This window comes from Lacrimispora amygdalina (genome assembly GCF_900205965.1).
In the GTDB taxonomy this organism is placed as follows: Bacteria; Bacillota; Clostridia; order Lachnospirales; family Lachnospiraceae; genus Lacrimispora; species Lacrimispora amygdalina_A.
Genome location: NZ_OAOF01000028.1, coordinates 1 through 42,009, shown reverse-complemented (window position 1 = coordinate 42,009; position 42,009 = coordinate 1). Strand labels below are relative to the sequence as shown.

Sequence of the window (42,009 nt, the reverse complement as noted above, 5' to 3'; positions counted from 1 at the left end):
TTAGTGTGGTTGGCGAACCTACACTTATTATATCATTGGAGGTTTTTTCTGTAAGCTAAAGCGGCTGTGGACGCACCTGCATAGCAGGTGGTTTATTAAAAGACTGCTATACAAAAAAACAGCAGGGACTTTTTTTCCCTGCTGCATGATAAAACAATACTATTTCTTTAATTAAAAGGAAGGAACAACTGCTCCGTCATAGGTATCCTCAATAAATTTCTTTACTGTATCACTGGTTAATGCCTCTATAAGGGCTTTTGTCTTATCGTTTGTCTCATCTCCCTTGCGGACTGCAACGATATTGCTGTAGCGTGTAGCCGCAATAGAAGCTGCATCTTCTACTGCAAGCGCATCAGATACCTTTAATCCTGCATCAATGGCATAGTTACCGTTAATAACTGCAACATCTACATCACCAAGAGAGCGGGGAAGCTGTGCTGCCTCTACTTCAACGATCTTAAAGTTTTTGTCATTTTTTACAATATCATTCTTCGTTGCTTCCAGACCAACGCCATCCTTTAACTGGATCAGGCCATTGTCAGCCAGAAGATTCAATGCTCTTGCCTCATTGGAAACATCGTTTGGTACGGCGATCTGGGCTCCGTCAGCAAGATCTTTTAAAGACTTGCTCTTTCCTGCATAGATTCCGTACGGCTCATAATGGATGGAGCCTGCACTGACTAACTCAGTCCCCTTCTCTTCATTGAACTGATCCAGATACGGCTGATGCTGGAAGTAGTTCGCATCTAAATCACCGGAATCAAGTGCTACATTTGGCTGTACGTAATCGGTATATTCTTTCACAACCAGCTCATAACCTTTTTCTTTTAAAATATCCTTTGCAGCATTTAAGATCTCTGCATGAGGAGCTGGTGTAGCGCCTACTACAATTTTTTCCAGTTTGCCGGAAGCCTCTGTCTTGCTTTCTGCTTCCGCTTTCGTCTCTGATGCAGTGGTTTCAGCTTTTGAATCTGCTGCAGTGGTCGCCGGTGTTTCTTTGCTTCCAGCACAGCCGGTCAGTGCTCCTGCCAAAAGAAGGGCTGCGGTCAGAGCATAAATAGATTTTTTCATAATAATTTCCTCCTGAAATATATTTGGTAACGCCAGTGGCAGTTACTATCTGATTCGCTTGTCACTCATTCTGGAAAGTTTCATACCTGCTTCCTGAATAACCTGGACAATAATAACAAGAATCGCAACGGTAATAAACATCATCAGAGTCTGGTACCGGTAATAGCCATATTTAATGGCGATATCACCCAGACCGCCTCCGCCTACAAAGCCTGACATTGCGGAATACGCCAGTATGGTCGTAACCGATAAAGCAGCTCCAACCAACAGGGAAGGTTTTGCTTCCGGCAGAAGAACCTTCCAGATTATCTGCATCACAGACGCTCCCATGGATTTGGCTGCCTCTATTACCCCTGCATCCACTTCTTTAAAAGAAGATTCCACCACACGGGCCACATAAGGGGCTGATGCGATCACCAGAGGAGGTATTACAGCTTTCGCCCCAAGTGTTGTTCCTGCGATCACCTTGGTAATTGGCATAACCATAATAAGCAGGATAATAAATGGAACAGAACGCAGCAGGTTAATGATCAGACCCAGAATTCTCTGCAGCCACGGAACCGGATAGATTCCATCTCTATCCATAACTATGAGTATAATTCCTAAGGGTATTCCAATCAGATAAGCAAAAAAGGATGAAGCAAATGTCATGTATAAAGTTTCCCAGACTCCTAATTTCAACATATCTATAGTCGCAGCATCAAAGGTCATAATCCTTCACCTCCTCAAAATTAATCTTTGCTGTTTTTAAATAATTTAAGATCCGGTTCTGGTCAATTTCCTCTTCCGGCAGCTGGATCACCATCTGGCCCATGGCAGTTCCTCCAATATCACGGGTTTCCGCATGCATAATATTTACCGGCACCTTACAGGCGAGAATCATATTGGAAAGAACCGGTTCAAAGGAAGAACGCCCGTCAAAGGAAATACGGATTCTTCTGTTGCCTCCAAACCCTATGGCCTGTTCTGCCGCATCTCCAAGAATCAGCTGTCTTCCGATTTTGGATTTGGGTTCGGAAAAGATATCTGCTACGCAGCCCACCTCAGCGATATGACTCTGGTCAATGATGGCAACCCGGTCACAGATCGCTTCAATCACCGCCATTTCATGAGTAATTACAACAACAGTAACACCCAGGTTTTTGTTGATCTCTTTTAAAAGGCCCAGTATGGATTTGGTCGTATTAGGGTCTAAGGCACTGGTTGCCTCATCACACAGAAGAATCTTAGGATTTGTGGCTAGGGCTCTCGCTATGGCCACCCTCTGTTTCTGACCTCCGGAAAGCTGAGAAGGATAGGCTTTCGCCCGATCCTTTAAACCAACCAGCTCCAGCAGCTCCATGGCTCTTTTTACCGCTTCCTTTTTAGGCATATATGCTATTTCCAACGGGAAGCATATATTCTGTAGTACATTTCTCTGGGCAAGTAAATTAAACTGCTGGAAAATCATACCCATAGACTGTCTCGCCAGCCTCTGCTGCCTGGAATTCATGGCTGCCAGGCTTTGATTTTCAAAAAGCACCTCACCGGATGTAGGCACCTCTAAATAATTAATACAACGGACGAGGGTGCTTTTTCCGGCTCCGCTTAAACCGATGATTCCAAATATCTCCCCCCGTTCAATGGACAGATTAATATCGTCTAATGCTTTAATGGGACCGCTTGAGGTATGAAATTCTTTTCCCAGTCCGACCAGCTGAATAATAGGTTCTTCTGACTGCATGTGTCGTTTCCTTTCTTTTTATGTACAAAAAGGCCGCAAGCCTTGCACAGACCTGCGACCCGAAACTTCCGCATATGCGGTTTCCAGCAAACACCAATCACAATCCTATACAAATGAATTCCTTTATCGGTTTTTTACGTATCCAGAGTAACAACACATCATCATACACATGTCGTTCATCTGATCCATATTCATCTGCATAGCTGTTAACCGGGTCATGGCAACCGCTCCTTTCCCTAAATCCTACGGAAATAGTAGGTATGTCTTTATGAGGCGTATTGTACGCTTTCTATTCCGTTTTGTCAATAGTTTTTTTTAATATGCAAAAATTTTTTATGAACAGAGATCTATAATTACCTGCGCAAAGATCTTGGCACTTACCAAAAGCTCATCAATGACAGCAAACTCATCGGCTCCATGCATACGGTTGTCTGTTCCAGGTAAAGAAGCGCCGAAAGCGACTCCATTCTCCAGCTCATGAACATAGGTGCCGCCTCCCATGGAAACGCACTCTCCCTTTAAACCGGTATATGATTCATACGCATTCAGCAGAGTTTTTACAAATACTGAATCTCCGTCAACATGATGCGGCGGACGCATGGAATCATTATGCAGGGTAAATCCCTTTTCTTCCATATTCTTTCTCACTACATCCAAAACATTTTCCTTTGTAGCGCAGATTGGACAGCGGCTGTCAAAGGTTCCGTTAAGGCCTGAATCAGTGACTTCCAGCAGGCTGAAGGCCAGAGTCAGTTCTCCTGAAAGCTCATCACTCATGGCAATTCCCAGTGCTTTTCCTTCTGTATCTCCGTGAGGAATCAGTTCCATAAGACGTCCGATCATGGTAATCTGCGGACATTTTGCAAAAGGAAGTCTGGTTAAATAAACCAGCAGACCGGTCAATGCATTGTTGCCCTCTTCAGGAGTAGAAGCGTGGGCGCCCTCACCCACTGCAGTAATATGGGTTATGTCTCCCTCAAAAGCCAATTCGTAGCGGACACCGGTTTCTTTCTCACATTCTGAGGCAGCACGGCTTAATACTTCTTTATCAAACCCGGCAACATCAGCACTTGCTTTACCAGGTACAACATTGACTTTAAGTCCTGCTTTGATGCTTACCAGTTTGGGAAGTGCCTCGGAAGGCTCCCAGTCAGCAGTAAAATGACCATTTAATCCGCCCTTTTCCGTATTCACCACAGGAAAAGCACCATCTGGTGAAAATGTCATGGGAGCTTCCTTTTCGATGGAATAATAATGAGCAATGTCGGAGCTGCCGCATTCTTCATCTGTACCAAGGATCAGGCGTACATTCTTCTTTAAGGGAATATTTAACTCCTTTACAGCGCGCATTGCATAAAGTGCAGCTACAGCAGGTCCTTTATCATCGGAAGTTCCACGTCCAAATAACTTATCACCTTTTACAACCGGCTCAAAGGGGTCTGTCTCTTTCCAGCCTTCTCCCGCCGGTACCACATCAAGGTGAGCCAGAATATCAAGCTGGTGTTCCTTGTCATTTAAATCAGCGGTTCCCACATAGTTATCATAATTGTTGATGGTAAAACCATAAGAGTCTGCCATTTCAAGTGCTTCCTCCAATGCCCTAAATGCCCCGGGACCATAAGGCATGCCCTCTTTATAAGGCATCTTTTCACTGTTGATTCTGCAAAGCCTGCAGATATCCCGGATCATCTCCTCCTTATGAGAATCAATGTACTGGCTAATCTCTTTCTTATACATAATCCGCACCCCTTCCTGTATTCTGATCTATTTATTTCATCATGCCTGCCAGTGTTTCATTCACAACCTTGCCGTCTGCCTTACCCTTTACCTTCGGCATCAGCACCTTCATGATTTTTCCCTTATCTGCTGCAGTAGGTGTTTCTATTCCAAGTTCAGCCAGCACCGCACCGATGATTTCCTTAATCTGGTCAACTCCCATGTCCTCCGGAGCAAATTCTTTATATACTGAAATTCTGAAAGATGCCTCTTCTTTTATGTCTGTACGGTCTGCCGGTGCCTGTTCAAAGGTTTCCTGAGTCTGTCTTATTTCCTTTTTCACAACTGCGTCGGCTTCTTCCTCCGTAATCGGTGTATGATCCTTCTTATCAATCTCAAAATTCTTAAGCGCAGAAAGGAGCATGGATAAAGCATCTTTTTTCTGTTTATCCTTTGCCTTCATCGCCTCTACCATTGCCTGTCTTACTTCATCAATTCTACTCATTATCTGCTTCCTCCTTGTTTTTATACAGTTCCAGGTCCTGCTTTCAATCTAATTATGTCCAAATTCAGAAAGCTTCAGGCCTGGATTGCGATCCAGTACCATTCCCACACTCCAGCTGTTCACAAAAAGGAGCAGCGGGTTGTCCTTTAAATCCTTAATGCGCTTCATATCTGATGTTCCCTGAATCTTTGACACATCAATCTCAGCGCTGTTCTCTACCCAGCGGATATATTCATATGGCAGCTTCTCAAGCTTTACTTCTACGTTATATTCATTCTCCAGCCGGTACGTCAGCACTTCAAACTGCAGTTCCCCCACAACGCCTACGATAATCTCCTCCATACCAGTATTAAACTCCTGGAAGATCTGAATCGCACCCTCCTGGGCAATCTGATTGACTCCTTTGATAAACTGCTTCCGTTTCATGGTATCAATCTGGCGCACTCTGGCAAAATGCTCAGGCGCAAACGTTGGGATTCCTTCAAATTCGAATTTTTCATTGGATTTACACAGAGTATCTCCTATGGAAAAAATACCGGGATCAAACACACCGATGATATCTCCGCCGTATGCCTCTTCCACAATCTTTCTATCCTGTGCCATCATCTGCTGCGGCTGGGACAGACGAAGCTTTTTCCCGCCCTGCACATGGTTTACTTCCATTCCGGCATCGAATTTTCCAGAAACGATTCTCATAAATGCAATCCTGTCTCTGTGTGCTTTATTCATATTCGCCTGAATCTTAAAGACAAACGCAGAAAAATCCTCCTCAAAAGGATCAATCACTCCGGTTGTAGTAAGTCTGGGAAGGGGAGAAGTGGTCATCTGAAGAAAATGCTGTAAAAATGTCTCAACACCAAAGTTGGTCAGCGCTGAACCGAAAAAAACAGGAGATAAATCTCCTCTGCCCACCCGTTCCATATCCAGTTCATCACTGGCTCCGTCAAGCAGTTCAATCTCATCCATCAGCTGGCTGTGAAAGGATGGTCCGATCAGATCATCCACCTGGCTGTCACCTAACTGAACCTCTGTGGATTCTACTTCCTTCTGTCCGTTCATGGCTGCTTTAAAGGTGGTAATCGTACCTTTATAACGGTCATAAACTCCTTTAAAATCTCTTCCGCAGCCAATGGGCCAGTTTACCGGGCAGGTTCTGATTCCCAGTACGGATTCAATCTCATCCATCAGTTCAAAGGGATCTCTCGCTTCCCGGTCCATCTTATTTATAAAAGTAAAAATAGGTATATGTCTCATAACACAGACCTTAAAAAGCTTAATTGTCTGCGCCTCCACACCCTTGGAACCATCAATAACCATGACTGCAGAGTCTGCTGCCATTAAAGTACGGTATGTGTCCTCCGAGAAATCCTGATGTCCCGGTGTGTCCAGAATATTGATACAAAATCCGTCGTAATTAAACTGTAAAACGGAGGAGGTTACGGAAATACCTCTTTCCTTTTCGATCTCCATCCAGTCGGAAACCGCATGTCTTGATGACTTTCTGCCTTTTACGGAGCCGGCTAAATTAATCGCTCCTCCATATAGAAGAAACTTCTCTGTCAGTGTGGTCTTTCCCGCATCTGGATGGGAAATGATGGCAAAGGTTCTTCTTTTCTTTATTTCTTCTGCAATATTCACAAAAATAATTCCTCCAATTATACGTCTGAGTCCTGTCTATTGTAGTATGATTCTAACCATAAGTCAAGATTCACTCTGGCAGTTGGAATACGGAATTTTTCCTGCTACGTGGGAAAAATCTCAGATAAGAGACGGTGTGCCACTTCCTCTTTTGTCATCTTATCAAGAGCTTTCTCTTTGTCCCTGGTGATGATGGTGACCACATTGGTATCCGTACCGAATCCGGCACCTTCCACCTTTAAATTATTTGCTACAATCATATCTATTTTTTTCCGTTTCAGCTTCTCCCTGGAATTTTCCAGCATATTTTCTGTTTCCATGGAAAAGCCGCAGAGAATCTGGCCCTTCTGTTTATGCTCTCCAAGCCATTTTAAAATATCTTCTGTCCGCTCCAGTTCCAGGGACAAATCTCCGTCTTTTTTCTTGGTTTTCTCTGTATTCACATGTGAGGGACGATAATCCGCGACTGCTGCTGCCTTGATGACTGCATCCTGATCTTTGGCCTCTTTTTTCACAGCTTCAAACATGTCCCTGGCACTCTCTATCTCAATCACTTTCACAAATGCAGGTTTCTTAAGCTCCGTTTTTCCGGTTACAAGAGTAACCTCGGCTCCTCTTAAAGCCGCAGCCCTGGCTACGGCATATCCCATTTTTCCGGTAGAAAAATTAGTGAGATAGCGGACTGGGTCCAGTGCTTCTCTTGTAGGCCCCGCTGTAACGAGAATCTTCTTTCCCTCCAGATCTTTTTGATATGCAGCCTCTTTTTCAATGTATTCAAAAAGAGTTTCCGGTTCCGGCATCTTGCCGGCACCGACATCCCCGCATGCCAGATAACCTACCGCAGGAGTAATGACTTCCATTCCGTAAGACTGGCAGATTCTTATATTATCCTGTACAATAGGGTTTTCATACATGTTTGTATTCATGGCAGGAGCAATTAATTTCTTACATCTGCATGCCAGAACCGTAGTGGAAAGCATATCATCAGCCAAACCGTGTGCAAGCTTTGCAATTACGTTGGCACTGGCCGGTGCGATCATCACCACATCCGCCAACTTCGCGATGGATACATGTTCAACCTGATACTGAAAGTTTCGGTCAAAGGTATCCACCAGACATTTATTGCCGGTCAGTGATTCAAAGGTAATGGGATTTATAAAATTTGTGGCATTCTCAGTCATGATTACGTGGACGTTACAGCCTTTCTTCACCAGCATGCTGGCCAGCCCGGCTGTTTTGTAAGCAGCAATACTTCCTGTAACGCCCAGAATTATAGTTTTTCCTTTCAGCATAATAGCCTCCCGTTGTTTTTCCATTCAAAATATGATACTCTACAGTATAGCACAAGAAAAAAAAGTTGGAAAGGAGTTCTCTCCATGATTTTAGCCATTGATATCGGTAACAGTAATATTGTTATAGGAGGCATCGATAACAGCAAAACGTATTTTGTTGAACGGGTGAACACCAATCACAGAAAAACGGAGCTGGAATATGCCGTAAATATAAAGGACATCATGAATCTTAACGGATTTCCGCTTTCCTCTATAGAAGGATCAATCGTATCCTCCGTCGTTCCACCACTCACGGAGGTAATCCTCTCTGCAGTCAGAAAACTGACAGGTAATACACCTCTTCTTGTTGGCTCAGGCATGAAGACAGGACTGAACATAAAGATGGATAATCCAAAGGCTGTTGGAAGTGACTTAATTGTGGATGCCGTTGCTGCTTTAAAGGATTTTGCACCTCCGATCATCGTGATTGACATGGGAACTGCAACCACCGTATCTGTCATCGACCAGCAGGGGAATTTTACAGGAGGCATCATCTTCCCGGGGCTCAGAGTTTCCCTGGATTCATTAAGCAGCCGGGCTGCCCAGCTTCCTTATATCGGTTTGGAAAAGCCTTCACGAATCATTGGAAAAAACACCATCGACAGCATGAGAAACGGCATATTATACGGCAATGCGGCGATGATTGACGGTATCATTGACCGGATGCAGGAAGAGCTTCATATGGAAGCCAGTCTCGTTGCAACAGGCGGTCTTGCATCCTCTGTTATATCCCTGTGCCGCCACAACATACATTACGACGATGCTCTCCTGCTGAAAGGTCTGCAGATTTTATATGAAAAAAACAGGTAAAGGAAAACTGCCCAAAAACTGGAAATAAATTTTAATTCGGCAATCGTATAAAAGCCCTCGAATAAGTACATCATTTCTATGTAAGAGAATAAAATGATGCGGAGGGAAAGATATGTCTGGATACAAAGTAGAGATTTGCGGCGTCAATACTTCCAAACTGCCTCTTCTGAGCAATGAAGAGAAGGAAGTCCTTTTCAAGCGGATACTTAACGGAGATAAAAAGGCCAGAGAAGATTACATCAAGGGGAACTTAAGACTGGTTCTCAGCGTTATACAGCGTTTTTCCGGCAGCAGCGAAAATGTGGACGATTTGTTTCAAATTGGCTGCATTGGGCTGATCAAGGCCATTGATAACTTTGATATTACGCAGAATGTCCGGTTTTCCACCTATGCAGTACCCATGATTCTGGGTGAGGTGCGGCGTTATCTTCGGGATAATAACTCCATCCGCGTCAGCCGTTCCCTGCGTGATACTGCTTATAAAGCAATATACGCCAAAGAAAACCTGATGAAAAAGAACTTGAAAGAACCTTCTCTCATGGAAATAGCAGATGAAATCGGAGTCAGCAAGGAAGATATCACCTATGCACTTGATGCAATCCAAAGCCCGGTCAGTTTATATGAACCGGTATACTCGGATGGGGGGGATCCTCTCTATGTCATGGACCAGATCAGTGACAAGAAAAACCTGGAGGAAAACTGGGTTGAGGACATCTCCTTAAACGAGGCCATGAGAAGACTTCCTGAACGGGAAAGACATATTATCGATATGCGTTTTTTTGAAGGAAAGACCCAGACGGAAGTTGCGGAAGAAATTCATATCAGTCAGGCTCAGGTGAGCAGACTGGAAAAGAATGCACTGAAAACCATGAAAAATTATCTTTCATAAACCTTCATGTAAACTCAACATGATATAAGCCCACCTTTTTTAAAGGCAGGCTTACATACATAATTAGAATTGTTTCTTTATTCAAACCGCACAATTTCTTTTTTCAGCCGCTTCATGATTTTTTTCTCAAGTCTTGATATGTAGGATTGGGAAATGCCAAGTAAATCCGCCACTTCTTTCTGTGTCATCTCTTCCCCGTCCTCGTCGGAAAGACCAAACCGCAGCTCCACAATTTTACGCTCCCTGGGGCTTAAACGGCTGATTGCTGAATTCAGGAGATTTCTTTCCACCTCTGTTTCTAAGTCTTTATATATTACATCCTCATCTGTACCAAGAATATCGGACAGCAGAAGCTCATTTCCATCCCAATCCACATTTAAGGGTTCATCAATTGATACTTCCATTTTAGTCTTATTATTTCTTCTTAAATACATGAGTATTTCATTTTCAATACAGCGGGAAGCATAAGTTGCTAATTTTATATTTTTTGACGGATTAAAGGTATTAATCGCTTTAATCAGTCCGATGGTGCCAATTGAAATCAGATCTTCCACACCAACACTTGTATTATCAAACTTTTTGGCAATATAGACAACAAGGCGGAGATTGTGTTCAATCAATTCTGATTTCGCTTTCTGGTCCTCATCTCCTCCAAGAAGGGCAATAACCTGGGCTTCTCTCTCATTATCCAGTGGCGCAGGCAGGATATCCGCACCTCCTATATAATGGACCTCACCCTGAGACGGCATCATCAATGTTCTGAATGTAGGTATTGCTTTAAACTGAAAACGATTTGGTACGGATACTTTTATAATCATGTCGACACTCTCTCCTTTACATCATACAATTACTCATCGTGCAGCAGCATCTGATATTCTCCGCTTGCAGACAGCGCTTTTTTGCAGACAGCCACCAGAGGCTTTTCAATTATTCTTACATCATCTCCCTGACGTATCTCCATCTCATCTAAAAAAATCCCAGGCATGACTCCGTCTGATTTTCCCACACTTCCGAACGGAATATAAACTACTTCCGAAACACTCTCACACAGTTCACGGACGGCTTCATAGGTCACAACGTGGACGGGACGGCGGCTTACCGGCTCATAAAGGCGGTTACCTGTATCAAGAAGAGCAGTCACCCTCTTTTCCTTTCCTCTGTAATGCATGGTGACTTCATAAAAATTGCTCTTTGCTTTCCACAGCTTCGGCAGCCATCGAAGCAATACCCGGATTCCAAAATAGGACCCGGCACCAAAAAAAATAAACTGGTAAAAAGGAATGGCCCTGCCTGTATTTCCTCTAAGAATCTGTTCTATATAATAGCCGGTCTTCGTATGTTGATATAGGAACTCCATGATTCCACCAACAGCTACAGAAGCCAGATAAAGGGCTATTACTCCTTTTCCGATATCTTTGGGTTTTCTTAAGTTGAAAGCAGTCATCACCATCAGGGTACTGACCCCCAGATAGGTAACTGCCATCTCAGGTATTATAGGTAAATAGGGAAAAGCAGCGGCAAACACGGCCCACGCTGCTCCCAAAACTGCTCCCAGAATCAGCCTCCACCAAATCAGACGGTATTTCATTCCCCGTCTTACGATGGACAATACCAGAAAATCCATGGTAAAATTAATGAAGAACAATACATCTATGTACAGGTTTATTTCCGTTGCTGCGTTCACCTCCCGCCCTGTACGAACATTATAGCCAGTAATCCATTCAGAATTTGTCAAAACCACGGAAAAAATTCCATTTTTTCATCGTCTTTTTCCAACCTGCAATGCCAGTTCCCGACAGTTTTTTACAGACCGGATCTGATCTTTTTGTCTACTTTCGTTAATTAAAAGACAGCGCTCTGAGGTAAGAATCTTTCCCAACCAGATACAGACAACAAAAAAAACAGCCGGACACGGGATTAAAATCCGTGTTCGACTGTTTTTTCAACCAATCTTGTATTGTCGATTTTATTTAAAAGATTAAGAGAGCTGGGAAAGACGTTCTTTTACCTGTTCCATCATCTGAGCATACTTCTCAAGCTTTGCTTTCTCTTCTTCAATTTTAGACGCAGGCGCCTTGCTTACAAACTTTTCGTTGCTTAACATGTTACGCACACGGAAAAGCTCCTTCTCCAGACGCTCCTCTTCCTTCTTCAGGCGTTCAATCTCCTTTTCAATATCAACCAGTTCTGCAAATGGCATATAAATAACTGCCTGGTGAATCACTGCAGAGACTGCATCTTCGCCGATTCCTTCCTTATCCTTCTGTATGCATACTTCACCTGCATACCCCAGAGCAGCAAAAAATACTTTGCTGCGTTCAAAAATATCAAGAACATCCTGATTCTCTGAAACAACATACACCTTTGCTTTTTTGCTTGGCGGAACGTTCATGGAAGTTCTTACATTTCTGATACCCCGGACTGCTTCCTTAATGGTTTCAACAGCAAGCTCTTCCGCCTCAAATACATATTCCTCCCTGAATTCCGGCCATTTTGAGATCATGATTGACTCTTCTTCATCCTGAAGATTGCAGAAAATTTCTTCTGTCAGGAACGGCATATAGGGGTGAAGGAGCTTTAAGGAATTGATCAGAACCGTTTTCAGCGTCCACACCGCTGCATTCTTAGTGGTATCGTCATCATTCCACAGCCTTGGCTTCACCATCTCAATATACCAGTCGCAGAATTCTTCCCAGATAAAGTCATATACTTTAGACAGAGCAATCCCAAGCTCATATTTATCCAGATTCTCCGTCACATCTTTTGCAAGCATGTTAACTTTTGAAAGGATCCACTTATCAGCCATGGTAAGTTCAGTAAGCTGTGGGTTTGCATCAGGAGCCTTTTCGATATTCATCATAATAAACCGGGAAGCATTCCATACTTTATTGGCAAAATTCCTGCTTGCCTCTACCCGCTCCCAGTAAAAACGCATATCGTTTCCAGGTGCATTTCCGGTAATCAGCGTCATCCTCAGGGCATCTGCGCCGTATTTATCAATGACTTCCAGAGGATCAATTCCGTTTCCTAAGGATTTGCTCATTTTTCTTCCCTCAGAATCTCTTACCAGCCCATGAATCAGCACTGTATGGAAGGGAAGCTCCCCTGTCTGCTCAATTCCGGAGAAAACCATACGGATTACCCAGAAGAATATGATATCATAGCCGGTTACAAGGACACTGGTGGGATAGAAATACTTTAAATCCTCTGTATTTTCCGGCCAGCCCAGGGTTGAGAACGGCCAAAGCGCAGAGGAAAACCAGGTGTCGAGGGTGTCTTCATCCTGTGTGAAATGGGTACCGCCGCACTTTGGACATACATCAGGAGTTTCTTTTGAAACAATAATTTCATGACACTCATCGCAATAATATGCCGGTATCCGGTGTCCCCACCAGAGCTGTCTGGATATGCACCAGTCCCTGATATTCTCCAGCCAGTGAAGATAGATTTTATCAAAACGTTCCGGAACGAACTTCAGCTTACCGGTCTTTAATGCATCGATTGCCGGCTTTGCCATCTCTTCCATCTTAACAAACCACTGCTGCTTTACCATCGGCTCAACCGTTGTCTTACAGCGGTCATGAGTGCCGACTGCATGGGAATGGGGAACCACCTTAACTAAAAGTCCCAGTTCCTCTAAGTCCTTTACGATGGCTTTTCTGGCTTCATAACGCTCCATACCGTCGTATTTGCTTCCTGGAAGGCAGATAGTTGCATCGTCATTCATAATCGTAAGTTCCGCTAACTGATGTCTTCTGCCCACCTCAAAATCATTGGGGTCATGAGCAGGGGTGATCTTTACACAGCCGGTTCCGAATTCTTTGTCAACATAAGAATCTGCAATGACCGGAATCTCCCGTCCTGTAAGGGGGAGTACTAACATCTTTCCGATGATGTCCTGGTAACGTTCGTCATCCGGATTTACGGCCACCGCCGTATCTCCTAACAATGTTTCCGGTCTTGTGGTTGCTATCTCTACAAATCTTCCGTCCTCACCTGCAATCGGGTAGTTGATATGCCAGAAGAATCCGTTCTGGTCTTCATGCTCCACCTCTGCATCGGATATGGAGGTCTGGCAGACAGGACACCAGTTTACAATTCTGGATCCCTTATAGATATAGCCTTTTTCATACAACCGGATGAAAACTTCCTGTACAGCTTCGGAACATCCTTCATCCATGGTGAAACGCTCTCTGTCCCAGTCTGCGGAAGATCCCATCTTATGAAGCTGGTTGATGATGCGGCTGCCATATTCTTTTTTCCAGTCCCAGCACTTCTCCAGAAAGCCCTCCCGGCCTAAGTCATCTTTTTCGATTCCCTGGGCTCTTAAGCTTTCAATTACCTTCACTTCTGTTGCAATTGCCGCATGATCCGTACCAGGCTGCCATAATGCCTCTAAGCCCTGCATTCTCTTATAACGGATGAGAATATCCTGCATGGTATTATCAAGGGCATGCCCCATATGAAGATGCCCTGTAATATTGGGAGGCGGCATTACAATGGTAAACGGCTTTTTATTTTGATTGGGTTTGGCATGGAAATACTTTTTATCCAGCCATTTCTGATAAAGTTTGCCTTCAATCCCTGAGGGATCATAGGTTTTCTCCAACTCTTTCATAATCTTCTCCTTATGTTTTCATAGTATTTTTAAAAAACAAAAAGCCCTTTGCATCCGAGGACACAAAGGGCGAATAAACGCGGTACCACCTTTATTATGGCAGATTCAGCCATATCTCTATAAGCCTGTAACGGGGCCATACGTGAACGCTTACTATGTCATAAAACTTTCAGCCTTCCAGTTCCGAAGCTACCTTCCGCATACACTTCCTTAACCGTCTTTCAGCCAGTGGACGGTTTTCTCTTTCAGGGTTATGTGCGTACTCCTCTTCTTCAACACCTTTATCTGTTATCTAATATATGATAGTGGCTTTTTATCTTTTTGTCAAGACATAATATTGCGGTATTCCTTCTTCCATTTGGAAACCAGTTCTCCAGCTCCCTGAAACCGCTTAATTGGGTCTTTCTGAAACAATTGCTCCAGTTCATTCAGGCTTTGCGCCTTACCTGCCGCTTCATCTGCCAGTTCCCGTTCCTCCCTGCAGATTTTTTGCAGTTCTTCCGTCATGAGAGGCAAAAACCGTTCACCCGGAACCACAGAAGCATTCCACTGGCTTAAATGGCAGATTTTTTTTAATGCCTCCTCGCTTTTTGAAAGTTCGTATGACTTTTCATAAGCGCTCAAGGCTTTATCCATGAGAAACAGCCGGGCATAAGCCGCACCTAAGTTGTTATAAACTTTTGCTGTAAAAGCATCACTGCCTCTGTCCGCTTTCGTCATGTTGAGAATCTTAAGATATAGGGCAGCGGCTTTTCCGTACTGCTTTTTATGAAAGAGGAAATCCGCTTTCTCCTTAAACAGTTCCGACTGCGGCAGCCGGCGCAGGGATGCCAGCTTCTGACGGAACTGTCCCACCTCCGAAGCGCTGTAATAATCACATTCATGGAGAATCATGGCTAGAAGCTCATCTTCCTCTTCATCGCTTTTCTGCCATTTTTCAAGCTTCGCAGCAAAAAAAGCCATATCTAAATCTTCCCGGATAAATTCCAGAAGACTTTCATCTATGAATCCTTCCATCACAAGCAGAGGATTGTTGTAAATAACATAGCAAAGTTCCTGGGAAGAAAAAATCCGAATCCCCAGATACTCAAAGAAAAATGGCCGTTTTACCGGTTCCTGCCGGCACAGAATCAGACTCATAGCATAACCTCTTGCCTGATGACCGCATCCGTAGCAGGAAACAGCTCTCCAAAGCCCTTATCCTTTAATACCACTGCCATCGTCTTCTCATCTAAGAATCCAAAGCTGATTCCTAAGCGGGTGGTCCGGTCCGGGCGGTTGGGAAAACCCTCCAAAGGGATCTTTACCAGCCGTTTTTGCTTAGGGTCCATGGGAGTTACCAGAAATTCCACATAATCCTGTTTATCTATAATTAAGTCCACACTGCTTTTCGCTTCGTACCAGTTATCACCTGCTGCAGCTACTATGAGCTGACTCTCCCGTTCCTTGTGAAGCACGCGTAAGGATACTGTAGAATGCAGATGCCCTTCACAGATGCAGATAAACGGATACGCTGAGTTATCCTGTAAATAATCCATCCCCTTAAAAGCTGCACCTCTGGCAAACAGCTCCGGTTCCATATAGACCTTTCTTCTGGAACAGAGCATTTTCATGGAATCCTTCGCCCAGTCATGGCACTCAAATCCCTTTCCAGTAAGAAACACAGAGGAAAACAGCTTTTTCTGCATTAACCGGTCTACGCAGGAACATAAAATTTTATCTGCCAGTTTTCCCCCTGAGGGAGTATCCAGTATATCTAAATTAAAGCTTTCTTCTAAAGCCTCATGCTCTGCAATCACCATCATCTTCCTAAGGCCCCGCTGAACCTTCAGTTCATGATAATGAAAGGAGTCCTCCGATAAATCAAACACGCCCACCTGGTTGCCCCATACCTCTTTTTTCTGGCTTAGTACATAGTAAACAAAGCTTTCCGTATGGCTGATAATATGGACCCGTTCCCGTTCAATACCAAGAGCGTCAGCACAATACATCAGTGCATCCATCAGCTTTCCATCTACCTTCTGCATGGTAATCACCAGCTGTTTAATCTCCTCACAGAAGAATTCTTCCATAGGCAGCTTTAAAATTTTCTTTAAAAATAACTTTAATAAGTCAAGACCTTCATATTTTGTACCGCCAAGTGTTGCAGTACCGTCTTTTCTTACCATTTTTATCAGCTTGTCCACAATGATGCCTTCACCCACAAGAGTATAGGCATATGCCTCTTCTCCTATGTACCAGGCTTCCTCATCTTTTTTCTTGCAGATAACCGTAGGAATGCTCCATGATTTTTCTCTGTCATGGCAGCATATCCGGGTATAGGCATCACACAGGTCAAGCCCTATTATCAGTCCGTCCATTGACATCCCCTTATCTTACATCAGTGAAAATATTTCTTCCGCAGCAGCATTTTTCTTTAAATACTCCTGCATCCGTTTTTTAAGCCCCGTCTCATCCTTTAAATTCAAAGACAGGCTCATTTCGTTTAAGCAGGCATATCTGCTGTCCGAATCTTCCGGTGTTGCGCCTGCTTCGCAGCTGACGCTTCCCTCTTCTTTTAATACCCATTCCTCATTAATCAGTTCCTTCACCCGGTATTCCATGATTTCGCCCTCAAACAGTATCTTCTGTTTTACGAAAACGCCCTGATACATGCGGGTAATGTCCTCGGTGTGATACTCTTCCTCATCGGGCAGAATCCTGATTTCCAGCTCAATCTTAGAATCCCGGTCCGCACAGTACTGAATCATCGACTTATCCATAATATCTTCTGGTATCGGGATATATCTGGCCAGTTTTTTATAATATGGAAAAACCAGTCGGTCTTCTAACAGCAGTGAAACCATACTTTGGCACAGCTCTTTCTGCTGCTGGCTGATCATGGGAAGCTGGGAGTAATATCTGGTCAGTGCCAGTAAATAGATGGTGGGGAAACGCCCTCTCTGGGACGCAGCCTGTACAAGGTCTTCCAGATAGGAAAAAATCTTCTCTTCCGGTTCCTTCCCATACATAAAATAATCCGTGCACTTTATGGTAAAATATGCTTTTACAATACTTTCAGCAGGTTCTTTCCTTGTCTGGTATAAACGGAAAACCTTATCCAGTCTGGAAATATCACCGCTAAACATCATCTGGGCAGTCAGGCGTTCTTCCAGATCGTAGGTATCCACACGCCGGGAAACTGCCTGCTGCAAAATACGGTACATCTGGCTGCTGAGGCCGTTATAATGTTCACATAAATAATCCAGGAGAATGCTGTCGCTTTCTTCTTCTAAAAAGGACTGATAGGCCAGATGCAAAAGAAGCACATCCTCGCAGAACAGATTCTTAAGAATCATTTCTGCACACAGCTTATGAAGCTGTTTGGTACGGATCCCTTCCGCCCCATAATCCCGGATCATTTTATAAGCTTCTTCCATGTAATTGTTATGAATCAGCGTATCACATACGCCGGCCCGTTCCTGTCTGGAAAGGACCTTTTTATCAAGCTTCAATAAGTATGCGGCTCCTTCTCCCTGCTCTGGCCCGGTTTCTGTCTGCTTATGGTAATATTCAATCACCCTGGAGAGCAAAAGCTTCTGATAATAAGGTCTTAAGTTTGGGTCCTCCAGCGTACGTTCCAGAATACCAGCCTCTTTGGCATCTGCGGCCCCACGGGCCAGTATCTGCTCACAGACACGCAGCCGGAGCATTGGGTGTTCCGGATATAGTTCAAAACACCGTTCCTCCAGTTCAGACCGTTCCATAACAGGCTCTTTTTTATAGGAAATATTGGCATACCGGTTTCCATAGGCATCCTGAAAAAGCAAAATGCTATGCTCGGAAAACAGAGGTACATAGGCTACGCCGTCGTTTAGAAGAAAGGCATCTTCCTGTGTCATTTCCTCATAACAGACAATGACATACTTCATTTTTTTATTCCTGCACTCCACCCGGTAGGATCTTAAAATAGAAGGCAGTACCTTTGCCATGGACAAATCAATGACTTCCTTTAATACCATACGTTCGTAGATGGCAGCCAGATAATGATCAATCCTGGACTCAAACAGCTGTTCCGTCGCAAACTTCTCTATGATCCTTTCATAAGCCTGATACAGAGGATCAGCAGGCTCTAAATATATCAGAACATTCTTATAAAGGACACTTCTGCTATATAGATCCAGCTCACTGCCTCCGTAGGAGAAATACAAAAGAACTTCCTTGGGCAGTAAATAACAGTAGTTCTTTGGCAGCGCATAAATATAGTATTCATAAAGCCTGGTCAGGCTGATACCTGCTTTCACGCCCTTCTCGTACCAGGAAAAAGCCTCCGGCTGACGGCACTCCCCTTTGATCAGAAGGGAACAGATCGCCTCCAGAACTTCTATTTCGGCTTTTTCTTTATACAATCTGCAAAGCATCCGGTAATGCAGCCGGTGGTAGTGCTTGGCCGCCAGAGTAAGCCTGCAGATCTGGGACACCAGAGGTTTCTCGATCAGTCCTTTACCGGCAGAGGAAAACAGGATCTGAAGCTCCATCGGACCAATGGACCGGATCAGCTCCGGAGCGCTGTTTAATACTTTGCATCCCCATACATAAAAAAATGGGCTTCTTACACCTGCATCATACTGACGTTTGAGCATAGCCAGCACTGCAGGAGGATTCTCAAACAGCCGGCCGTCCAATTTTGCAAGAAGTACAAACAGATAAAACAGGCTGTGATCCTCTTCCAGATATTTTTTCATGAGCCGGACCAGGGATTCTCTCTGGTATTCATCCGGCAAAATCTCCAGGCGCAAATACTGGTAATAACAGTAAATTTCTTTCTTTTCCTGCCTCTGAGCAAGAATCTCATCCCGGCTTTCATCAAGAAAAAGTGCTGCTTTGGATTTCTCATCATCAAACAGACAGCATTCTGCACGGAGGAGTTTTAAAAGACTGCTCTCCCCCTTCATCAGCTCGATTTCGTCCAGTGCCTTTTCCATCTCCGGGCGAAGGGAACTTGCGTATTCCTGTCTGATATCCGCCTCCAGACGAAGCCGTAAAAATCGGCAGAATGCCTCTTTTGCAAAGGCATCCTCCGCCGATATCCCTCCTCCTGGATTACTTACCGCTGTAACGGGTACCAGAAAGCACTCATCCACTCCGTTTATCTGAATTCTGCCATAGTTCTCTCCTTGATGCATGCGTTCCGGGTGCACAAAAAAAGACAGCGCGCAGACATCATCTTCAAAATCCTGTTCGCTGATTGTCTTCTTTGGCAGCTCTATAAAATCACAGTCGGTTGTCACTTCCAGGCTGATGCAGCCCCAGCTGCTGCGCTTCATCTCAACCCAGTCCTCAACAACCTCCTCCAGTTGTCCATATCTGCGCTCTGCGGTTACTACCGATAGCTCAACCGGCTTTTTAACCTTTAAAGCGACCAGAAACTCTTCCAGTTCCTTTCTTCTGTCAGGCCGGCCCTTTAATCCGTCGTAGATTGCTCTTACATGAAGATCTTTCATAAACGGGGCCGTAACAAAATCGCGGTACTCAAATAAACGAAGAGCCGTATCTATATCTTTTTTTGCAGTATCTGCAAAATTCTCTGCTGTCGTTAAATTACTCAGTGCTCTTCCTGACGTGCCAAGTTCTACACGAAACGAATAAGGAACTTCTCTCTCGCCGCCATTGGTAACCAGATAAAAAGATCCCTTAATCACATCTCCATCTTCCATGAAACTGCTGTTAATCTCATAGACCAGATGATTGTATGTACCTCCAAACGATCCGCTTATCATCCGGACGCGGTAGTTCGAGGAATATGCAAGCCCCTTTATGTGCAGGTTATTCTCACTGGTAACGACAAGTTCCCGTCTCGTGGCTCCGCCCGAACGCACTACATCATCAATTCCCGATGGGGTAACCTTTATCTTTGGAATTTCTGAATCAATGATGCCCTTCGCCAGCCTGTTGATTCGTTCTCTCATAGTACCACCTGTATCTTCAATTTCCTTGTGTTATTCGTATGATTCCTTTGAATTACTCTATATTCTAACATATTTTCTATTGATTTAAAACCCTAAAATTGGTATGATAAATAAAAACTGTTGAAAAAAGGACGAACTCATTATGACAACCAACGAGAAAGCACTAATACTCCATGAAAAATGGGGCGGAAAGCTGGAAATAACTTCCAAGGCGGCTGTAAAAAGCAGAGAAGACCTGGCACTTGCCTACACTCCTGGTGTAGCCGAACCATGCAAAGTCATCGCAGATAACCCGGAAGCTGCCTATCAATATACCATTAAATCCAACACCATCGCCGTTGTTTCTGACGGCAGCGCTGTTTTAGGTCTTGGAAATATCGGTCCTCTTGCAGCCATGCCTGTGATGGAAGGAAAAGCCGTATTGTTTAAAGAATTCGGCGGAGTCAATGCCATTCCCATCTGTCTGGACACCCAGGACACGGAGGAAATCATAAAAACCGTGGCTGCCATTGCACCTGCCTTTGGCGGAATCAACTTAGAAGACATATCTGCTCCCAGATGCTTTGAGATTGAAGAACGGTTGAAAAAGCTTCTTCCCATTCCCGTCTTTCATGACGACCAGCATGGAACTGCCATTGTGGTCCTTGCCGGAGTGATCAATGCACTGAAGGTAACCGGGAAGAGGAAAGAGGAATGCCGCGTGGTGGTAAACGGCGCGGGATCTGCCGGTATTGCAATCACCAGACTCTTATTGTCTTACGGATTTTTGCATATTGTCCTTTGTGACCGGGCCGGAATCCTGTTTAAAGGTATGGAAGGGTTAAACTGGATGCAGGAGAAGATGATGGATTTAACCAATTTAGAGAGGAAGACAGGAAGCCTGTCCGATGCAATGAAGGGTGCTGATATCTTTATCGGCGTTTCAGCACCAGGAATCGTGACGGAGGATATGGTATCTTCCATGAATACCAATTCCATCCTTTTTGCCATGGCGAATCCGGTCCCTGAGATCATGCCGGATCTGGCAAAAAAAGCGGGCGCTAAAGTAGTTGGAACAGGCAGATCTGATTTCCCGAATCAGGTAAATAATGTGGTGGTTTTTCCAGGTATATTTAAAGGTGCGCTGGAGGGAAGAGCTGCTGCCATTACCGATGAGATGAAGCTGGCTGCAGCAGAGGCCATCGCAGCCCTGACTGCGCCTTCGGAATTAAATGAGGACAATATACTGCCGGAGGCTTTTGATCCACGTGTGGCAGAGGTTGTCAGCCGGGCGGTGAAAGACCATATCCGGTAATACAAAGATGGAGGTTTTCCGATGCTGTCAGAACCCATGACACTTTATAAGCTGATGATTCTATACATGCTGAAGCAGGTAAACTTCCCCCTGACCAGTGCACAATTATCCAACTTTTTTCTGGAGCATGAATACACCACATATTTTACATTGAATCAGGCATTGAATGAACTGTTAGAGGCAAGACTGCTGCATGTGGAGACCAATCACAACAGCAGCCGGTACGAGATTACCCGGGAGGGAGAAGAAACACTCTCCTTTTTCGGGAATAAGATTTCACCGGCAATTGTCCTTGATATGGATGAATATTTAAAAGAAAATAAGTTCCGCCTCCGCAACGAGGTGGGTGTCACAGCAGATTACTACAAATCAACAAGCCAGGACTACATTGTTCATTGTGAAGTAAGAGAAGGCAAGAACTGTCTGATTAATCTGGAGCTTTCCGTTCCTGATAAGGATCAGGCAGAAATCATGTGTGACCACTGGAAACTGAAAAGTCAGGAAATCTATGCATTCGCCATGAAATCACTGATGAGCGGCTCATAGTCATAGGGGGGGATCTGTTTGAAGAAAGTTCCGATTAAAAAAACATGGTATCATACTATCACCGATTCGTATCAATCCTTAAAAATGCAGCATAAAAAGAAGATGCTCCGGCTGAAAATCAAGTTGTTTTTCACTGTTTTTCTACCCATTATTATTATTCTGCTGGGAGCTGAAGTACTCCGTACATTTATACGGATCCGGATTCGAAAACTCTTTTCCGGTCCGCTTCCTAAAGACTGATCATGTCAGGACGGCTTATAAAGCCGCCCTGTTTTTGTCTTATACTCTGTTACGTTCCTCTCCTCGCAGATAGGAGCAGATGTTTTCATAAACCTCATTTAAGCATCTTCTTCTGGCCTCAACTGTTGCCCAGGCGATGTGAGGGGTAATGATCAGCCTGGTACTGTCTTTCACATTCAGCAGTGGATTATCCGGCCGCATGGGCTCTTCACTGATCACATCAAGTCCTGCACCACCAATTTCATCTGTTTCCAGAGCCTTTAAAAGTGCCTCTTCCCTGATAATATTTCCTCTTCCCAGATTAAGCAGAACGGCAGTATTTTTCATCAGCTTCAACGCATTTTCATCAATTAAGTATTCTGTGTCAGAATTCAGGGGAGCATGAATGGATATGATATCAGACTCTTTTAATAATGTCTCAAACTCAACCCGTTCCCAGATGGTGCTGGTATTTTTACCAGATGTTGAATAATAGATAACCCGGCAGCCGAAAGCTTCTGCCACCCTTGCTACACCTCTCCCTATTTCACCAAGACCGATAATTCCCCAGGTTTTTCCCGACAGTTCATTGAATTTTTTATCGAATCTGCTGAAAATATCACTTGCTGCATATTCACCTGATTTTACAAACTGATCATAATAGGCTAACTTTTCGTAGATGTAAAACAGCAATGCAAAGGTGTGCTGGACGACAGACTGGGTGGAATATCCCTTCACGTTCGTTACTGCGATATCCCTTTTTTTCATATAGTCAAAATCAACCGTATTGGTTCCCGTAGCTGTCAGACAGATCAGTTTTACATGATCTGCATATTTTAGAGTCTCTTCATCCATGGGAATCTTATTTACCACAATGATATCAGCATCTCTTACCCGTTCCTGATTGTGCTCCGGTTCTGATTTGTTATACTTTATTACCTCTCCCAGCTGGTAAAACGGAGAATAATCCACGTCATCTCCCAGTGTATCGGTTTCCATAAAAACCAGTTTCATAGGATCCTCCTTTCAATTACCAAAAAGGAGCCTGCTCCACAACTGAACATCCAGTTATATTGCAACAGCTCCGTCTGCTTTTAACCCTGCATAAACCGGGCTAAAAATTCCTTTGTTGAGTTCTTCCGGGGATTACCGAATATATCCGCCGGTGCTCCCTCTTCTTCTATCACGCCCCCTGCCATATAAACCACATGATTGGATACATCCCTCGCAAAAGCCATTTCATGTGTCACGATAATCATGGTAAGGCCTTCCTTTGCCAGTGTTCTCATAACCGCAAGGACCTCTCCTACCATCTGGGGATCCAGAGCAGAAGTAGGCTCGTCAAAAAGCAGTACCTCCGGTTCCATGGCAAGTGCCCTGGCAATGGCCACTCTTTGTTTCTGACCACCGGAAAGCTGCCTTGGCTTTGCATTGATATAAGGTGCCATTCCCACCTTCTCCAAAAACATCATTGCAGTCTTCTTTGCTTCAGCCTTTTCTTTCTTTAAAACCTTCACCTGGCCTACCATACAGTTTTCCAGCACTGACATATTATTAAAGAGATTAAAATTCTGAAACACCATTCCGACTTTAGTCCGGTATTCAGGCACGTTCATCTTCCTGTCTGTGATATCCACGTCATGATGCAGAATCTCTCCTGTAGTGGGGGTTTCTAAAAGATTGATACAGCGTAAAAGAGTGGACTTTCCAGAACCGGAGGCTCCGATGATACAGGTCACATCCCCGGCATTTACATTGAAATCAATATCTCTTAAAACCACATTGGCTCCAAATGACTTGCTTAAATGACGAATCTTTAACACATTGCTCTCAGCCATCTTTATTTGCCCTCCTTCTCTTTTGGATCCGGGAACTTCACCATTCCGCTGGTATAAGCTAACGTATCTGTAGTTGCCAGATCGTAACTATCGGGTCCATCCATCTTCTTCTCCCAATAACGAAGAATTCTGGAACAGGTAAAGGTCAGGACAAAGTAAATTACCATGGTAATGGTAAATGCTTCAAAATAAGTATAATAGGCACCTGCCACTCCTTTTGTTGCGTAAAACAGTTCTACAACTCCAATGACAGAAAGTACACAGGTATCCTTAATATTAATGATTAAGTTATTACCGATCTGGGGCATAATGTTGCGAAGAGCCTGGGGCATAATAACATTTAACATCGTCTGATAATGCGTCATGCCAATGGCTTTTGCTCCTTCTGTCTGACCAGGGTCAATGGAAAGAATTCCGCCTCTGACCGTTTCCGCCATATAAGCTCCTGTATTGATGGATACAATAAAATAGGAAGCAAATACTATGGACATATTAATTCCAAAAAGCGCGGAGGATCCATAGAAAATAAACATGGCCTGAACCATCATAGGGGTTCCGCGGAAAACTTCAACATAGATATTTAAAATAATTTTGAGCACTTTAACCAGCACCTGTTTCACCAGATTATCCTGCTTTGATTCGGGAATTGTCTGAATAATTCCCACAGCAAAACCGATCAGACAGCCGATTAATGTACCGACAATGGCGATTGCCATTGTTTTGCCTGCCCCTGCTAAAAAGGACGGGCCATAATTTTGCAGAATAAATATGATTCTTCCAAAAAAATCTGACGGCAAAGACATATATTACCTTCTCCCTTTCATAGCTTTGTTAAAACAGAACAAGCGGCACGGAAAACACTGATCCCGTGCCTGCAAGCTCCCATATTCCTGATCCCTTATTACTTTGAAAGCGGCTGTACGCTGATTGCCTCTTCCATCATCTTATTAAAATCTTCCTTGGTCATCTTTTTAAGTACTCCGTTGATGGCATCCTTTAATTCTGTATTGCCTTTCTTAACGGAAACTCCGATATTAATATCCTCATCAGAAACCTTGAATTCTCCTTCTGTACCGGTGAAATCAAGAAGCTTGAAATCAGGATATGCAATCAGAGCAGCCTGACCGGTAGGCTTATCTGTTACTACTACATCACATCTTCCGGAATTTAAAGAAACCAGCATAGCCGGAGCGGATTCCTGAGCCGGCTGAATGTCTGCATCCGGAATCTGGGGAAGACAATTGTCATACCAGATGGTATTTAACTGAGAGGTAGCTACTGCACCTTTTAAGTCAGCAACAGTTTTTGCATTCTCATACTTGCCGCCAATTTTTACAAGAGCAACAATCGTTGCAAAATAATAAGGATCCGTAAAATCAACGGACTGCATACGCTCAGCAGTAATGGATTGTCCTGCGATTACACAGTCAACCTTTCCGGATTGAACCGCAGGTACTAATGAATCCCAGTCCAGCTTTACGATTTCCAGTTTATAACCAAGCTCGTCCGCAATTTTTTTCGCCATCATTACATCGTAACCGTAAGCATAATCTGAGCTTCCGGAAATCGGTACAGCTCCGTTCTCATCCGTTGGCTGAGTCCAGTTATAAGGAGCATAACTGCACTCCATGGCAACTTTTAATACCTTTTTATCTCCTGCTTCTTTTCCGGCATCAGATGTGCCGGGTGTGGAGTTACCGCCTGAACAGGCAGTTAATGCTGCCGCTGCCAGAGCTGCCGCCATGAGAGTTGACACGACTTTCTTCATAGTTTTTTTCATAACTGTTTTCTCCTCTTCCTACCATAATGAACTCTATGTAATAAATAGGTTCATTATAAAAAGATTTTTACTCGTTGTCAAGACTATTTACAGAATCCTCAATCAAATCCCAGATTTCTTCTCTGCCCTGTTTGGTCTCTGCCGAAAATGGAATTACTGTCACATCCGGCCCGATCCCAAGCCCTGAACGAACTACCTTTAATGCTTTTTGGACCTGGCTCCGTTTCAGCTTGTCCAGCTTCGTTGCAATGATAATTGGCTGATAACCGTTGTGAACCACCCAGTCATACATGGTTTTATCATTGGCAGAAGGCTCATGGCGGATATCAATCAGTAAAAACACACATTTTAACATAGGAGATTTATGAAGGTAATTTTCAATCATCTTTCCCCATTTTGCTTTTACCTCCACGGCTACTTTTGCATAACCGTAGCCGGGAAGATCCACATAGTATAATGCGTCATTAATATTATAGAAATTAATAGTCTGTGTTTTACCTGGCTGGGAGGAGGTTCTTGCATAGGACTTCCGGTTCATGAGAGCATTAATGAGAGAGGATTTTCCCACATTGGACTTACCTGCAAATGCAAACTCTGGCTTTGTATTCTCCGGAAGCTTGCTGGTAATGCCGCATACAGTCTCCAGTTCTACCGTTTTTATAATCATATGATTTCCTTTCTATACCTGGATGAAAGCCTCTTTTAATACTTCCGGCATCTCCTTTACAAACACAATGGAAACTCCTTGTGTGATCTCTTCTGATAGTTCCCCGATATCCGGGCGGTTCTTATCCGGAACCAGCACCTTTTGCACACGGGCCATCCGGGCGGCAAGAATCTTTTCTTTTAAGCCTCCGATTGGAAGAACACGGCCTCTTAAGGTTATTTCCCCTGTCATTGCTATTTTTGCGCTTACTTTCTGGTTCGTTACAGCAGACAGCATGGCAGTTGCCATGGTAATACCGGCAGACGGTCCATCTTTTGGAACTGCTCCCTCCGGTATATGCAGATGTATATCATGCTTCTCAAAATAGTCATCCGGTACTTTGTATTTTGGACCAATGGATCTGACATAACTTAAGGCAGTCTGAGCAGACTCTTTCATTACATCACCCATTTGCCCTGTCATCTGAAGAGTTCCTTTTCCTGGCATTACATTCACCTCAATCTGCAGGGTATCTCCTCCCACACTGGTCCATGCCAGACCTCTTACAATTCCTACCTGGTCCTCCTCATTGACATTATCATAAGATATTTTTTCTTTCCCTAAGTATTTTTCCAGCTCATCTACCGTCACTTCAATAATCCGGCTCTTATCTTCCAGGAATTCTCTTGCAGCTTTTCTGAACACAGCACCGATCCGCCTCTCTAAATTTCTGACTCCGGCTTCTCTGGTATAATTGTGAATGATCTTTTCAAGAGCCTGATCTGTAATGGTAACTGGTTTACCATTCAGACCGTTTCGTTCCTGCTGCTTTTTCACCAGATAGTTTTTGGCAATATGGAATTTTTCATTCTCTGTATAGCTGTTAATTTCAATTACTTCCATACGATCAAGAAGCGGACCCGGAATCGTAGTCACAGTATTAGCCGTTGCAATGAACAGCACATTGGACAAATCAATGGGAAGTTCAATGTAATGATCCCGGAATTTTACATTCTGTTCGCTGTCAAGGACCTCTAAAAGAGCAGAAGAAGTATCTCCCCTGTATTCACTGCTGACTTTGTCGATCTCGTCAAGAAGCATTAGAGGATTGCTGACCCCTGCCTGCTTGACAGCCTCTGCAATTCTGCCAGGCATGGCGCCCACATATGTTTTCCTGTGTCCCCGGATCTCCGCTTCGTCCCGGATACCGCCCAGACTGATACGAACGTATTCTTTATTCAGCGCTTTTGCTACTGACCTTGCAATCGATGTCTTTCCTGTTCCCGGAGGTCCGACCAGGCATATGATCGGGCTGGTTCCCTTTTTGGCAAGAATACGGACTGCTAAATATTCCAGAATCCGTTCTTTTACCTTTTCCAGTCCATAATGGTCCTCATCCAGTACCTTCTGGGCATGAGCGATGTTATTGTTATCTTTTGATACCTTCTTCCACGGGAAATCAAGGACTGTTTCCAGATACATCCGGACCACATTCGCTTCCTGGCTTCCGCCTGGCATAGCTTTAAAACGGTCTATCTCTTTTTGAATCTTGTCTTTTACCGATTTCTCCGCCTTTAACGATTTTAAGCGCTTCGCATATTCATCACTGTCAGTGAGGGGATTATCCTCCCCCAGCTCTTCCCGGATCACTTTCATCTGCTCTCTTAGAATGTAGTCCTTCTGATTTTTGTCGATTCGCTCTTTCACATGGGACTGCAGTTCTTTTTTTACCTTTGTTACTTCAATTTCCGTAATCAGGTGTTTCATAACAAGCGCATACCGTTCTTCCAGAAGTACACTTTCCAGTACCTGCTGGCGCAGACGGTAATCCCATGATAACTGGACTGCCACCTGGTCTAAAAGTTCTCCTAAATCCAGAATGACCAACAGTCCAGGTACTACATCTTTGGCAATTCTCTGGTTTTCCCGGCCATAGGCCTCCAGTTTTTCTTTTACAATCTCAGCCATTGCCTGTATGGTAACAGGATCCAGAATCTCATCCGGCACCTCCAGCTTGTCGATTTCTCCCACAAGAAGAGGTCCTTCCCTGTCAAGAGACAAAAGCTCTGTCCGCTCCAATCCTTCCACCATGACACGAATAACGTTATTGGGAAGCTTTACCAACTGCTTGATTAAAGAAACCGTTCCCACCTGATATAAATCTTCCATTCCAGGATCCGTTTCTTCCGGATTCCTCTGGGTTACCAGACATACCTTCTGGTCTCCCACCATTGCCTTTTCAACCGCTGCAATGGATTTTTCCCGGCTGATATCAAAGTGCAGCATCATTTTGGGTAGAACAGTCATCCCCCTCAAGGCAATAACTGGCATTGTAATTGTCTTATCTACCATTTGGTTCTCTCCTTTGCATTCAAAAAGGTGTTCCAGCAGATTGATTCGCTGTAACACCTTCCCGACTCATGCAGGGATCTATGCGATCTCGCCTGTCTTATCTTTTCTCAATTTCTGAGCCAGTGACTTTCTGGGAACTGCCGTATCCCGATAAACCAGTTCCGGCTCTCCGTTTTTATCCACAACCTCTTTGGTGATTCTGCAGACTCCAATGCTGCTGTCAGATGGGATTTCATACATCAGATCTGTCATAACACTTTCCATAATGGAGCGCAGACCTCTGGCACCGGTTTTTCTTTCTACAGCCAGCTCTGCAATCCGTTCCACTGCCTCACGGGTCAGTTCAAGCTTTACATCGTCCAGCTCAAATAATTTCTGGTATTGCTTAATCAGCGCATTTTTAGGCTCTGATAAAATCTGAATAAGAGCATCCCGGTCCAATAGCTCTAAAGATACTGTAATCGGAACACGGCCGATAAACTCAGGAATCAGACCAAATTTAACCAGATCCTGAGGAAGCGTTTTCTTTAAAAGATCATCAATATCCGTCTTATTCTTATCTACTATCTCCGCATTAAAGCCAATGGATCCTGCACTTAAACGGCGTTCAATAATTTTCTCCAGACCATCAAACGCTCCGCCGCAGATAAACAGAATATTGGTTGTATTAATCTGTAAAAGTTCCTGATGCGGATGTTTTCTTCCTCCCTGAGGCGGAACACTGGCAACCGTACCTTCCAGAATCTTTAACAGAGCCTGCTGAACACCTTCACCGGAAACATCTCTGGTGATAGAAACATTCTCAGACTTCTTTGTGATCTTATCAATCTCATCAATGTAGATAATTCCGAATTCTGCTCTGCTGATATCATATTCAGCAGCCTGAATCAATTTTAAAAGAATGTTCTCTACATCTTCACCAACATAACCGGCTTCTGTAAGGGCGGTGGCATCTGCAATGGCAAAAGGGACGTTTAAAACCTTAGCCAGAGTCTGGGCAAGATAAGTTTTACCGGACCCGGTAGGTCCAAGCATCAGAATGTTGCTCTTTTGTATGTCTACATCCAGTTTCTTTTCGGATGTGATTCTCTTATAATGGTTATATACTGCTACGGACAACACCTTTTTTGCTTCGTCCTGCCCAATTACATATTCATCCAGAAATGCCTTCATCTCTTTAGGCTTCATCAGATTAATGTTACTGAAATCAGGCGCCTCTTCATCATGACCGTCGAATTCTTCCTCCAATATCTCCGCACATAAATCTATGCACTCATCACAGATGTAGACATTATTGGAACCGGCTATCAGTTTTTTTACCTGATCCTGGGTTTTCCCGCAAAAAGAGCATCGGATCTTGTCGTCTGTTCTGACCGGCATACACACACCTCATACTTTCCTTGTTATTGCTCACGGTTTTTGAGCATAAAGGGATGCCTCAGGGCGTTCCTTGTTATCGCTCACGGTTTTTGAGCATAAAGGGATGCCTCAGGGCGTTCCTTGTTATCGCTCACGGTTTTTGAGCATAAAGGGATGCCCATCAGGGCGCTCCTTATTATCGCTCACGGTTTTTGACTCCGTCTTTTGTATCAGCGGTCATGACTGTAAAGAATATTATCAATCAGCCCATATGCCTTTGCTTCATCAGCAGTCATGTAATTATCCCGTTCTGTATCCCGTTCAATTACTTCGTAAGGCTGACCAGTATTTGCCGCCATTATTTCATTTAAGCGTTTCTTAATCTTCAATATATTCTCTGCAACAATGCGAATTTCAGTTGCCTGGCCTTTCGCTCCGCCGGAAGGCTGGTGAATCATGACTTCTGCATTGGGAAGTGCAAAACGTTTGCCCTTTGTTCCGCCTGCTAATAGAAATGCTCCCATACTTGCTGCCATACCCATACAAACAGTAGAAACATCACATTTGATGTAGTTCATCGTATCATAAATCGCCATGCCGGCAGTCACAGAACCGCCAGGGCTGTTAATATAAAGATTAATATCCTTCGTAGGATCCTCTGCCTCTAAAAATAACAGCTGTGCCACAATTACACTTGCCGAAACATCAGACACTTCTTCACCGAGAAAAATGATTCTCTCTTTCAGAAGTCTGGAATAAATATCGTAAGAGCGTTCCCCCTTACTGGTTGATTCAATGACATAAGGTACTAAACTCATCTTTCTTCCTCCTGTCTGTTCTTCTCACTCAAAACCGAATAGACTCCGGACGGGATGTCAGGAATCTACCGGGAATAAAACTCTTAAACTAATTTTGCTTCTGCTACCAGGAAATCAACAGCTTCCTGTACGGCCAGATCTTCTTTCATCTGAGCAACGCCGCTTTCGCCAAGATACTCCTTAATCTGACCAACTTCCATCTTGTAGTTTTCAGCCATAGTTGCAATCTCTTTTTCAACTGCTTCATCAGTCACAGTGATATTCTCTGCTTTGGCAACTGCCTCCAGAACAAGTCTTGTCTGAATTCTCTTTAATGCCTGAGGTTTCATCTGCTCTCTTAATGTTTCGATTGTCATACCGGTAAATTTCATGTACTGATCAAGAGAAAGTCCCTGGCTCTGCATTCTTCTTGCATAATCGTTCACCATGTTGTTCACCTGGCTGTCGATCATCGGCTCAGGAATGTCCATGGCTGCATTCTCTACAACCTTTTCTACTACATGATCTTCGTTCTCAGTAGCTGCTGCCTTCTGTTTTCTTTCAGCAGCTTTTTCCTTTATGTCGTTTTTATATTCTTCTAATGTATCATATTCAGAAACTTCACTTGCAAACTCATCATTTAACTCAGGGAGTTCTTTTCTCTTGATTTCCTTTACGGTAACCTTGAACATCGCTGGTTTTCCGGCAAGATCTGTGGAATGATATTCATTTGGGAAGGTTACGTTTACTTCGCATGCTTCTCCGATGTTCTTTCCAATCAGCTGCTCTTCAAATGTGTCGATAAAGGAATGAGAACCAATGGTAAGCGGATAATCTTCGCCCTTGCCGCCCTCAAATGGCTTTCCGTCAACAAAGCCTTCAAAGTCGATGACAGTCTGGTCGCCGTCTTCCACTGCTCTGTCTTCCACAGTAACCAGTCTGGAGTTCTGCTCCTGAACTTTCTTTAATTCTTCTTCAATATCTTCTTCTGTTACTTCTGCTGATGCTTTGGTAACTTCAATCCCTTTATATTCGCCTAAAGTCACTTCCGGTTTAACAGCTACCGTAGCGGTGTAGATTAAGTTCTGGCCTTTTTCAACCTGTACAACGCTGATTTCCGGTCTGGAAACGATCTCCAGTCCGCTTTCTTCAGCTGCATCTCCATATGTTGCATCAAGAGCTTCATTCACAGCATCTTCATATAAGATACCAGCTCCATACATCTTTTCAACCATGGCCTGTGGTGCTTTACCTTTTCTGAAACCAGGGATGTTAAATCTGCCCTTATTCTTATTGTAAGCTGCGGTAAGAGCTTTATCAAACTCCTCAGCCGGCACTTCTACCGTTAATTTTGCCATGTTCTTTTCTAATTTTTCCACTTGTAAACTCATTAATGGGTTCCTCCTTGAGATATATGTGAACCGCCTTACCGACAGGGCGTTACACTTCAATTTAGCATTATACCATACTCGTCCTGTAAATTCCAGTGTTATTTATGATAAAATCAGGATTTTCCAGCGAGCTCCTTCATTTTTCCGGCGATGTATGGATCCAGAGGACGGATCTCGATTTGTGGTCTGGCGATGTAATATCCCTGAAACAGATATACACCGCAATCCAGTAAAAACACAAGTTCTTCTTCCGTTTCCACACCTTCTGCCAGCACGCAGATTTCGTTGCCTGCAGCAAAATCAAGAAGGTTTTTCAGTATCATCTGCCGTTTCTTATCTTTGTGGATCTTCCTTACCAGACTCATATCCACTTTTACTATCTCCGGGCGCATATGCAAAAGCACCGACTCACTGTTATATCCGGTTCCGAAATCATCGACTGCTGTCTGTCCCCGCCACTTTCTTGCCATTTCCATCTTCCGCTCCATCAATTCCTGGCTGGCAGGCTCTCCTTCCGTCATCTCGATCACAATCCGGCCCAAAAGCTCCTGATAATGAGCTTCCAGCTCCGCCTGCTCTTCGCTTGTGATGCACACAGAGGCGATGGAGTTGATAAACAGTTTTTCCATTTCTCCCAGATGCCCCTTTTTTAACTCGTCTGCAGCTGCCTTTAAGCCGGCAAACCATGTCAGCGACTCAATCTGGGATAATTTCGCCTGGGATCTTGCAAGATTCAGAACTTCAGTGATCCCTTTTAAGTTAGTAAAATGAGGTCTCATCAGGAGTTCATATCCGTAAATATCCCCGTCTCTTGTCACAATAGGCTGAAACACAAAGCTTACATTCCTTGTTTCCAGCATACGGTTCAGTTCTTCGCTTCCGGTCAGCATGTAGGAATTATGTGAGTATTCTTCGGGATCAAATTCCCTCACCTTTCCCTTCACACTATGCTTAACCATGTACATGGCAAAATCTGCGTAATTAAACAGCGTTTCAAAATCACCGGCATCATCCGGATACCAGGACAGTCCCCCTGAAACCCTGACAGGCATCAGATAACCGCCCTCCATATTCAGGGCTTCAGTTTGTATGCGCTTTACAAAATCACGGACATCTCTCCGTATTTTTTCCTTATTGTCTCCAATTAAGTACGTTACGAATTCATCACCGGAATAACGGGCGATAATCCCCCTTCCGGCAAAGCTGTTTTTTAAGCAGCCGGCAAATAAAATCAGATAACGGTCTCCTTCATCATGCCCATATGTGTCATTGATATACTTTAAATTATCCAAATCCCACATAATGACTGCTGCATATTTCTCCTTTTGGGTTCTCATCAAAAACTCCACCTGCTCCCTGAACGCTCTCCGGTTGTAGAGTTCTGTCAGCAGATCAAAATTACGTTCCCATTCCAGTTTTTCTTTCTCCATCACATCTGCAGTCACATCGGAGCATACACCGAGAATGGTTCCATCCTTGGACTCATCTAATATAATTTGTACCCAGCGTGTTCCATCTTTCATTTCCAGACTCTGAAAAACACGGTCTCCCTTCAGACGCACACCGGTAAATGTCTGTTCCATCAATGACTCAAACTGGTCAACCTCAAGATACCGGTATGGCTCCTCAATATTCCCCCAGCCAAGCATCTCAAAAAGAGTCTGGCTGCAGAAGACCTGATCTTCACCGTCCGAATACTCAAATACGCCAATCATAACATTCGCATGACGAAGAATACCCGATATCTTAGACGAGGACTGCTCCACATCATGGCTCAGCTGTTCAATGATTTCCGTTAGATCATCAATCTCGCGGATACGAACCCGCTTTAAAGCCAGTCCCCGGTTACCGGACTTACCCTTTAACTCTCCTGCAAGCTTCCGAATAGGATCAGTCACGATCCTTCCGATGACAAATGCGCCCAGTAAACTGAACAAAATGGGAACCAGCATAGTGGAAAGCAGCATGCTGCGGATTGCATTATAAAAAGCAAGAAGATCATTCTGTCTTGCCATTCCTACAAGCACCCATTCCTCGTCTTCCATGACTCCGTTGTTTGCATAAGCATCAAGACCTTTTATGCTTGCATACCACTTTGTTCCGTCAGAGGATTCAATCTCACTGATTGATTTTTTATTGCTGTCAGTGTAGGATATCCGAGAGACATCATTGAAATACTGATTATAGAGATAACCGGAATCAACCACGGGTTTAATGGTATTCGTCCCCCGGTTGCGTATCCCAAGAAGCCAGCATACCTCAAAGCTTCCGTTGGACTGTTTCTCTGACAGAATTTGTTTCAGCTGGTTTAGAGTCATCTCAAGCCCCCAGACTCCCACAACCGTTCCATCTTCTAATATAATCGGTATGGAATAAGTAATAACCGGCATATCTTTGGGACTTAAACGAAACGGAGGGCTTAAATACGCCAGCCTCATCGCTTCTTTTCCGATTGTCCCTGTCTGTCTTGCCTTAAGCAGAGGATTTTGATAAAAATCATTGTTTCTTAAATCTTTTCCCTCTTCAAAGCCGATTTCCCAGAAGGAATCCAGGGGTATCTCATATTGTTCCGCAATGGAAGGAAGCCCCCGCTCCATCAGCAGCGAAGAATTATCCGCTAAATATCCTCCCGGATTGGAGCTTCGTATGTAAAATCCCGCTTTCATATTGCCTGCACTGCTGGCGGCTGCAGGACCATCAAGAATACAGTAAACACCAGTCGCATAACTCATGTGGAGCATATCAATGGATTGGCCGATTATCTGTTCCACAATCCTGCGGTTTAATATGTAGTCTTTTGAAATGTCAGAAACACTATACTGGTTTCTCTTTAAAATCCGTTCAATTTCATCGGAAACAAAAACAGAATTATTCAGCATAACAGACCAGTGGTGAAGAGTCTCCTTTTCCAGACTCAATCTGGTATTTTCCGTATTATGGCTTAATATCTGGATTTCATTATTCTTTAATTTAACAGAAACTCCTCCGAAAAGAACAGTTCCTGCAATTACTGCAGCTTGTAATACAAGCAGAATCAGCAGCGGTCCAAGCAAATGGGCTCGTATGGACTCACTTCTCTTATCTTTCATAAATTACTCTCCGATGACTGCTTCCAATTGCCTCTTCGTGTCTTCGTACCATTGGTTAAAATTCTCATCCGTTGTGAAACGGGCGACAGCCCTCTCCCGGTCAATCCCCCCGTTCACCAGCTCTTTCACCTTTTTAGAGTCCTCCCTGGCTTTTGAGGTCATAGTAGTCTGAAGGATCTCTCTTGCCCGGTCTCCCCCCTTAAAAGGTTTAGAAGTATAAAGTCTGTACCTGTTCGCCGTATCCAGTCCGATAAGCAGGTTGTGGGAAACCGCGCTGTCTTCTCCAGCCTCCTTCAAAAACGGCTCCAGAAGCGTTTGCTCCGCTGCCGCTTTTTTTACGGGCAGATAACCGGAACCTATGGCAAATTTCATATTCTGTTCTGTAGCAGTAAACCATTTCAGAAAACAGACCGCTGCATATTCCCTTTTTTCATCTGATTTAAAAACCATCATACCTGCACCCTGGGAGACAGCACAGGGCATTGTCCCTGCAAATCCGGGAAGCGGATAAAGCTTGCTTTCAATGGGATAGTTTGTTCCATCCTCCAGCGTTACAGAGGTTGGAAAATAAGAGATTCCGCTTGTCGCTCCCACAAATGCAACCAGCTTTCCGGTCTTGACATCGTCACTGCGAAATCTTCCGTATTCCCCAAAGCATCCCTTTACATACGGAATATAGTAATTATCCCAAAGTTTTCTCACCGCCTCCTGATCAAAATCCAATGTGGTTTTCCCATCTTTCACAGAAAAGATCTCATGTCCAAGCTGCAGGCTTCCGATAATCATATAGTTTGCAAATGCATCTCTGCCAAAAAAAGCCTTGCCGTCACCAGCCGCTTCTGTCAGGCTGTCTGTCCACCTGTAATAGGATTCCGATAATCTGGTAATTCCCTCCCAGGTTGAAAAATCTTCCTCCGTTACACCGGTTGCAGCAGCAAACGTATCCCAGTTGGTCTTGTTCACCGTAAGTATCTCAGTGGATTTGGCAACCGGAAATATTTTGACAGAACCGCTGTCATCGAATCTTCCCTCGTCCATGTATGCATCCACGTATTCCGAGAGTTCCTGTGAGGTTAAGTATTTTTTTAAATCTGCAGCCAGGCCCATACTGTCCACTTCATAAACCTTATCTGCATAAGCAGAAAATACATCAGGAAGCGGGTCCGAACCGATTCGGTGTTCAATACTGTCGCTGACCGCTGTGCTCAGCTCATCAATACTCCCTTTGTTATAAGCCTTTACTATAATTCCTTTTGTCCGTCCCTCATTTTCATTAAACATTCTGACAAGACTGTCAAATTCTTCTTTCTGGACACCATTATAATAATGCCAGATTGTGATTGTCACTGGGTCCCTGGGAGAAAGTCCATATGGATCCTTTTTCTCGCAGCCGGTAAGGTAAATTAAGCAGAAAATAAAAGCAATTGGTACCATCCAACTCTTTTTCATAGGTTCACCTGCCTGCTACATCGGAATCTGGTCGTACTGGATTGCCTCTTTTATTTTTCGCGCATGCATTTTATCAACAAGCAGCTCTAACAGTTCAATTCCCAGATCAAGCGCATAACCCAGCCCTCTGGCTGTTGTTATATTGCCGTCAGTCACCACGCCCTGTCTGACCACACTGGCCCCTGATAATTCACTCTCATATCCCGGAAAACAGGTTGCCTTTTTTCCCTCAAGAAGCCCAAGCCTTCCAAGGATACTGGGAGCCGCACAGATAGCAGCAATCCTGCGGTTTGCCTTATGGGCTTCCAACAGCGCATTTAATAAGGTTTCATTAGCTGCAAGATTTTTGGTCCCCGGCATGCCTCCCGGAAGAAAAAGCACGTCCCCATCCTTTAAATCTGTCTGGGATATTAAAACATCCGCCTGCAGTTTAATTCCATGAGAACCTGTTACATTCTTTTTACCAGTTACTGACACAAGTTTCACATCCTGGCCCCCTCTTAACAAAACGTCAACGACTGCAAGCAGTTCCACCTCCTCTGACCCATCTGCTAAAAATGCATAAACCTTACCCATATTAATCGTCTCCTCTCTCACTATGAAATGTACTGTTCATTGTAACCTTTATATAATCCACCAGATATGCAGCATCGGCATCCTCCCCCTGTATCAGCCGTATTACCGTATCCGCAGCAGTCTTCGACTGGCCCTGATGGTCATTTAAGACCGTACCGGCAACCTTGCCTTCCTTTATATAGCCCACAGTTTCCTTAAGCGCATCAACCCCTACCAGATAAATATCTTTTCCGGGTATCATGCCCGCTTCTTCCACAGCTTCAAGCGCTCCGTTTACCATGGCATCGTTGTTGCAGAATATGACGTCAATTCTGGATCCATAAGCAGCCAAAGCCTGTGCAGCCAGTTTTTTCCCTTCCTCTTTGTTCCAGTTACCGTAGCCGGTAAACAGCTCCTCTGTACTCATCCCTGCGTCCTTTAACGCCCTAACCGAATATTCCGACCTGCAGCGGACGGCCTCACTGCCCGCCTCCCCTTTTATCATCACATAAGAGACGATGCCGTCTTTGTTCCTGTCGCCTTTCAAAGGACTTTCCAAAATAATCTCTCCCTGATAGGTCCCCGCCTGCTTAGAGTCTGTTTCCACACTGGAAACCGCCATGTGCCGCTCCTTCCAACGTTTTTTTTCTGATTCAGACGGCTCACTGTTAATAAAAACAAGAGGGATACCTGCCTGACTGCAGGTATCCGCAATCCGTCCCGCTGTCAGAGCTTCCACAGGATTGACGATAATCCCGTCGCACTTGCTGTCAATAAACTCCCTGATCTGGCGGTCCTGTTCCAGCTGGTCCCCTCCCGCATTGCGCATAATGACCTGGGCATGATAGGTTTCTTCCAGATATTGTTTTAATTCTGACCGGTAAAGTTTCATAAATGTATCATCATAACGATAGATGCTTATTCCTATTTTAGGACCCTCTGCCGTCTCAATTCCTTCTGTACCAGCCTCTTTATCCGAGCTTTCTGCTGGTTTTAGCTGGCTGCCTTTTTCTGCACAGCCTGCTGCAAGCAGTGCTGCAGCTACCAGAAAAAGAATAACCATACGCTTTTTTAAGTACTTCATACGATTGATCTCCTGATTTTTACTGTATTTTCCATATTACCACGTTTTTCTTCTTTTTGCCACTATCTTCTATTTTTTATCCTATTGTGGTATACTAACCCTGTTTCACAGCACAATACATGGAATCAGGAGGTTTTTCATGGAAATCGAGCGCAAATATCTGGTTACCGATCCGCCGGAAAATTATATGTCATATCCCCATCATTTCATCGAACAGGGATATTTATCAACGGACCCTGTCGTCCGGGTCCGCAAAGAGGATGAAACCTATATTCTGACTTATAAATCCAAAGGACTTCTGGCAAGAGAAGAATACAACCTTCCCTTAAATGAAGACTCTTACAAGCATTTAATCCGCAAAGCAGACGGCTGCATTCTTACAAAAAAGAGATACTTAATTCCTGTTCAAGATAGCAGCCACCTGACCATAGAGCTTGATGTGTTTGAAGGCCGCTATCAGGGATTAATGCTGGCAGAGGTTGAATTTGAAAGTCTGGAGGAAGCCCACTCCTTTACGCCCCCTTCCTGGTTTGGAAAAGATGTTACCTTATCTGGGGAATATCAAAACAGCCGGCTCAGCCAGATGACAGAATAGTTTCAGGATCAGAAAAAGCGTCCAGAATCGGTCAGGCTGCCGAATCGGACGCTTTTTGTAAGTATATTTTACTTTTTAGCAATGTATTTTCTAATATCAAGTGCAATTGCAACTATGATAACCACACCCTGAGCGATGTACTGGTAATTGGTGTTGACTCCCAGGTACTGAAGACAGGTTTTTAAGATTTCAAAAACCAGAACACCGATTAAAACACCGGATACCTTACCGATACCTCCGTTTACAGACACACCGCCGATGGTACAGGCAGCAATCGCTTCCAATTCCCAGCCCATTCCCATATTAACAGATGATCCGCCGGATTTTGCTCCAACCAGGAAGCCACCCAGTGCGTAAAGCGCTGCAGCTGTTACATAGATAATAATCTTTGTCTTTTTGGTATTAACGCCGGATACTTCTGCAGCCTGCTCGTTGCCGCCTATGGCATACATATATTTTCCGTGTGGAGTTTTGTTATAAATGAACCAGATTACAAGTCCTACTGCAAGGGCAATTAAAAACAGATACGGAACTACACCAAATAATCTTCCCTTTGCTACTTCCGTATATGCAGGGCGATAACCTCCGATTGGTGTTGCATTGGTATAAACAAGGCACACACCATATACAACCAGCTGCATACCCAGCGTTCCGATAAATGCCGGTACCTGCAGATAAGAGATTACCAGACCATTAATAAATCCAAATATCGCAGAAATTAAAATGCAGATCAAAAGAACTACAAATACCCACCAGATTCCAAAATCCGGAAGATTGGGAAAGAATTTACCGCTGTAGCCGGGTTTCTGCAGAAGCGTTCCAGCCAGACAGGCAGAAAGCCCTACAATACGTCCTGCAGATAGATCTGTACCTCTGGTGATAAGGCACCCGGATACTCCGCAGGCGATGATGAAACGAGGTGCCACATTTAAGGCAATATTCTTTAAATTGTCAACTGTTCCGAATGACGGCTGCTTAATTACCGTAAAAATGGCAAGCAGGACGAGGACAACGATGATTCCATTATTTATAAGGAAATCCTTCAAATTAATCTTCTTAGCTGTCATGACTTAACCTCCTGTTTGGAATTATTTTTCGTTTTGTTGATATCGAATTGAGTGGCAAAGGCCATGATTTTTTCCTGGGTTGCCTCACTATCCTCTACTTCTCCTGTAATACGTCCTCCACACATAACGATAATCCGGTTTGACATACCGATCAGCTCCGGCATCTCAGAAGATATCATTATGATGGATTTTCCCTGCTTAACAAGATCTATCATAATCTGATAAATCTCATATTTGGCGCCCACGTCGATTCCACGCGTTGGCTCATCCATGATTAAAATTTCAGGATTATTGGCCAGCCATCTGGCAATAATAACCTTTTGCTGGTTTCCTCCAGAGAGAGATTGAATCAGCGTTCTGTCATTGGGCGTTTTAATGCTCAGCTTCGCGATGCTTTCCTTTACTACAGAATCCACCTTTTTCCCGTGTATGACTCCTGCTGTAGTATAATTCTTGTAGGAAGCAATCGCTGTATTATCCGAAATACTTAAGCATCCGAAAATTCCGTTTCCCCTGCGGTCCTCAGTGATCATGCCAACAGAATCATTAATTGCATCCTGGGGACATTTTATAACCACTTTCTTACCAAGAACCTCTACTTCACCTTCGGCAATATGCCTCATGCCAAAAATAGCTTCCATCAATTCAGTTCTCTGCGCTCCTACCAGACCGCCGAATCCCAGAATCTCTCCTTTTTTCAGCTCAAAGGAGCAGTCCTGAAAGGAACGTTCATGGATGCTGCTTAAATGGCTAACTTTCAGTACGGTTTCATCCGTCCGGTAATCATCCTTAGGAGGATAAACATTTCCCAGTTCTCTTCCCACCATCTGCTTTACAATCTCTTCATCGGAGATATCAGGCACCTGCCACGATCCTACATAGGTTCCATCCCGCATGATCGTGATGTCATCTGCAATCTGTCTGATTTCTGCCATTTTATGGCTGATATATATCATAGAAACTCCGCGGGACTTTAAGTCCTTTATGATGCGGAACAGTGCTTCTACCTCGTTATCAGTCAGTGATGAAGTAGGTTCATCCAGAATCACCAGTTTTGCATTCTGGCTGACTGCCTTTGCAATTTCTACTGACTGCATTTGTCCGATTGATAAGGTCCCAAGTTTTGCTTTGGGATTAAAATTCATTTTTACATCCTTTAACCACTTCTCTGCTTCTGCATTCATGGTTTTGTGATCAATTACTTTTAACGGTCCTATTTTAAATATCGGAAACCGCCCCAGATACATATTCTCCGCAATAGAGCGGGCCGGTACCGGCTGAAGTTCCTGGTGTACCATGGCAAGGCCTTTGTGAAGTGCTTCATCCGGATTGGCGATATTCACCTTTTCACCGTCAATTAAAACCTCACCTTCATCCATCTTGTAAATGCCAAACAGACATTTCATCAGAGTAGACTTACCTGCTCCGTTCTCTCCCATCAGAGCATGAACGGTACCGGGACGTACTTTTAAATTTATTTTATCCAATGCTTTGACGCCAGGGAAGGATTTGCTGATTCCAACCATTTCCAGTCTGTATTTCTCTGCCATCCCGCTTCTCCTTTCATTCATTCGTCCGCATTTCAGGACATAAAGGGATACCCGTAGGGTGTTTCATTCATTCGTCCGCTTTTCAGGACATAAAGGGATACCCGTAGGGTGTTTCATTCATTCGTCCGCTTTTCAGGACATAAAGGGAT

34 protein-coding genes and 1 other annotated feature are annotated in these 42,009 nt (G+C 44.0%); of the genes, 6 read left to right on the top strand and 28 right to left on the bottom strand.

Going from position 1 to position 42,009, the window contains the following annotated elements:
* Positions 1 to 171: 171 nt before the first annotated feature.
* The 7 genes from CRO04_RS23155 to coaBC all read right to left on the bottom strand — a co-directional run bounded on the left by CRO04_RS23155 (position 172) and on the right by coaBC (position 7,945).
* Positions 172 to 1,071 carry a MetQ/NlpA family ABC transporter substrate-binding protein gene (locus CRO04_RS23155; protein ID WP_097006620.1) on the bottom strand — a complete coding sequence of 300 codons (900 nt, stop codon included), beginning with the start codon at positions 1,069 to 1,071 and terminating at the stop codon, positions 172 to 174.
* A gap of 45 nt (positions 1,072 to 1,116) precedes the next feature.
* Positions 1,117 to 1,782, bottom strand: coding sequence for a methionine ABC transporter permease (locus CRO04_RS23150; protein WP_097006619.1), 666 nt, complete (start codon positions 1,780 to 1,782; stop codon positions 1,117 to 1,119).
* On the bottom strand, positions 1,772 to 2,794 hold the full coding sequence (locus tag CRO04_RS23145; protein WP_097006618.1) for a methionine ABC transporter ATP-binding protein: 1,023 nt from the start codon (positions 2,792 to 2,794) through the stop codon (positions 1,772 to 1,774). Before CRO04_RS23145 ends, CRO04_RS23150 begins: the two co-directional genes overlap by 11 nt.
* A 333-nt stretch (positions 2,795 to 3,127) precedes the next feature.
* A complete protein-coding gene (gene pepV / locus CRO04_RS23140) occupies positions 3,128 to 4,531 on the bottom strand; it encodes a dipeptidase PepV (protein ID WP_097006617.1) in 1,404 nt (467 codons plus the stop codon).
* Between the two features lie 31 nt (positions 4,532 to 4,562).
* On the bottom strand, positions 4,563 to 5,015 hold the full coding sequence (locus tag CRO04_RS23135; protein ID WP_097006616.1) for a GatB/YqeY domain-containing protein: 453 nt from the start codon (positions 5,013 to 5,015) through the stop codon (positions 4,563 to 4,565).
* A gap of 48 nt (positions 5,016 to 5,063) precedes the next feature.
* Positions 5,064 to 6,653 carry a peptide chain release factor 3 gene (locus CRO04_RS23130; RefSeq protein WP_097006615.1) on the bottom strand — a complete coding sequence of 530 codons (1,590 nt, stop codon included), beginning with the start codon at positions 6,651 to 6,653 and terminating at the stop codon, positions 5,064 to 5,066.
* A gap of 104 nt (positions 6,654 to 6,757) precedes the next feature.
* Complete coding sequence (gene coaBC, locus CRO04_RS23125) at positions 6,758 to 7,945, bottom strand: bifunctional phosphopantothenoylcysteine decarboxylase/phosphopantothenate--cysteine ligase CoaBC (protein WP_097006614.1); 1,188 nt, start codon at positions 7,943 to 7,945, stop codon at positions 6,758 to 6,760.
* A gap of 84 nt (positions 7,946 to 8,029) precedes the next feature.
* On the opposite strand from coaBC, the gene CRO04_RS23120 reads away from it, so the two are divergent.
* Together CRO04_RS23120 and sigG are read left to right on the top strand one after the other, a co-directional pair.
* Positions 8,030 to 8,794 carry a type III pantothenate kinase gene (locus tag CRO04_RS23120; protein WP_097006613.1) on the top strand — a complete coding sequence of 255 codons (765 nt, stop codon included), beginning with the start codon at positions 8,030 to 8,032 and terminating at the stop codon, positions 8,792 to 8,794.
* A 112-nt stretch (positions 8,795 to 8,906) separates the two neighbouring features.
* Entirely contained in the window at positions 8,907 to 9,683 is a 777-nt protein-coding gene (gene sigG, locus CRO04_RS23115) for an RNA polymerase sporulation sigma factor SigG (protein WP_097006612.1), read from the top strand.
* Positions 9,684 to 9,760: 77 nt separating this feature from the next.
* On the opposite strand, the gene sigE is transcribed toward sigG, so the two are convergent.
* The 6 genes from sigE to CRO04_RS23085 all read right to left on the bottom strand — a co-directional run bounded on the left by sigE (position 9,761) and on the right by CRO04_RS23085 (position 20,249).
* Entirely contained in the window at positions 9,761 to 10,501 is a 741-nt protein-coding gene (sigE, locus tag CRO04_RS23110) for an RNA polymerase sporulation sigma factor SigE (RefSeq protein ID WP_097006611.1), read from the bottom strand.
* A 29-nt stretch (positions 10,502 to 10,530) separates the two neighbouring features.
* Complete coding sequence (locus tag CRO04_RS23105) at positions 10,531 to 11,424, bottom strand: sigma-E processing peptidase SpoIIGA (RefSeq protein WP_097006610.1); 894 nt, start codon at positions 11,422 to 11,424, stop codon at positions 10,531 to 10,533.
* Positions 11,425 to 11,661: 237 nt separating this feature from the next.
* Complete coding sequence (locus tag CRO04_RS23100; RefSeq protein WP_097006609.1) at positions 11,662 to 14,301, bottom strand: valine--tRNA ligase; 2,640 nt, start codon at positions 14,299 to 14,301, stop codon at positions 11,662 to 11,664.
* Between the two features lie 62 nt (positions 14,302 to 14,363).
* Positions 14,364 to 14,586, bottom strand: a binding site (T-box leader).
* A 39-nt stretch (positions 14,587 to 14,625) separates the two neighbouring features.
* A complete protein-coding gene (locus CRO04_RS23095; protein ID WP_097006608.1) occupies positions 14,626 to 15,441 on the bottom strand; it encodes a tetratricopeptide repeat protein in 816 nt (271 codons plus the stop codon).
* Positions 15,438 to 16,661, bottom strand: coding sequence for a DUF5716 family protein (locus tag CRO04_RS23090; RefSeq protein WP_097006607.1), 1,224 nt, complete (start codon positions 16,659 to 16,661; stop codon positions 15,438 to 15,440). Before CRO04_RS23090 ends, CRO04_RS23095 begins: the two co-directional genes overlap by 4 nt.
* A gap of 15 nt (positions 16,662 to 16,676) precedes the next feature.
* A complete protein-coding gene (locus CRO04_RS23085) occupies positions 16,677 to 20,249 on the bottom strand; it encodes a DUF5717 family protein (protein WP_097006606.1) in 3,573 nt (1,190 codons plus the stop codon).
* Positions 20,250 to 20,391: 142 nt separating this feature from the next.
* On the opposite strand from CRO04_RS23085, the gene CRO04_RS23080 reads away from it, so the two are divergent.
* Genes CRO04_RS23080 through CRO04_RS23070 form a run of 3 tightly spaced genes read left to right on the top strand, consistent with a single transcriptional unit; the run spans position 20,392 to position 22,329 of the window.
* Positions 20,392 to 21,543, top strand: a complete 1,152-nt coding sequence (locus CRO04_RS23080) for an NAD(P)-dependent malic enzyme (RefSeq protein WP_097006605.1) — start codon at positions 20,392 to 20,394, stop codon at positions 21,541 to 21,543.
* A gap of 21 nt (positions 21,544 to 21,564) precedes the next feature.
* Positions 21,565 to 22,089: a DUF4364 family protein gene (locus CRO04_RS23075; protein WP_097006604.1), complete on the top strand. Its 525-nt coding sequence runs from the start codon at positions 21,565 to 21,567 to the stop codon at positions 22,087 to 22,089.
* A gap of 18 nt (positions 22,090 to 22,107) precedes the next feature.
* Complete coding sequence (locus CRO04_RS23070) at positions 22,108 to 22,329, top strand: hypothetical protein (RefSeq protein ID WP_097006603.1); 222 nt, start codon at positions 22,108 to 22,110, stop codon at positions 22,327 to 22,329.
* 39 nt (positions 22,330 to 22,368) lie between these two features.
* On the opposite strand, the gene CRO04_RS23065 is transcribed toward CRO04_RS23070, so the two are convergent.
* The 13 genes from CRO04_RS23065 to CRO04_RS23005 all read right to left on the bottom strand — a co-directional run bounded on the left by CRO04_RS23065 (position 22,369) and on the right by CRO04_RS23005 (position 38,648).
* Positions 22,369 to 23,322: a D-2-hydroxyacid dehydrogenase gene (locus CRO04_RS23065; RefSeq protein WP_097006602.1), complete on the bottom strand. Its 954-nt coding sequence runs from the start codon at positions 23,320 to 23,322 to the stop codon at positions 22,369 to 22,371.
* Between the two features lie 80 nt (positions 23,323 to 23,402).
* Positions 23,403 to 24,146, bottom strand: a complete 744-nt coding sequence (locus tag CRO04_RS23060) for an amino acid ABC transporter ATP-binding protein (RefSeq protein ID WP_097006601.1) — start codon at positions 24,144 to 24,146, stop codon at positions 23,403 to 23,405.
* Positions 24,147 to 24,148: 2 nt separating this feature from the next.
* The gene (locus tag CRO04_RS23055) at positions 24,149 to 24,943 is read right to left on the bottom strand and encodes an ABC transporter permease subunit (RefSeq protein WP_207654509.1); all 795 of its coding nucleotides are present in this window, start codon (positions 24,941 to 24,943) and stop codon (positions 24,149 to 24,151) included.
* A gap of 104 nt (positions 24,944 to 25,047) precedes the next feature.
* Positions 25,048 to 25,926, bottom strand: coding sequence for a transporter substrate-binding domain-containing protein (locus tag CRO04_RS23050; protein ID WP_097006599.1), 879 nt, complete (start codon positions 25,924 to 25,926; stop codon positions 25,048 to 25,050).
* Positions 25,927 to 25,993: 67 nt separating this feature from the next.
* The gene (gene yihA, locus CRO04_RS23045) at positions 25,994 to 26,593 is read right to left on the bottom strand and encodes a ribosome biogenesis GTP-binding protein YihA/YsxC (RefSeq protein WP_097006598.1); all 600 of its coding nucleotides are present in this window, start codon (positions 26,591 to 26,593) and stop codon (positions 25,994 to 25,996) included.
* A gap of 12 nt (positions 26,594 to 26,605) precedes the next feature.
* Positions 26,606 to 28,924 (bottom strand): endopeptidase La, encoded by a 2,319-nt coding sequence (gene lon / locus CRO04_RS23040; RefSeq protein WP_097006597.1) that lies wholly within the window; start codon positions 28,922 to 28,924, stop codon positions 26,606 to 26,608.
* 78 nt (positions 28,925 to 29,002) lie between these two features.
* Entirely contained in the window at positions 29,003 to 30,304 is a 1,302-nt protein-coding gene (gene clpX, locus CRO04_RS23035; RefSeq protein WP_097006596.1) for an ATP-dependent Clp protease ATP-binding subunit ClpX, read from the bottom strand.
* A gap of 209 nt (positions 30,305 to 30,513) precedes the next feature.
* On the bottom strand, positions 30,514 to 31,101 hold the full coding sequence (gene clpP / locus CRO04_RS23030) for an ATP-dependent Clp endopeptidase proteolytic subunit ClpP (protein WP_097006595.1): 588 nt from the start codon (positions 31,099 to 31,101) through the stop codon (positions 30,514 to 30,516).
* Between the two features lie 83 nt (positions 31,102 to 31,184).
* Entirely contained in the window at positions 31,185 to 32,471 is a 1,287-nt protein-coding gene (gene tig / locus CRO04_RS23025; protein WP_097006594.1) for a trigger factor, read from the bottom strand.
* Positions 32,472 to 32,584: 113 nt separating this feature from the next.
* Positions 32,585 to 35,560: an EAL domain-containing protein gene (locus CRO04_RS23020; protein ID WP_097006593.1), complete on the bottom strand. Its 2,976-nt coding sequence runs from the start codon at positions 35,558 to 35,560 to the stop codon at positions 32,585 to 32,587.
* 3 nt (positions 35,561 to 35,563) lie between these two features.
* The gene (locus CRO04_RS23015) at positions 35,564 to 37,009 is read right to left on the bottom strand and encodes an extracellular solute-binding protein (protein ID WP_097006592.1); all 1,446 of its coding nucleotides are present in this window, start codon (positions 37,007 to 37,009) and stop codon (positions 35,564 to 35,566) included.
* Positions 37,010 to 37,024: 15 nt separating this feature from the next.
* A complete protein-coding gene (locus CRO04_RS23010) occupies positions 37,025 to 37,585 on the bottom strand; it encodes a DJ-1 family glyoxalase III (protein ID WP_097006591.1) in 561 nt (186 codons plus the stop codon).
* Position 37,586: 1 nt separating this feature from the next.
* Positions 37,587 to 38,648: a substrate-binding domain-containing protein gene (locus CRO04_RS23005; protein WP_097006590.1), complete on the bottom strand. Its 1,062-nt coding sequence runs from the start codon at positions 38,646 to 38,648 to the stop codon at positions 37,587 to 37,589.
* 139 nt (positions 38,649 to 38,787) lie between these two features.
* Here CRO04_RS23005 and CRO04_RS23000 point away from each other — a divergent pair, with 139 nt between their 5' ends.
* Positions 38,788 to 39,243 (top strand): CYTH domain-containing protein, encoded by a 456-nt coding sequence (locus tag CRO04_RS23000; protein WP_097006589.1) that lies wholly within the window; start codon positions 38,788 to 38,790, stop codon positions 39,241 to 39,243.
* A gap of 68 nt (positions 39,244 to 39,311) precedes the next feature.
* Here the strand turns inward: CRO04_RS23000 and CRO04_RS22995 are convergent, their stop codons facing one another.
* Together CRO04_RS22995 and CRO04_RS22990 are read right to left on the bottom strand one after the other, a co-directional pair.
* A complete protein-coding gene (locus tag CRO04_RS22995; protein WP_097006588.1) occupies positions 39,312 to 40,310 on the bottom strand; it encodes a galactose/methyl galactoside ABC transporter permease MglC in 999 nt (332 codons plus the stop codon).
* Positions 40,307 to 41,860 carry a sugar ABC transporter ATP-binding protein gene (locus CRO04_RS22990; RefSeq protein WP_097006587.1) on the bottom strand — a complete coding sequence of 518 codons (1,554 nt, stop codon included), beginning with the start codon at positions 41,858 to 41,860 and terminating at the stop codon, positions 40,307 to 40,309. The genes CRO04_RS22995 and CRO04_RS22990 overlap by 4 nt, the downstream gene beginning before the upstream one ends.
* Positions 41,861 to 42,009 lie beyond the last annotated feature (149 nt).

Bases quoted from the DNA above. Each gene is read 5' to 3' on its own strand.
- CRO04_RS23155 (WP_097006620.1), bottom strand. From the start codon at position 1,071: ATGAAAAAATCTATTTATGCTCTGACCGCAGCCCTTCTTTTGGCAGGA.
- CRO04_RS23150 (WP_097006619.1), bottom strand. From the start codon at position 1,782: ATGACCTTTGATGCTGCGACTATAGATATGTTGAAATTAGGAGTCTGG.
- CRO04_RS23145 (WP_097006618.1), bottom strand. From the start codon at position 2,794: ATGCAGTCAGAAGAACCTATTATTCAGCTGGTCGGACTGGGAAAAGAA.
- pepV (WP_097006617.1), bottom strand. From the start codon at position 4,531: ATGTATAAGAAAGAGATTAGCCAGTACATTGATTCTCATAAGGAGGAG.
- CRO04_RS23135 (WP_097006616.1), bottom strand. From the start codon at position 5,015: ATGAGTAGAATTGATGAAGTAAGACAGGCAATGGTAGAGGCGATGAAG.
- coaBC (WP_097006614.1), bottom strand. From the start codon at position 7,945: ATGCTGAAAGGAAAAACTATAATTCTGGGCGTTACAGGAAGTATTGCT.
- CRO04_RS23120 (WP_097006613.1), top strand. From the start codon at position 8,030: ATGATTTTAGCCATTGATATCGGTAACAGTAATATTGTTATAGGAGGC.
- sigG (WP_097006612.1), top strand. From the start codon at position 8,907: ATGTCTGGATACAAAGTAGAGATTTGCGGCGTCAATACTTCCAAACTG.
- sigE (WP_097006611.1), bottom strand. From the start codon at position 10,501: ATGATTATAAAAGTATCCGTACCAAATCGTTTTCAGTTTAAAGCAATA.
- CRO04_RS23100 (WP_097006609.1), bottom strand. From the start codon at position 14,301: ATGAAAGAGTTGGAGAAAACCTATGATCCCTCAGGGATTGAAGGCAAA.
- CRO04_RS23095 (WP_097006608.1), bottom strand. From the start codon at position 15,441: ATGAGTCTGATTCTGTGCCGGCAGGAACCGGTAAAACGGCCATTTTTC.
- CRO04_RS23090 (WP_097006607.1), bottom strand. From the start codon at position 16,661: ATGGACGGACTGATAATAGGGCTTGACCTGTGTGATGCCTATACCCGG.
- CRO04_RS23085 (WP_097006606.1), bottom strand. From the start codon at position 20,249: ATGAGAGAACGAATCAACAGGCTGGCGAAGGGCATCATTGATTCAGAA.
- CRO04_RS23080 (WP_097006605.1), top strand. From the start codon at position 20,392: ATGACAACCAACGAGAAAGCACTAATACTCCATGAAAAATGGGGCGGA.
- CRO04_RS23075 (WP_097006604.1), top strand. From the start codon at position 21,565: ATGCTGTCAGAACCCATGACACTTTATAAGCTGATGATTCTATACATG.
- CRO04_RS23065 (WP_097006602.1), bottom strand. From the start codon at position 23,322: ATGAAACTGGTTTTTATGGAAACCGATACACTGGGAGATGACGTGGAT.
- CRO04_RS23060 (WP_097006601.1), bottom strand. From the start codon at position 24,146: ATGGCTGAGAGCAATGTGTTAAAGATTCGTCATTTAAGCAAGTCATTT.
- CRO04_RS23050 (WP_097006599.1), bottom strand. From the start codon at position 25,926: ATGAAAAAAACTATGAAGAAAGTCGTGTCAACTCTCATGGCGGCAGCT.
- yihA (WP_097006598.1), bottom strand. From the start codon at position 26,593: ATGATTATAAAAACGGTAGAACTGGAGACTGTATGCGGCATTACCAGC.
- lon (WP_097006597.1), bottom strand. From the start codon at position 28,924: ATGGTAGATAAGACAATTACAATGCCAGTTATTGCCTTGAGGGGGATG.
- clpX (WP_097006596.1), bottom strand. From the start codon at position 30,304: ATGCCGGTCAGAACAGACGACAAGATCCGATGCTCTTTTTGCGGGAAA.
- clpP (WP_097006595.1), bottom strand. From the start codon at position 31,101: ATGAGTTTAGTACCTTATGTCATTGAATCAACCAGTAAGGGGGAACGC.
- tig (WP_097006594.1), bottom strand. From the start codon at position 32,471: ATGAGTTTACAAGTGGAAAAATTAGAAAAGAACATGGCAAAATTAACG.
- CRO04_RS23020 (WP_097006593.1), bottom strand. From the start codon at position 35,560: ATGAAAGATAAGAGAAGTGAGTCCATACGAGCCCATTTGCTTGGACCG.
- CRO04_RS23015 (WP_097006592.1), bottom strand. From the start codon at position 37,009: ATGAAAAAGAGTTGGATGGTACCAATTGCTTTTATTTTCTGCTTAATT.
- CRO04_RS23010 (WP_097006591.1), bottom strand. From the start codon at position 37,585: ATGGGTAAGGTTTATGCATTTTTAGCAGATGGGTCAGAGGAGGTGGAA.
- CRO04_RS23005 (WP_097006590.1), bottom strand. From the start codon at position 38,648: ATGAAGTACTTAAAAAAGCGTATGGTTATTCTTTTTCTGGTAGCTGCA.
- CRO04_RS23000 (WP_097006589.1), top strand. From the start codon at position 38,788: ATGGAAATCGAGCGCAAATATCTGGTTACCGATCCGCCGGAAAATTAT.
- CRO04_RS22995 (WP_097006588.1), bottom strand. From the start codon at position 40,310: ATGACAGCTAAGAAGATTAATTTGAAGGATTTCCTTATAAATAATGGA.
- CRO04_RS22990 (WP_097006587.1), bottom strand. From the start codon at position 41,860: ATGGCAGAGAAATACAGACTGGAAATGGTTGGAATCAGCAAATCCTTC.